Below are 54754 nucleotides of genomic sequence, written 5' to 3'. Positions count from 1 at the left end.
CATCTCCGGTACGTTCGTGCGCGAAATCGCCGTGCTCGGCGGTGACGTCAGCAAGTTCGTGTTCCCGTCGGTCGAAAAATGGCTCAAGGAAAAGACCGGCAAGTCGGAAGGGTCGGGCAAATCGGAATAAAATGACGCTTTGGCGAGCGCTGGCTCGCCGGCCATTTCAAGGAAGGCATCATGGCGCTCATAATCACCGATGAGTGCATCAATTGCGACGTATGCGAGCCTGAGTGCCCCAACGGCGCGATTTCGATGGGCCCGGAGATCTACGTGATCGACCCGGGCAAATGTACCGAATGCGTCGGCCACTTCGACGAGCCTCAGTGCCAGCAGGTCTGTCCGGTGGATTGCATCCCCAAGGACCCGGCCCATGAGGAAACGCACGAGCAGTTGATGCACAAGTACGTTCAACTCACCTCCGCACCACCACGCGCGGCGTGAGCACACAAGATAAGAGACGGCTTCGGCCGTCTCTTTTCATTGGTGGTTGCCGTTTTGTCGGCAGTACGTTTATTGGATGGGGAGCAGGTCTTCCGGCCCCTCGTACGCATAGCCCGGCTCGCAGACGATGCGGAAGTAGGGGTAATGCGGGCGCGGCGGGCGCGGCACGATCGGTGACGGCGCCACCGGTGCCTGCGTGAACGGCTTGGGGCCGGCGCCAGGCTGGCGCAACGCACCCGTCGGCGGCGCTGGGGGCTGGCGTATCGCGGGCATCGGTGTTGGGTAGGGCTGCGGGTACGGCACGGGCCCTACGTAGACGCGATGGCAGTAGCGAACGCCTTCCTGCGCAACCACCACTTTCTGCCGTTGCTCGCGGCGCGCCTCCTCGGCAGCCTGCGCGGCAATCTGGGCTTGTCGGGCATCTTCCGCAGCCTGCGCTTTGCGGCGCGCGGTTTCCATCTGCTGCACTTCGGCGGCCTCGGCGCTGGCGCGCTCGCGGGCTGCCTTCTGGTCGGCGGCGGTGGGTGTGTTGTCGATCATCGGCACCGGCCTCGCGCGCGTACCGCAAGGGTGGTCGGAATAGGTCGTCTGGCCGTTCTCGCTGCAGCGGTATACCTGCGCATGCGCCGGCAGGCTGGTCGCTGCCAAGCCAAGCGCCAGACCCGCCAGCACGGCGGCGCGCGAGGTGAGTATGGCGAACGGTGTCATGGCCGTGTCCTCGGTGACGTTGATCAGCGCGCGGTGTGCAGCCGCATCATGGCTTTCTCGGCATTGCCGGCGATCAGCTCCGGCAGCGCATCAAGGCTGTGATCGATGGCGCGGTCGATGAGGTCCTGTTCTTCCTTGCGAGGCGCCTTGAGCACGAAGTTGGCGACGTCATGCTGGCCCGACGTCGCGGCGCCCGGCGGCAACAGATTGCGCGGATGGCCGATGCCCAGGCGCAGCCGCCAGAACTGTTGCGTGGCCAGATGTGCGGCAATGTCCTTCAGGCCGTTGTGGCCGCCGGAACCGCCGCCGAGCTTGAGCTTCACGGCGCCTGGCGGCAAATCGAGCTCGTCATGCACGACCAGGATTTCATCGGGCATCACCTTGTAGAAGCGGGCCAGTGCCACGGTGGCCAGGCCGGAGCGGTTCATGAAGGTTTGCGGCTCGAGCAGCCACACCTCGTTGCCCCAGAGGTTGGCGCGCGCTGCATAGCCGTGAAAGCGCGTCTCGTTGCGCAGCGTCACGTTGCCCATGCGAGCGAGCTGGTCGACCAGCCAGAAGCCGGCGTTGTGTCGGGTCGCCGCATATTCGGCGCCGGGATTGCCGAGGCCGACGATGAGTTTGATCATGCGATTCGTGTCAGATGGAGGTGCAGGACGCGCCCCTTGATCGTACAAGCATAGCTGCATTCCGCAGCCCGGAGGCGGTGCGGCTCGCGCCGCTCAGGCAGAAAAAAAGCCCGGCGAGACAGGCTCGGCGGGCTTTTTTTCGCTCGCACCGAGGTGCGAGGTGCGGCAACTTAGGCTGCCGGCTTGTCTTCGCCTGCAGCAGCAGCGCCTTCTTCGGCGGCAGCGGACTTTTCGCCAGCCGGCACGCTGATGTTGGCAACCGCCGGGTTCTCATCGCCACCGTGGGTGAGGATGGTCACGCCCTTCGGCAGCTTCAGGTCAGCGATGTGCAGGGTCTGACCGATTTCCAGCGAACCCAGATCCACTTCGATGAACTCCGGCAGGTCGGCCGGCAGGCACGACACTTCAACGTCGTTCAGGATGTGGTTCACGATGCCGTGGCCCAGCTTCACGCCCGGTGCGGTTTCCTGGTTCAGGAAGTGCAGCGGCACCTTGACGTGGATCTTTTCCTTGGCCGACACGCGTTGGAAGTCGACGTGCAGAACCAGTTGCTTGAACGGGTGCAGTTGGAAGTCGCGCAGCAGCGCCTTTTCCACCTTGCCAGCCACTTCGATGTCGAGGATCGACGAGTGGAAGGCTTCCTTCTTCAGCGCGTGGTACAGCGCGTTGTGATCGAGTTCGATCAACTTCGGGGTGGCTTCGCCGCCGTAGATGATGCCCGGGGTCTTGCCGGCGTTGCGCAGGCGGCGGCTCGCACCAGTGCCCTGAACGCTACGCTCGAAAGCGACAACTTTCATGATTGCTCCAAACGAAAAAGACGACTCGCGACCAAGCCGTCTGGTGAAGGGGGCGCCATATTGCGTCCCGCAGAGACCGCAGAAGTGCCGTCTAATCGACGTTTTCTGCGGTAAAGCCTTGAATTATAACAGTAAGCCGCTCGGGTGCCGAATTATTCAGCAAACAGCGACATGATCGAGTCGCCGCGCACGATGCGGGTGAAGGTTTCGGCCAGCAGCGGAGCCGTCGAGAGCTGGCGGATCTTGCCGCACTTGATGGCGTCTTCGCGCAGCGGGATGGTGTCGGTCACGACCACTTCGTCGAGTGCCGAGTCTGCAATGCGGGCAGCGGCGCCGCCCGACAGCACCGGGTGCGTGCAATACGAGAACACTTGCTTGGCGCCGCGCTCCTTGAGCACCTGCGCCGCTTTGCACAGCGTGCCGCCGGTGTCGATCATGTCGTCCATGATCACGCAGTTGCGGCCGTCGACTTCACCGATGATGTTCATCACCTCGGCCACGTTGGCCTTCGGGCGACGCTTGTCGATGATCGCCAGATCCACGCCGAGCTGCTTGGCGAGCGCACGTGCGCGCACCACGCCGCCGACGTCAGGCGACACCACGAGCAGGTCTTCGTAGTTCTTCTTGCGCAGGTCTTCGAGTAGGATCGGCGACGCGTAGATGTTGTCGACCGGGATATCGAAGAAGCCTTGGATTTGGTCGGCGTGGAGATCCATCGTCAGCACGCGCTCGACGCCGGCAACTTCCAGCATGTTGGCCACGACCTTGGCGGTAATCGCCACACGTGCGGAACGCGGGCGACGGTCCTGGCGCGCATAGCCGAAGTAGGGGATGGCGGCCGTGATGCGCCGGGCAGACGCACGCTTGAGCGCATCGACCATCACCATCAATTCCATCAGGTTGTCGTTGGTGGGAGCGCACGTGGATTGCAGGATGAACACGTGCTTGCCGCGCACGTTTTCCTGAATCTCGACCTGGACTTCACCATCGGAGAATCGGCCGACGAGGGCCTTGCCTAGCGGAATGCCTAGGTGCTTGACGACAGCTTCGGCGAGTTTCGGGTTGGCGTTGCCGGTAAAAACCATCAAGCCTTCGCTGCTCATCGGGGCACCTGTTTTTCGACTTCAGACGCGCCGGTCAGTTGAAGCACCAACCGGGCTATTGCTGGGAACATGAGGAAGAAAATGGCAGGGGCGGAAGGATTCGAACCTACGCATGCCGGAATCAAAATCCGGTGCCTTAACCAGCTTGGCGACGCCCCTACACAACCTATCGGTTACCGCCTCCATTGCAGAAGCGATAACTGCAAACCTTACACAGCAAATCTTGCGAGCGGGTGATGCGTCAGACCTGCCGCACACCGACCTTCCCATTCGGAAGGCACCTGATCCGCTACCGCTTGCGCATGCTCAACGTTGTCGAACGGAGCAAATACGCAGGCGCCGGATCCGGTCATTCTTGCCAGAGGGCTGAACTGACGCAGCCAGACAAGTGCTCGGGCGATTTCGCCGTATTTCCTTTCCGCCACCGCTTGCAGATCGTTGCGACCGTAAGCGAAAACAATTTGTTGGTCAGGAAAGTCCGTAATTATGGTGAGTGGCGTATCGCGTGTCAACCCTTCATCGGAAAAAATTGCAGGGGTGGGCACATGCACGCGTGGGTGAATCACCACGAAGGCCGCTGGCGGCAGCGTGACGGGCGTCAGTTGTTCGCCGATTCCCTCGGCGAACGCGTTCTGGCCGAACACGAAGAACGGCACATCGGCGCCGAGCTTCAGGCCGATCACCATCAGTTGCGTGCGTGGCAGGTCGAGGCCCCAGAGTCGATTGAGCGCAAGCAGCGTGGTGGCGGCATCAGAAGAGCCGCCGCCAATGCCACCGCCCATCGGCAGGCGTTTCTCGATGGCGATGTCGGCGCCGTAGGTGCAGCCGGTTTCTGCTTGCAGCAGGCGCGCGGCGCGGATGATGAGGTCGTCATCGGCAGGCACGCCTGGGATATCGGTGGTGCGCACGAGACGGCCGTCGGTGCGGCGCGCGAAATGCAGCGTGTCGCTCCAGTCGATCAACTGGAAGACGGTTTGCAGCAGGTGGTAGCCGTCAGGCCGGCGGCCGACCACGTGCAGGAAGAGGTTGAGCTTGGCGGGCGCGGGGCAGTCACGCAGCTCGACGGGGGCGGAGGACATGGCGAAGAGGCGTTACTGGTCGAGCACGAGTCGCACCGAGAGCGGGCCGTTGGCGCCGTGCTGACGATCGAGATCGAGCCGGCGGATGGTCGCCTTGGCGCCATCGGCGTTGTTGCCGTTGTCGGCCCACGCGACGTAGCGGACGGTCCAGCCATTCTGCTCGATGGTTTCGGGGCGAGATTGCGCGTCGCGTGCCACGCGCGCAGGTGTGCCCGGAGCGGGGCGCGCGCGCAGCCAGTCCCGCAGGCCTGAAACCGGCAGCGAAAAGCCGAGCGCATCCTGCATCAGCGTGTCGACTTCGGGGGCGCGGCGCGGCGGCTGGTTCGGCAGTTCCAGCGTCGCGCCCTGGTTGCTTTGGCTGACGATGGCCAGTGTCTGGCCCAGCGGCGACATCAGTTCAAGCTGCACGTCGGGCCCGCGCTCGCGCCAGCGGAAGCTGCCGACGGCGCTTTGCTCGGCGTTGTTCTGCGTGTATCGGGCCGAGAAGCGACCCTGATAGCGTGTGATGGTGGCATCGCCGTCTTGCGTGCCGGCGAAGAGATCGTTGGCTGGCCGCAAGGTTGTGCAGCCGCTGAACAGCACGCAGCCGGCCCCGAGCATCAGCGCGCCAAGCGCGCGCGTGAACCGCATCGCCATTAATTCGCACTCACGGGAACATTGGGCACCGGTTGGCCGAAGCGGCGCAGCGTGTCACGCAAGGTGGTGTCGTTCACGTCGAGCTTGGACGCTTCGGTCCAGATCTGGCGCGCGTCGTCCTGCTTGCCGGATTGCCACAGGACTTCGCCCAGGTGCGCGCCGATTTCGGCTTGCGGGGCGGCAGTCCACGCCTTGCGCAGGATGTCGGTGGCGGCAGGCAGATCGCCGCGACGGTATTTGACCCACCCGAGGCTGTCCGCGATATAGGGATCATCCGGTGCCAGCGACACGGCTTTCTCCAGCAGCTCCTGCGCTTCCTGCAGGCGCACGTTGCGGTCGGCCAGCGAGTAGCCGAGCGCGTTGTAGCCGATGGCCTGGCCCGGGCGCAGGTCGATCACCTTGCGCAGCAGCGTTTCCATGTTGTCGTAGTGGCCGTCGTGCTCTTCGAGCATCGCCAGTTGGTACGTGTATTCGACGTTGTCCGGGTCGCTCTTGAGCAGCTCGTTGACGCGGGCGCGGGCGCGACCGTAGGCCTTGGCGTCCATCAGCATGCCGATTTCGGCCTGGCGGATGCCGTCCATCAGCGCCTGGCGGCGCGGGCCATCGGGCACGTCTTCGGAATCGGCGACGAGTTCGTCGAAGGTCTGTTGTGCCTCGTCGATGCGCCGCAGCTTGCCGAGCAATTGGCCACGCTTGATGCCCGCAGCCAGTGCGGTCTGACCGTCGGCGTCGCCGTTGGCGGAGCCGGTGATCTTGTCGACCCAGCCGAGCGCGCCGGCGTAGTCCCGCTTTTCCTCGGCCAACTGCGCGAGGCCCTGGTAGCCGGGTTCGGGGCTCAGCGTGGGCGACTTGGCGGTGGCGGCCACGTATTCCTTCAAATACCGCTCTGCGTCGTCGTACTGGCGTTGCTGCAGGTTCAGCAGCCCCAGGGCGAGCGTGATACGCGCATCGTTGGGGGCGATCTTCTTGAGTGTTTCGAATTCGGCCCGCGCCTTGTCCTGCTGGTTGCGCACGAGGTACATGCGCGCGAGCGCGAGATGACCGTCGATGGACGCCGGTGCGGCTTTCAGGAAGCTGCGCAGGCCGGCGATGGCGGCATCGGGGTCGCCGTCGGCGCGCAGTTCGGCGGCCAGGATGGCAGCGTCTTCATAGCCGGGACGTTGCTTGAGCGCCGTGTCCAGTTCCGTCAGAGCGCCAGGGACATCCTTGGCGGCAACCTTCGCGCGTGCCAGGGCCAGATGCGTTTCCGGGCGCTGCATGTCGTGTGAGGCGATGCGCTGCAGCGCGCCTACGGCACCCGCCGGATCGCTGCTCTTGGACATCTGCTGCTGCAATTGCAGCAGGGCATCGGCACGCTGGCCGGGCGAGACCTTGTTCAACTGCGCCTGCAGCATCGGCTCGACTTCCGACCACTGTCCCGTTGCCACCAGCAGGAGTTGCTGCACCTGGCGCGCCGGCATGGACGTCGGCGACAACTCCACCCATAGGCGCGAGGCAGTCAGCGCTTGCGCGGGGGAGCGCGTCAGAAACGCGATTTCGGTGGCGCGCTGGGCAAAGCGGGGGTCGCGCGTGTCCTGCGCCAGCGCGAGGTAAGTGCGGTACGCCGGTTCGACCAGCCCGCGCTGCAATGACACTTCCGATGCCAGCACGCGGTACATGATGTCTTCAGTGAGCGCGACGCGCGGCAGATCGGTGCGCTCCGAGCTCAGCAGGCCGGTGCGCGGGCGCGAGCGTTCAATCTGGACGGCCGCCCGACCGCCCGTGCCACTTTCCTGTGCGGCTTGGGCGATCAGCGGGGCGGCGGCCGTCGACTGCGACGACCATGCCGGCAGGCTCGTCAGCCCTCCCGCCACCAGCGCGGCCAGCAGGGCCGTTCTGCTGCGCGGGAATCGCCGCGGGCGTTGCGTCGCGGGCGAACGGGAGAGGGCGTGAGGCATGGTCTCGAAGCTCCGGATAGGGGTTCGGGGCATTGTAGCCTGACCGCTACAATCGCCCGCATCGTAAAAAAGGTTGGAGCAGCACATGGGATGGAGGTTCGATGCCTGAGTTGCCGGAGGTCGAGGTCACTCGCCTGGGTTTGCTACCGCATGTTACGGGGCGACGTATCGAGCGCGTCGTGGTGCGCCATCACGGCCTGCGCTGGCCGATCGACCCGGCGCTGCCGGCGTTGCTTGCCGGGCTGACGGTCACCCGCCTGCTGCGCCGGGGCAAATACCTGCTCATCGAATGCATGCCCGAGGTCGGCCAATCCGCCAGCGACGCCGATGCCGCAGGCGGCTGGCTGCTGATCCATCTAGGCATGACCGGTACCTTGCGCGTGCTGGAGGCGCCCGTGGCGCCCGGCCCCCACGATCACGTCGATATCGAACTCGCCGACGCAACCGGCGTACCCATCACACTGCGCTATCGGGATCCGCGCCGCTTCGGTGCCGTGCTGTGGCACGCTGGGGACGAAGCTGGCCTGGCCGAACATCCGCTGCTCCGCAATCTCGGCATTGAGCCGTTCGACGCGCGATTCGACGGTGATTGGATGTTTGCCCGCACACGCGGGCGCCGGGTGGCCATCAAATCGGCGCTCCTGGCCGGCGACATCGTGGTCGGCGTGGGCAATATCTATTGTTCGGAAAGCCTGTTTCGCGCCGGAATCCGGCCGACCACCGCAGCGGGCCGCATCAGCCGCCCGCGCTATGCAGCACTGGCCGAGGCTGTTCGCGCCACGCTGGCAGATGCCATCGCGCGGGGCGGCAGCACGCTGCGCGACTTTGTCGGCTCGGACGGACAAAGCGGCTACTTTCAGCTGGAAGCCTTCGTGTACGACCGCGCCGGTCTGCCGTGCCGTGTGTGCGGCACGCCGATCCGCCAGATCGTGCAGGGCCAGCGCTCCACGTTCTATTGCCCGACCTGCCAGCGCTGATCGGCCTGCCAAGGGCATCGGAAGCCGCCTGGAGGCACGACGCTGGAGCGATCAGGCCGTCATTTCGCAAGGTTTTTGAAGTGGGGTGTCCGGCCGCCGATGGCATCCCGCAACACTTGTCTGCCCGGGCTGGGGAACCTTGCGGAAAGTTCGCCCGGAAGCTGGCGGTTCGCTGTATCGTTCCACCTAAATTTGTGCATTTCTGTGCCGTAAATGGGCGGTAACAGCGATGTCGAGGGGCGCGCGCATTTGTTGCGGTCGGGTCGCGCACACAATAAGACAGAACGATGAACAACACACTGAGCACACAGTTCGAGCAGTACAGCGCTTGGCGCGCTTCCGTACTGCAGTCGGTGGGGGAATTTCAAGACTGGCTGCAAGCGCAGGAGCTGTACGACGCGCAGGCTGACATGCGCGCGCAGCGCATCCGCGGCGTGCTGCGCAGCGACAAGCTCAAGGTCGCCTTCATTGCCGAGTTTTCGCGCGGCAAGAGCGAGCTGATCAACGCCATCTTCTTTGCGGACTTTGGCCGCCGCATCCTGCCGTCGTCGGCGGGCCGGACCACGATGTGTCCGACTGAGCTGATGTACGACGAAAGTTATCCGCCGTCGATTCGCCTGCTGCCGATCGAGACGCGCCTGCACGATGCGTCGACCGCCGATTTTCGCGATGCCGGCAGCCACTGGCTGTCGGTGCCGCTCGATCCGTCGTCGCCGGAGGGCATGCTCGAAGCGTTCCGTCACGTGGTGGAAACCGTGCGCGTGCCCAAGGAAGAAGCCGAGCAGCTTGGCCTCTATAACGACGCCGATCCCGACGCCGCGTTTTCGGTGGATGCCGCCGGCACGGTCGAGGTGTCGAAGTGGCGGCACGCGATCATCAATTTCCCGCACCCCATGCTCAAGCAGGGGCTGGTGATCCTGGATACGCCGGGCCTGAACGCCATCGGAACCGAGCCTGAGCTGACGCTGCGCCTGATTCCGGATGCGCACGTCGTGGTGTTCGTGCTGGCAGCGGACGCCGGCGTGACCAAGAGCGACCTGGAACTGTGGCGCTCGCATGTGGGCGGCGGCCAGCGCAAGGGCTGCATCGCGGTGCTCAACAAGGTCGATGGCCTGTGGGATCCGCTCAAGTCTGAAGAAGAAGTCGAGAGCGAAGTCAGCCGCCAGATCATGACGACGGCGCAGGTGCTCGATATCGATGTCGAGCGCGTGTATCCGGTGTCGGCGCAGAAGGGCTTGCTGGCGAAGGTCAGCCACGATCACGAACTGCTGGCCAAGAGCCGGCTGCCGGAGCTGGAGTCGGTGCTGTCGGATCAGCTGATTCCGCAGCGTCGCGAGATCGTTACCGAGCAGGTTCAGCTGGCGGTGAAGGACATGGCCGCCGGTGCGCAGCAACTGCTGCAGATGCGCCGCCGCGACATCGTCGAGCAGCTGTTCGAACTGCGCGGACTGCGCGGCAAGAACCACACGATGGTCAAGCACATGCTGATGCGCGTGCAGGGCGAGAAGGAAGAGTTTGAGCAGAGCATTGCCAAATTCCAGGCGCTGCGCACGGTGTTCGGTCGCCACAGCGCGGAGATCATCAAGAGCGTGCAGCTCAAGCAGATCCGCTCGACGATGCGCGAGGCGCGCGAGAAGATGAAGGAGCGCGTGTTCTCGCGCGGCCTGCGCGACGACATGGACAAGCTGTTCGCCCACCTGACCGGCCTGGTGCGCGACGCAGCCAATCGCATCGACCAACTGCACCAGATGGTTGACGGCATGTACAAGAAGTTCAACGCCGAGCACGGCTTCACGCTGTCGCCGCCGCTGCGCTTTTTGGGCACGCGCTACGACGCCGATCTGAAAGAGACGCTGATGCTCGCGCACAACCACTTTGGCGCGTTCAGCTTCCTGACGCGTCCGAAGCCGCAACTCGTACACGGTGCCTTCTCGACGGTGGCCAGCCGCGTGCTGGACACCTTCCAGGACATGAACCGCGACATCGAGATCTGGCTGAAGTCGGTCATGACGCCGCTCGAAGCGCAGGTGCGCGATCACCAGAAGCAACTGCGCAAGCGTGTCGATTCGATCGAGCGCATCCACGAGGCCACCGATACGCTGGAAGCGCGCATCACCGAACTGGAAGCGCTGCTCAACACGCTGGATGAGCGCAGCGGCACCATCGCGAAGTACACCGACCGCATTCTCGCGGCCGGAACGATCCTCGAGCGCGAGTCGTTCGCGGCCTGACGCGCAATGTCGTTCACGGAGAAGCGCCTGCGGGCGCTTTTTTCGTTCTGGTAGGATCGCCGCCAGCGCGCACGTTCCGTCCGCCGCTTTTCCATCACACGCATGACCGCCAGCCCCCGCCGCACGCGCCGCGTTGCTCAGCCCGTTCCCGTATTGCCGCCGCTTCCTGACGATTTCGCCGTGCGCGTCATCGCCTGGCAGCAGCGTCACGGCCGTCACCATCTGCCGTGGCAGAACACCGGCGACGCGTATCGCACGTGGCTCTCCGAGATCATGCTGCAGCAGACGCAAGTGAGCGCGGTGCTGGGCTACTACGCACGCTTCATCGAGCGCTTCCCGACCGTGCAGGCGCTGGCCGCTGCCCCTGCAGACGACGTGATGGCTGCGTGGGCGGGCCTCGGCTATTACACGCGCGCGCGCAACCTGCATCGCTGCGCGCAGATCGTGGTGGCGGAGCACGGCGGCATCTTCCCGCGTGATCCCGAAGTATTGGCGACGCTGCCCGGCATCGGCCGCTCGACCGCGGCTGCCATCGCGGCGTTTTCGTATGGCGTGCGCGCGGCCATTCTCGATGGCAACGTCAAGCGCGTCTTCGCGCGCGTGTTCGGCATCGATGGCTTTCCCGGCGACAAGCGCATCGAAGACACCATGTGGCGCATCGCCGAAGCCGTGCTGCCTCCGGCCGAAGGCATTCAACCGTACACGCAGGGTTTGATGGATCTTGGGGCCACGGTGTGCACGCGCGGCAAGCCTGCATGCCTGAGCGGTGAGCGGCCCTGTCCGCTCGAATCGCTATGCGAAGCGCGCAGTACCGGTCGCGTGATGGAGCTGCCCGTGCCGCGCCCGCGCAAGGCGATCCCCGAGCGCGCCGCCACCCTTGTCATCGCGCTGCACGCCGACGCGGTGTTGCTGCAGCGTCGCCCGCAGCGCGGTATCTGGGGTGGCTTGTGGTCGTTGCCGCTGGTGGGCGAGATGGACGACGCGCTCGACACGCATCCGTTGGATGTCGGCACCGTGCGTCGTGCCGCGCAGGCCTATGGCGACGTCTCCACCGTGGAGATGGCCGGCGCGCTCACGCACACCTTCACGCACTTCCGCCTGCACATGCATCTGCTGCGCGCGGAGATCGCCACACCCGCGGCGCTCGACGACGACTGGCGTTGGGTACCGCTTGCACAACTCAATTCAGTGGGGTTGCCTGCGCCGGTGAAATTGGCGCTGGAGACGCTGGTACAGCCAAGCCTGATCTAAGCAACGCGGGCAGGCTTGGCCGAGTTGGCATCACAGAATGTGGTGCTGCTTCATGTAGCGATGGACGATCTCGATGCGCATGCCGGCGTCCATCAGCTCCATCAACTTCTGCTTGGCCTTGAGCGGCACCGGCAGCAGCTCGCACAGCCGATTCGCGACCCAGCTCGGGCTGTTCCATTCGTACGGCTCCACCATCGGAACGTTGCCGTCTTCGCGTGAGCCAAGCGTGGTGATGATGCGGCGCAGGGCGCCCACGCAATCGTCGAAGAGTTCGCCTTTGCAGTCTTCCACGTCGGCGCCAATGGGCTCGACCGTGCCGCGCATGAGCCCGTTGGGCGTCGTCTCGAACGACAGCACCTTGAAGCGCTGCGTGCCACGCACCTTGATCATCAGCAGGCCCAGCTGCTCCATATCGCATTCGGTGATGTGGGCAATGCAGCCCACGTCGACCGGCACGGTGGTGCCGTCTGTGGTCGCCACTTCGTTGCCGCGCTCGATCAGGCAGACGCCGAACGGCGTCTTGTCGCGCAGGCACGTGCGCACCATGTCCATGTAGCGCGCTTCGAAAATGCGCAGCGGGAGAAGGCCGCCCGGAAACAGCACCGTGTGCAACGGAAACAGCGGCAGCTCGGTAGGCAGCGGCGGCAGCGGCGAGAACGGCGAGAGAGCGATGTCTTCTTGCATGGACGGACTTTCGGCAGGCGGCAAGACCTTCGCGTGGCGCCGCGCAAGAGGCCGCATCCAAATGAGACAGGTTCGCGCGCGGAAGATACTCGGCGCGGCTCAGCCCTCTACGGCCAATTCGCGGTGGCGGACCAACACATTACCATGCGCGCGGAAGTACGTGGCGAGCCGTTCCGCGATGTACACGGAGCGATGCTGGCCGCCCGTGCAGCCGATCGCGACGGTCAGGTAGCTGCGGTTGTCGGCAATGAAACTCGGCAGCCACTTTTCCACATAGGCGCGAATATCCTCTGCCATTGCAAGCACCATCGGCTGGCTTTGCAGGAAATCGATGACGGGCTGGTCGCGCCCCGTGAGTGGGCGCAGTTGCGTGTCGTAGTACGGGTTAGGCAACGAACGCACGTCGAAGACGAGATCGGCGTCGGTGGGGACGCCATGCTTGAAGCCGAACGATTCAAACATCAACGTGATGTCGTGCGGCTCATCGCTGATGAATTCTTTGATGTACGCGCGCAGGGCGTTCGTGCGCAGCGTGCTGGTGTCGATGCGATGCGCTGGATCAGCGAGCGGGCTGAGCAGCTCGCGTTCCATCTCGATCGCTTCGATGAGCGAGGTGTCGAGGCCCTTGGCGGCCGCCTGCACGTTGGCGGCGGTATCGGGGCGGCCGTTACGGATGGACAGCGGATGCCGGCGGCGCGTCTCGGAATAGCGCTGCACCAGCGCGTTCGTGCTTGCCGTCAGGAACAGCATGCGCACGTCGTGTTCCTTGCGCAGCAAGGTGACCGTCTCGGGCACCTTGCGCAGCGATTCACGGCTGCGGATGTCAGTGGCCACGCCCAGATGCGTATAACCCTGGTCCGCCAGATAGCGCGCCAGTTCCGGGATGAACTGCGCGGGCAGGTTGTCGACGCAGTAATAACCTGCGTCTTCGAGCACGTTCAGGGCGACCGATTTCCCTGAACCCGACATACCGGTGATGAGAATGATCCGCATGCCGCGAGGATAGCATCCCTGTGTTGCAAAGCAGCGACCAACAAAAAAGGCGACCGATGTGGCCGCCTTTTTCCGAGCGAGGTCAAGGGACTGCTCAGCCCTTCGAGAGGCACGCTTTCTGGGCGTTCTTGTACTCGTCGCCCTTCTTGCCCTTGTTGGCCTTGGAGCAGGCAGCCATCTTTTCCTGCTGCGTCATCGGCTTGGCGGCAGCAGCCGGTTTGTCCGACAGGCAGCCCTTCATGAAAGCCTTGCGCTCGTCGCCTTTCTTGCCGGCGGCGTCCATGTTGCATTGCTTCATCTTGTCTTGCTGCGAATTCTTGGCTGCCGGGGCGGCGGCAGGTGCGGCGGGCGCGGCTGCGGGTGCGCTGCCTTGGGCGAAAGCCTGGCCTGCCAGGAACGGGAGCGCCAGGGCGCAAGCGGCAATCAGTTGTTTCATCGTCGTATTCTCCTTGGGTACCGTCAGAAGAGCGGGCGAAAAATAAGCCGCCGCGCTCGCGATGAACGCCGCCGCGTTGTGTGCTCGGCGCATTCCCTCCCACAACGGGGCGGCCGCACGTCGGGTTGACGTTTCGCAGCGAAACCTAGGGTAAACCGGCCTGAATACGAAACTTTGTGGCGGCTTTGTTAAAGCAGGCGACCCTGGGGCGAGTGGGAAGCGGCTTCCGCCTGCATGGCGGCGCGCTGGCGGTCCATGAAGTCGCGCAGCGTATCAATGCCGCGCAGACGCAGGATGGTATTGCGCACGGCGGCTTCGACCAGCACGGCCAAGTTGCGGCCGGCGGCCACCTGGATCTTCACCATGTGGATCGGCAAGCCGAGCACATCGAGGTACTGCGAATCGAGCGGCAGGCGTTCGAACTCGCCATCGTTGCGGCGCACGAGCTGGACGATCAGCTTGATCTTCATCTTCCGGCGCACCGCCGTTTCACCGAAGATCGTCTTGATGTCGAGCAGGCCCAGGCCGCGCACTTCCAGCAGATTCTGCAGCAGCGGCGGGCACCGGCCTTCAATGAAGTCCGGCCCGAGGCGCACGAAGTCGACTGCGTCGTCGGCAACCAGGCCGTGGCCGCGCGAGATCAGTTCCAGGCCCAACTCGCTTTTGCCCAGGCCCGAATCGCCCATGATCAGCACGCCCATGCCGAGGATGTCGAGAAACACCCCGTGCATCGTCACGCGCGGTGCGGAGATGCGCGACAGATACAAGCGCAGGTGGTCGATGACGGCCGCCGAGGAAATCGGCGACGTGAACAGCGGCGTAGACGAACGCGTGCAGCGCAGTTCCAGGTCGGGCGGCGGATCCACACCATCGGCCACCACCAGGAAGGGCGGCTCCAGCAAGATCAGCTCGCCCATCTGCCGCTTGCGGTTTTCTTCCGACAGGCGCTGGTAGTAGGTGATCTCGGGCTTGCCGAGCACCTGGATGCGATTCGGGTGGATGAGGTTCAAGTGCCCGACTAAGTCCGCTGCGGAGGTCGCTTCCTTCGCGAAGTCCACGTCGAACGCGCGGTCCGCGCCCTCCAGGCCAGCGACCCACGATAGCTTCAGATCAGCTGCGTTGTCGTCAAAGATCGATTGGGCAATGACGCCGGTCAGTTCCATAGCGGGGCACGGTGATGCCGACGGGGCATAGCGCGTTCGCAATCGGTTGCGCTGGCCACCGATTGCGCTGCGATCAGGGCCGCCAGTCGGTCAGTAGCTGGTGAATCGCCTCGGGCGACGGCAGGGTGGCGAGGCCTTCGCGCATGTCACGGTCGGACAGCAGCTGGGCGATTTCGGAGAGGATTTCCAGGTGTTGCTGGGTCGCCTGTTCAGGCACAAGCAAGAAGATCAGCAGCGAGACAGGCTTGCCGTCCGGCGACTCGAAAGGCACCGGTTCGGACAGGCGCATGAAAGCGGCCAGCGGTTGCTTGAGCCCCTTGATGCGGCCGTGTGGGATGGCCACGCCGGCGCCCAGCCCCGTGGAGCCGAGCGATTCGCGCGCAAACAGGTTGTCGGTGACGACTGCGCGCGCCACACCGTGGTTGTTCTCGAACAGCAGGCCGGCCTGTTCAAATACCCGCTTCTTGCTGGTTACGCTGACGTCGAGGGCAATGTTCCCGGGCGGCAGCAGTTTGGCCAAGCGATTCATGTGCAATGCGTGAAATGAGCGGCGTCCTTCTGCACCAAGATGGCGCGCGGACAATGGGGTCATTATAGACCACGTGCCGCGCGGCTTTGTGCGGCGCACCAGCGGTGCACCACGCAGGGCAGAGAAGCGAATCCCCCAGGGCTGCAATCAGCCGGTGCCGGCAATGTGCGCACGGCATCGACCCTGTTTTTGCCAGCATCGCGCCAAAAGCCGCGCCACGCCAGCATTCATACTTTCGTCAGATTTTAGCCCGACTTAAATCCGTTGCAATCGGATTCGTCACGAATGCACCACGGCATAAAAAAACCGCGCCAACTCGGGGCGCGGTTTCTGCGGTGCCGTCCTGCTATTGCTGCATCTGCACGGCCTGGAAGGCTTGGTGCTTCATGCTGTCGCGATCGTGTCCTTGCACGCGGTCCTTGTACTTGATCACTTGCCTGTCCAGTTTATCGACGAGGAGGTCGATGGCCGCATACAGATCTTCATGGTGTGATTCGACGAAGACGTCCTTACCTTTGAGGTGCAGGTTGATTTCCGCGTACTGACGCCGATCCTTCTCCTTGTGGTTATCGACCGATAGCAACACGCTGACGCCAATCACCTGATCGAAGTGCCTGATCACACGCTCCAGTTTCGTTTCCACGTACTCACGCAAAGCAGGCGTGATGTCCAGGTGGTGTCCACTGAGTTTGAAGTTCATAGCGGTTCTCCTTCTCAAGATGAGCCGCACCGGAACTGCCCGCGATGCGGCTATAAAGACTTGCGCAAATTCACTGCAGGGATCTTGAGGGCTTCGCGGTATTTGGCCACCGTCCGACGGGCCACCACGAATCCTTGTTCCCCTAACAGTTCGGCAATTCTGCTATCGGACAGAGGATTCTTCGGGTCTTCGGCTCCTACAAGTTGCTTGATGAGCGCGCGTATCGCGGTGGACGACGCGGCCCCGCCGGTTTCCGTCGATACATGGCTGCCGAAGAAGTACTTCAACTCGAACGTCCCCATCGGGGTCGCCATGTATTTGTTGGTTGTCACACGGGAGATCGTGGACTCGTGTAGACCCAGTGTATCGGCTATTTCCCGCAAAACCAAGGGGCGCATGGCGATTTCGCCGTGCGTGAAGAAGCTCTTTTGACGCTCGACAATCGCTTGCGAGACACGCAGGATCGTATCGAAGCGCTGCTGAATGTTCTTGATCAGCCAACGTGCTTCCTGCAGCTTCTGCTGCAGATTGGCGGCGCCCGATTCACCACGGCTGCTGCGAAGGATTTGCGCGTACATGTCGTTGATGCGCAGGCGCGGCATGACGTCGGGGTTCAGTTGCGCCATCCAGCCTGCGCTGGTCTTGCGCACGATCACGTCGGGCACCACGAAGTCCGCTTCGGCGCGACCGAACGCGTGACCCGGAAACGGCGCCAGTGAACGAATCAGCTCATGCGCTGCTTTGAGTGCCGGTTCGTCGACGGAGAGCGCCTTCTTCAGGCGCGTGTAGTCGCGTGCGGCGAGCAGTTCAAGATGCTGGTTGACGATGATGAGCGCCAGCGCTTTCGCGGGCGAATCGAGCCGGTGCAATTGCAGCGACAAACACTCGGAGGCTGAGCGCGCGCCGATGCCGGGCGGATCAAAGCTCTGCAGCATGCGCAACGCGGCTTGCAGTTCGTCGAGTTCGACTTCGAGTTCGGCCGGCAGATCTGCAAGGATTTCATCGAGCGTGCCTGACAGATAGCCTTCGTCGTCGAGCGACTCGATCAGGAAGATGACGAGGCCCTTGTCGCGCATCGACAGCTTGAGCGGCGCGAGTTGTTCCATGAGGAATTCGCGCATGCTTTGCTCGGCTTCGCGCAACTGTAGCGGCGCGCGGTCGTCTTCATCGGATTGCGGCTTGCGGGCGAAGTCGTCGAGGCTCCAGTCGGAGCGGTCGGAGCCGTAATCGCTGTCGAAATCGGCGCCGCTGTCGTGGCCGTTCTCGTAGCTGTCTGGAGCGTCGCTGCTATCGCCACCGTTGGGCGCGGGCGGAGGCGACTCGGTCGGCAAGGGCGTGGCGCTGTTGCTTTGCAACGCGTTTACCGAGCCGTCCGCGCCAATGCGTGCGGAGGTGTCGAGCCACTCGTTTTCCCGCTCCAGCAGGGGGTTTTCGGTCAGGGCCTGCTCAACTTCCTGCTGCAGTTCGATGGTCGACAACTGCAGCAGTCGGATCGATTGCTGCAACTGCGGCGTGAGCGCGAGATGCTGAGAGAGACGGAGCTGGAGCGACTGTTTCATGCGGGCTATTCTATGCCCAACACTCGGTCGATGGAACGGATTTTGCTTTAAGGTGCGGCTTTGCCACGTCCTTAAGGCGTAGGCGTGCAGGGTGGCTTACATCCGGAAGTTATCGCCCAGATAGACCTTCCGTACATCCTCGTTTTCGATGATCTGTTCCGGCATGCCCGCGGCGAGCACGGTGCCTTCGCTGATGATGTAGGCGTGATCGCAGATGCCCAGCGTTTCGCGCACGTTGTGATCGGTGATCAGCACGCCGATGTTGCGGTCTTTCAGGAAGCTGACGATGCGTTGGATTTCACCGACGGCGATCGGGTCGACGCCGGCAAACGGTTCATCGAGGAGGATGAAGCGCGGCGACGAGGCCAGCGCGCGCGCAATTTCCACGCGGCGACGTTCACCGCCCGAGAGCGACAGCGCAGGATTGTCGCGCAGGTGAGCGATCTGCAGGTCGTCCAGCAAGCCGTCGAGGCGGCGATTGACTTCGTCTTGCGACAGCTTCTTGCCGTTCTGCTCCTGCAGCTCGAGCACCGCGCGGATGTTTTCCTGCACGTTCAGCTTGCGAAACACCGACGCTTCCTGCGGCAAATACGACAGGCCCATGCGCGCCCGCTGATGGATCGGCAGGCGGCTGATGTGCTCGCCGTCGAGCACGATGTCGCCAGCGTCCAGCGCCACCAGGCCGACGATCATGTAGAACGAGGTCGTCTTACCGGCGCCGTTGGGGCCGAGCAGGCCGACCACTTCGCCGCTTTTCACGTCAAGCGACACATCCTTGACCACCGTGCGCGTGCCGTAGCGCTTCTTCAGATGGCGGACGACCAGCGTGCTGGAAGTCGCGGCCTGCGGCGCTGCAGTTTTTGGGGCGAGAGTGGTGGCGGACATAAGCGAAGCAGAAAAGACAGGCGATACGGATCAGGGCTTGGCGGCCGGATTTGATGCCGGTGCGGCAGGCGTGCTCGTGCGCGGCGCGAGAACGGCGCGCACGCGGCCGGACGGGTTGGCGGCGGTGGCGTTTTCAGCGCCGCCCGAGGCCGTGTAGAACTCCTTCTGGCCGTCGTATGTGATGACCGCGCCGCGGATCTCGTCGAGTTGCGTCGCGCCTTGCAGGCGCTCCATGCGGGCGCGGGTGATCAGCTTGGAAATTTCCTGCTTGCCGTCGTATTCGATGCGCTCGCCCCAGCCCTGGATGTACTCGTCGACGTTGTCGCGCTTCTGGCGAATGAAGGCGAGATTGCCGGGCTTGGACGTGGCGACGGCGTAGTTGTAGCCCTCGGGGTCGGTCCGCAGATCGGCCTGGTCGGAGCGCAGCACCATGGTGCCCTTGGTCAGCACCACGTTGCCGGTCAAGTGATAGACCTGCTTCAGATCGTCGTAGCTGGCGTTGTCGGCTTCGAGCACGAGCGGCTTGTCGCGATCGGCGCGCTCGGCGTGCGCGGGCAGAGCCGGGAGCAGCAGCGCAGCGGCGATGGCGAGGCCGGCGGCACGGAGAGAATCAGTCATGGAGATCACGTCGGAGAAGGGCGCGGTCGGTGGGCGTTGTCAGGTGTCGGGGGCAGAGTTTACTGCTTCGGCGCCCCCAGCCCTTCGATTCGGCCGCGCACGTTGCCCAGCAATTGTACTTGGCGCGTCACGTTGTTGAAGGTGAGGCCGTTGGCGTTCATGATCGACGGCCCGCGGTGCAGCTCGACCGGCTTGTCGGTGCGCACGATGTCGTCGTTGAGCAGCACCTGGAAGTAAGTCGAGTCGGCCGTCATGAGCGGGTCCTGGCGGGCGTCGGGCCCTTGCGCGCGGATGACCTTGGCGTTGTTGTACAGATCGATGATCGTGCCGTCGCCGTTCATCTTGCCGAGATCCGCCCGGGCGGTGACCTGCGGCCGGTCGGGCGCATAGACGCGCAGCGCCGGATACGTGACGTCGTAGGTTAGGTCGTCCTCATAGTGGTTCATGTGGACGCCGGTGAAGCGGTATTTGGTCGAGCCGGTCTCGTCCAGCGCAGTGGCCGAGATGCCGTCCATTGTGTAGTCGGCGATGTGGCGTTTGGGCTGCGTGGCGGCTTCGTCGGTTTGCGGGGTGTTGACCTGCACGAGCAGGAACGTGACGCCGCAGACGATCGCCATCAGCAGGATCGGCAGCCCGCGCAGCATGATCTGCAGCACGGAGGAGACGAGGCGTTGGGAGCGTTCGCTGGCCATGGAGTCAGGAAGGTTGCGGGGCGTGCAGCAGTTGCGCGAGCAGGGCGTCGTAGGCGCCTTGTGCCTTCAGGATCAGGTCGGCCACTTCGCGCACGGCGCCGCGTCCGCCCGTGGCCTGCGCGACATAGTGAGCGCGGCTGCGCAGCTCGGCATGGGCCTGAGCCGGGCATGCGGTAAATCCGACCATCGTCATCACCGGCAGGTCGGGCCAGTCGTCGCCCATGTAGCCGGCGTCCGTGGCCTGAAGTTGCGTGGCGGCCAGCAGGTGGGCAAATGCCTCGCGCTTGTCGGCTACGCCTTGGTACAGATGTTCGATGCCGAGTTCCCCGGCGCGCCAGGCGACGATTTCGGATTGCCGCCCGGTAATGATGGCCGACGTGACACCGGCCTGTGCCAGGAGCTTGATGCCGTGGCCGTCGAGTGTGTCGAACGCCTTGCTGATTTCTCCCTCGGGACCGACGAGCAGGCGGCCGTCGGTCAGCACGCCATCGACGTCGAACACCATCAGACGCACGCGTGCGGCGCGTTCCATTGCCTGCGGAAAGCGTGCGTCGATGTTGCTGTGGACGCTGTCGGCGGGAAACAGGGCCGGAGTGATCATCAGCGGCGTGGGCGGGTCAGATGACCTTGGCCCGCGTCAGGTCGTGGATGTGCAGCGCGCCCACCAGGAGGCCGGCGGCGTCGACCACCAGCAACTGGTTGATACGGTGCGTTTCCATGACTTCGACGGCTTCAACGGCGAGCTGGTCGGGACCGACCGAGCGCGGGTTGCGGTGCATGACCTCGTGGATGGGCACGGTGCGCCAGTCGCGCGGGGTTTCGAGCAGGCGGCGCAGGTCACCGTCGGTGAACACGCCCACGGCATGGCCTTCGGTATCGACCACGGCGGTCATCGCCATCCCCTTGCGGGTGATTTCCATCAGCGCTTGCGACAGCGGCGTGTCTTCGTTCACGCGGGGGATGGCGTCGCCGGCGCGCATGACGTCACGCACGTGCGTCAGCAGCTTGCGGCCAAGCGATCCACCCGGGTGCGAGCGGGCGAAATCTTCGGCACCGAAGCCGCGCGCGTCGAGCACGGCGACGGCCAGCGCATCGCCCAGCGCGATCTGCGCGGTGGTGCTGGCGGTGGGAGCAAGGTTCAGCGGGCAGGCTTCGACATCGACGTGGGAGTTCAGCACCACATCGGCGTGCTTGCCAAGCGAGGACTCCGGGTTGCCCGTGACGGCGATCAGCTTGGCGCCGAGCCGCTTGACCAGCGGCAGGATGGCGTTCAGCTCGGACACTTCGCCGGAATTGGAAAAGCCGATGAAAACGTCGTCGCGCGTGACCATGCCGAGGTCGCCATGGCTGGCTTCGGCCGGGTGCACGAAGAACGCCGGCGTGCCGGTCGAAGCGAGCGTCGCGGCGATCTTGCGCGCGACATGCCCCGATTTGCCCATGCCGGACACGACGACGCGCCCGGTGCAGCCGAGCACCATTTCGACCGCGCGTGCAAAGTCGGCGGACACCTGTGATTTGAGACCGAGGACGGCTTGCGCTTCGATGTCGAAGGTTTGCTGCGCCAGCGCAAGTGCTCGATCCGGATTGAAATTCGCTATCATGGCGGCGAAGTATAACAACGATTGACAGTGTCCTCGGCCGCCGGTGGCGCGTTGGGGCTTGGCTTGCGGGGAGTCGCGGAGCGTGCGGGCGCTCCGTTTTGCTGCGCCGCGGCATTCAGCTTTCCAATCACTTTTCTTCCCGTCGCCACGCCGTCTTTTTTGCCCTGCGGCGTCTCGCGTGTCGCGTTCTTCGTTTAATACCCTGGCATCGGTCTTGCAGCGCCTGCGTGCTCGCTTGCGCACGCACCGTCCTGATGCGCGGGCGCTGTCCCCGCTGTCCAACCCCTTTCGATTGGTTTTTCGCGTCGCATGCATTCGCCGCTGGAACTCGCCCTCGTGTTGTTGGCCGCTGCCGTGATCGGCGTGGTGTTGTTCCGCATGCTGCAATTGCCGCCGATGCTGGCCTACCTGGTGGTGGGCGTGCTGATCGGGCCGAAGGCGACGGGGCTGGAGTCCGATTCCGCCCAGACGCGCTATCTGGCCGAGTTCGGGGTGGTGTTCCTGATGTTCTCGATCGGGCTGGAGTTCAACCTCTCCAAGCTCCGTTCGATGCGGCGGCTGGTGCTGGGGCTGGGTGCGTCACAGGTGGTGCTGACCATCCTGCTGACGATTCCGGCTTCGATGCTGCTCTCGCACTGGTATCCGCTGTCGTGGCAGGCCGGGCTGGCGCTGGGCGGCGCGTTGGCGATGTCGTCCACGGCCATCGTCTCGAAGATGCTGGCCGAACGCTTGCAACTCGAGACCGAACACGGCCGCAACATCATCAGCGTGCTGTTGTTCCAGGATCTGGCGGTGGTGCTGCTGCTGATCGTGGTGCCGTCGCTGGGCAAGAACCCGACCGACCTGGTGCTGACGCTGTCGATTGCGGCGCTGAAGATCACCGTTGCGCTGGTGCTGATCCTGTTCCTGGGGCAGAAGCTGCTGTCGCGCTGGTTCCACCTCGTGGCGGCGCGGCGCTCGCAGGAGCTGTTCATGCTGAACCTGCTGCTTGTCACCCTCGGGATGGCGGCGCTGACAGAGCGGCTGGGCCTGTCGATGGCGCTGGGCGCGTTCCTGGCCGGCATGCTGGTGTCGGAAACGCCGTACAAGCTGCAGGTGGAAGAAGACATCAAGCCGTTCCGCGACGTGCTGCTGGGGCTGTTCTTCGTGACGGTCGGCATGCTGCTGGACCCGCGCGTGGTCTTCGAGCATTGGGCGCTGGTGCTGGGCCTGGTGCTGGCGCCGGTGCTGTTCAAGTTTGTGCTGATCGCGCTGCTGGCGCGGGCGTTCGGTTCCGGTGGCGGTGCGGCGATCCGGACGGCCTTGGGGCTGGCGCAAGCAGGTGAGTTCGGCTTCGTGCTGCTCAACCAGATCGACGGCATGAAACTGATCGACCCGCTGCTCGGCCAGGCGATCCTGGCGGCGATGCTGCTGTCGATGCTGCTGGCGCCGTTCCTGATCCAGTACAGCGACGTGATCGCCATGCGGCTGTCGCGCACGGACTGGCTGATGCAATCGCTGGCCATGACGAAGATCGCCGCGCAGAGCATCGCCACCGAGCGCCACGTCATCATCTGCGGCTACGGGCGCAGCGGCCAGAACCTTGCGCACATGGTCGAGCAGGAAGGCATCGGCTACGTCGCGCTCGATCTCGACCCCGACCGCGTGCGCGAAGCGGCCGCCGCGGGCGAGCATGTCGTCTATGGCGATGCGGCGCGGCGCGAGTCGCTGGTGGCGGCCGGTATCCACCGCGCGGCGGCGGTCGCCATTACCTATGCCGACACGGCGTCCGCATTGAAGGTGCTGCATCACGTGCAGGCCTTGGAGCCGACGCTGCCCGTGATCGTGCGCACCATCGACGATGCGGACCTCGATCGCCTGCAGCAGGCCGGCGCCACGGAGGTCGTCCCCGAGATCATCGAAGGGAGCCTGATGCTGGCCTCGCACGCGCTGGTGCTGCTGGGCGTGCCCTTGCGCCGCGTGGTGCGCCGTGCGCAGGAGATGCGCGACGCGCGTTACAGCCTGCTGCGCGGCTATTTCCATGGCCAGGATGATGAGGAAGACATGCTGGAACGCGACGCCGTGCGCCTGCATTCGGTGCCGCTGGCCAAGGGCTCGCCCGCCATTGGCCACAAACTCGGCACGATGGGACTGGAGACCTTCAAGACGTCGGTCACCGCGATCCGGCGCCAGGGTATTCGTGCGCTCGATCCCGATCCGGACACCGTCCTGGAACTGGGCGATATCGTCGTGCTGCGCGGCACGCCCGAAGGGCTGCAGATGGCGGAGGAGCGGCTCTCGCCGCGTTGACGCGCGGGCTTACTTGACGAGCGCTTCGAGCAGCGGCCCCCGCGAGCGACGCGGCGGCGGGGTATCGGCCAAGTTGGGCGGCAGGCCATCGAGCACCGCAGCGGCATCGAGCGAACTGATCGCCACACGGGTATCGGCGGGAATGCGCCCATCCTGCTTCAGCATCAGATACCGCAGGCAGCAGACGCGCAGGAACGACGCGAAATTCGCCACTTCGCCGCGACGCTCGAACAGCTCGTCATAGAGCTTGCTGATGAGCTGGTTGACCGTCAGGCCGTCGCGCTGGCCGATCTCTTCGAGCACCTCCCAGAACAGACACTCCAGCCGCACGCTGGTCGCCACGCCGTGCAGGCGTAGCGAACGCGCGAGGCTGTCGTACGAATGGGGATTGGCGCGGATGAAGATTTCGCACATGGCCGGGGCTCCTGGAGTGCCCGGCGTGCGGGCAACCGGATCAGTGTAGAACCCGCGTGCCCAGGACTTCAAGAAACTGCGCCAACCATGCCGGATGTGCCGGCCAAGCGGGCGCCGTCACCAGTTTGCCGTCGGTGTGCGCCTGGTCGACGGGAATGTCCTTAAAAGTGCCGCCCGCCGCCGTGACTTCCGGGCCACATGCCGGATATGCGGAACACGCTTTGCCTTCCAGTACGCCCGCCGCCGACAGCAACTGGGCCCCATGGCAGATCGCGGCGACGGGTTTGTCCGCATGGAAGAAGTGGCGCACGACTTCCAGCACGCGGGCGTTCAGCCGCAGGTATTCGGGCGCCCGGCCGCCGGGCACGACGAGTGCGTCGTACGTTGCCGGAGCGACGTCGGCAAAGGTGGCGTTGAGGACGAAGCGATGACCGGGTTTTTCGGAGTACGTCTGCGCGCCTTCGAAATCGTGGACTGCGGTGGCGACGGAATCGCCGGCGCGCTTGTCCGGACAGACGGCGTGCACCGTGTGGCCGACCATCTGCAGCGCCTGGAAGGGCACCATGACTTCGTAGTCCTCCACGTAGTCGCCGACCAGCATCAGAATTTTCTTTGCCATTGCCGTGTCTCCTGTATGGTTGCGGTTTCCCCATTGTGGTTCGGCGCCATTCGGCCCGGGTGGTAGCCCATTACCGCAGACCACGTTTCCTGCTTTCCTGCTTTTGCCATGAGCCAAATCCCCCATCACCAGGCGGCGCTGTTGACGCCGTCGTCCATTCCCGCTTCGACCGAGCTGGGCGATGTGTCTCGCTACCTGCGTGACCGTATCCGCACGGTGCCGGATTGGCCGCAGGCCGGGGTGATGTTTCGCGATATCACGCCGCTGCTGCAGGACCCGAAGAGCCTGCGCGTGCTGGTGGACGTCTTCGTCCATCGCTACATGGGGCAGGGGCTGAACCTCGTGGCGGGCATCGATGCGCGCGGGTTCATCCTCGGCTCGATCGTGGCGTACGAGCTGAACCTGGGCTTTGTGCCGATCCGCAAGAAGGGCAAGCTGCCGTTCAACACGGTGGCCGAGGAATACATGCTCGAATACGGGAGTGCGACGGTGGAAATCCACGCCGATGCCTGCAAGCCCGGCGACCGCGTCTTGCTGATCGACGATCTCATCGCCACCGGCGGCACCATGATGGCCGGAAAGCGCCTGCTGGAGCGGCTCGGCGCAACGGTGGTGGAAGGTGCGGCGATTGTTGACCTGCCCGAGCTGGGCGGCTCGCAACTGCTGATCGAAGGCGGTCTGCCGCTCTTCACGGTCTGCCGTTTCGACGGGCACTGAGCGGGCCGTCGGCGACCTTCGCGTGATGCACGGGCCGCATACGTTCATGTGACAAAAATATGACGCGCTGCTGCCGTGCGCAGTAGCATGACTCTTTCCATTGCCGCCGCACCCAGGGAGACGTCGATGCCCCACGTATTGCTGTTCCTGCTGACCTCGATCGCGATCACGGTGATGCCGGGCCCGGACAACCTGCAGGTGATCGCACGCGGTGCCAGCCAGGGGCGCAGGGCGGGTCTCGCGGCGGCGGCTGGGTTCGCGTCAGGCTGCCTCTTCCATACGACGCTGGCGGCGCTGGGGCTGGCGGCCGTGCTGCAATCGTCGCCTGTGGCGTTCCAGGCGATCCGCTGGCTCGGTGCGGCGTATCTGATCTGGCTGGGGATCCAGGCACTGCGCAGCAAGGGCGGCGTCGGCCTGAATCCTGCTGGACCCCAGACGGCGTCCGACCTGTGGCGTGTGTATCGCCAGAGCGTCTTCGCCAATCTGCTCAATCCGAAGGTGACGCTGTTCTTCGTGGTGTTCCTGCCGCAGTTCGTGGATGCGCAGGCGGGCCACGCAGCGCTGCAGATGTTGCTGCTGGGCGGCGTGTTCATGGCGCAGACCATCGTCGTGTTCAGCATCTACGGCTGGTGCGCGGCCGCGCTGGGCGGCTGGATGCGCCGTACGCCGCGTGCCTCGCTGTGGCTCGATCGGGTGAGCGGCTGTATTTTCATCGGGCTGGGCCTGCGCGTGGCTCTGACCAAATAAGTAAGACTGCACGGCAACAATGATCACCCTGCTTAAGTTGCTTTCCGGCGTGGCCCTGTTGGTATGGGGCACGCAGACCGTCAAGGTCGGCATGCTGCGTCTGTACGGCGCGGACTTGCGTCGCCTGCTGTCGCGCAGCGTCTCGAACCGCTTCTCCGCGCTGCTGGCCGGCATTGGCGTGACGTGCCTGGTGCAGAGCAGTAACGCGACTGCCACCATCGTCGGGGCATTCGTCGCGCAAGGGCTGATGGGTGTGTCGTCGGCGCTGGCCATTCTGCTGGGCGCCAACGTCGGCACCGCGATCATGGCGCAGGTGTTTGCGTTGGACCTGTCGTGGCTGTCGCCGCTGCTGATCTTCTTTGGCGTGATCCTGCATCTGTCGCGCAAGGGCAGTGCGGTGGGGCACTTTGGGCGGGTGCTCATCGGTCTGGGGCTGATCATGATGGCGCTGGAGCTGATTTCGGTCGCGTCGAGCCCCATGGTGGAAGCCAATGCGCTGCGCGTGCTGCTGAGCTCCTTCTCGTCAGACACCGGCCTGAACATGCTGATTGGCGCGGTGCTTACGCTGCTGTGCTATTCGAGCCTGGCTGTGGTGCTGTTCTGCGCGACGCTGGCAGCGTCGGCGGCGGTGTCGGTCAAGGTGGCGTTTGCGATCGTGCTGGGCGCAAATATCGGTAGCGCCGTGGCCGCATTGGCGACCACGCCGTCATCAAGTCAAGCCGCGCGCCGTGCAACGCTCGGCAACCTGCTCTCGCGCATGCTGGGCGCCGCGCTGGCGCTGCCCTTCCTGGACACACTGGCAGCGTGGGCGCCGCACGCGGGCGTGGCGCCGCAACACGTGGTCGTGGCGTTCCATGTGGTGTTCAACGTGGCGCTGGCGGTGCTGCTGATTGGCTTTACCGAAGCGATGGCGCGACTGTGCGCGCGCATCCTACCGGGCGGCGCGCATATCGACGACCTGGTCGCGCCGCGCTATCTCGATCCGTCGGCGCTGGCCACGCCAACGTTGGCGCTGGGCAACGCGGCGCGGGAGGTGCTGCGCATCGGCGATCGCGTTGAGCACATGCTCGACAACACGCTGCGCGTGCTCAAGACCAACGACGTGCGCCTGCTGCAAACCACGCGCGCGATCGACGACGAGGTCGATGCGCTCTACACCGCCATCAAGCTCTACCTCACGCAGCTGAGCCACGAAGCGCTGGACGCGCGCGAGGGCAAGCGCTGGGCCGACATCATTTCGCTGACCATCAACCTGGAGCACGCCGGCGACATTCTCGATCGCCTGTTGCAGGACGTGCGCGAAAAGAAGATCGCGCACAAGCTGGCCTTTTCCGAAGCCGGCATGGAAGAGCTGGAAGATATGCACGCGCGTCTGGTTACGAACCTGAAGCTGGCGCTGTCGGTGTTCCTCACCGGTGACCTGCGCAGCGCGCAGAAGCTGATGCTGGAAAAGGCGCACTTCCGCGATCTGGAGAAACGCTACTCGCGCAGTCACCTCACGCGGATCTCGGCGCAGACGGCCGAGAGCATCGAGACCAGCTCGCTGCACCTGGACATCATCAGCGATTTCAAGCGATTGAATTCGTTGTTCTGCGCAGCCGCGTATTCGGTGCTGGATGAAGCGGGGGCGCTGAACCGTAGCCGCATGAAAGACGCGGATGAGGTGGAAGCCGAGACAGCGCCAGCCAGCCACTGAAGGTGGTATTGGCGCCAAGAAAAAGCGCAGCCGAAGCTGCGCTTTTTTTGTTGCCGGATGACCGCGCTTACTTCCGCTTGAGCAGCGGCGCCAGGTACTTGCCGGTAAAGCTCGCCTTGCTCTTGGCCACATCCTCCGGCGTGCCTTTGGCAATGATCTGCCCACCGCCCGCGCCGCCTTCGGGGCCCAGATCGAGCAGCCAGTCCGCCGTTTTGATCACGTCGAGGTTGTGTTCGATGATCACGATCGTATTGCCGTGGTCGCGCAGCTTGTAGATCACCTTCAGCAGCAGCTCGATATCGTGGAAGTGCAGACCCGTGGTCGGCTCGTCCAGGATGTAGAGCGTGCGGCCCGTGTCGCGCTTCGATAGCTCGAGCGACAACTTCACGCGCTGCGCCTCGCCGCCCGACAGCGTCGTCGCCGATTGCCCCAGGCGGATGTAACCAAGGCCCACGTCCAGCAGCGTCTGCAGCTTGCGGCGCACCACCGGCACCGGCGCAAAGAACTCGTGCGCCTGCTCCACCGTCATCTCCAGCACTTCGGTGATGTTCTTGCCCTTGTAGAGCACTTCGAGCGTTTCGCGGTTGTAGCGCTTGCCGTGGCACACGTCGCACGGCACATACACGTCGGGCAGGAAGTGCATCTCGACCTTCAGCACGCCGTCGCCCTGGCATGCCTCGCAGCGGCCGCCCTTGACGTTGAACGAGAAGCGCCCCGGGTCATACCCGCGCTCCTTGGCCGACGGCACGCCGGCAAACAGCTCGCGGATCGGCGTGAACAGGCCCGTGTAGGTGGCTGGGTTCGAGCGCGGCGTGCGGCCAATCGGCGATTGGTCGACGTTGATGACCTTGTCGAAATGCTCCAGCCCGTCGATGCGATCGTGAGCTGCCGGCTCCGGCGTCGAGCCATACAGATGGCGCGCCACCGCGTGGTACAGCGTATCGTTGATCAGCGTCGACTTGCCCGAACCCGACACACCCGTGATGCACGTCAGCAGCCCGACCGGAATATCGGCCGACACGTTCTTCAGGTTATTGCCGCTGGCGTTGATGATGCGCAGCCAGCGCTCTTCGTCGGGCGCCGTGCGCTGCTTGGGCACCTCGATACGGCGCTTGCCCGACAAGTAGTCGCCCGTCAGCGACCCCGGCGATTGCTCGACCTGCTTGGGCGTGCCCTCGGCGATGATCTGACCGCCGTGCACGCCGGCGCCGGGGCCGATGTCGACCACGTAATCCGACGCGCGGATCATGTCTTCATCGTGCTCCACCACCAGCACCGAGTTGCCGAGATCGCGCAGGTGCTTGAGCGTGCCGATCAGCCGGTCGTTGTCGCGCTGGTGCAGGCCGATGGACGGCTCGTCGAGCACGTACATCACGCCGGTCAGCCCCGAGCCGATCTGCGACGCCAGCCGGATGCGCTGCGCCTCGCCGCCCGACAGCGTATCGGCGCTGCGCTCCAGCGACAGGTAATCGAGCCCGACGTTGTTCAGGAAGTTCAGCCGCGCGGTGATTTCCTTGACGATCTTGTCGGCAATCTCGCGCTTGGCGCCGTGCATGTTCAGCGTCAGGAAATACGTGAGCGCATCGCGCAGCGGCCAGCCGTTGATCTCGTAGATGCCGCGTGCCTGGTCGGCCTCGCCAATCTTGACGAAGCGGGCCTCGCGGCGCAGGCGGGTGCCGTGGCACTCGGGGCACGGCTGATTGTTCTGGTACTTGGCCAGCTCCTCGCGCACGGCGATGGAGTCCGTCTCCTTGTAGCGCCGCTCCAGGTTGGGGATGATCCCCTCGAACGCGTGTTCGCGCACCGTGGTCTTGCCGCGCTCGTTGATGTATGTGAACGGAATCTGCTGCTTGCCCGAGCCGTGCAGCACAATTTGCTGGATTTCGGCCGGCAGGTCTTCAAACGCCACATCGATGTCGACGTCGTAGAACGCCGCCAGGCTCTGGAGCATCTGGAAATAGAACTGATTGCGGCGGTCCCAGCCCTTGATGGCGCCCGACGCCAGCGACAGATTCGGAAATGCCACCACGCGCTTCGGATCGAAGAACGTGATCTGGCCCAGGCCGTCGCAGTGCGGGCATGCGCCCATCGGGTTGTTGAACGAGAACAGCCGCGGCTCCAGCTCCTGCAGCGAATACGAGCAGATCGGGCAGGCGAACTTGGAGCTGAAGCCGTGCTCCTTGCCTGTATCCATTTCCAGCGCGATGGCGCGGCCATCGGCCAGGCGCAGCGCGGTTTCGAACGATTCGGCCAGTCGCTGCTTGAGTTCCGGGTTGACCTTCACGCGGTCGACCACGACCTCGATCGAATGCTTGTCGTTCTTCTTGAGCTTGGGCAAGTTGTCGACTTCGTAGACCTTGGCCTCGGCCTCGTGCGCCGTGCCGCCGCCCGAGCGGATGCGAAAGCGCACGAAACCCTGCGCCTGCATCGCCTCAAACAGGTCAACGTGCTCGCCCTTGCGGTTGGCTACCACGGGCGCCAGGATCATGAGCTTGGTGTCGGCCGGCAGCGCCAGCACGGCATCCACCATTTGCGACACGCTTTGCGCTTCCAGCGGCTGGCCGTGATCGGGGCAGTAGGGCGTCCCGGCGCGCGCATACAGCAGGCGCAGGTAGTCGTGGATCTCGGTGACGGTGCCAACGGTGGAGCGCGGGTTGTGGCTGGTGGCCTTCTGCTCGATGGAAATGGCCGGCGACAGACCTTCGATCAGGTCAACGTCGGGCTTTTCCATCAGTTGCAGAAACTGCCGGGCATACGCCGACAGCGATTCCACATAGCGTCGCTGCCCCTCCGCATACAGCGTGTCGAACGCCAGCGACGACTTGCCCGACCCCGAAAGCCCGGTGATCACGATCAGCTGATTGCGCGGCAGATCGAGGTTGATGTTCTTCAGGTTGTGGGTACGGGCCCCACGAATCTTGATTTCGTCCATGTGCGGCTGAGTGCAGCTGAATGCGGCGTCGGGGTGCAGACCGCCTGCGGCAATCGGCGGAGGGGTGGAAAAGGGTAAGCCTGCTAATATACCGAACTTCGGTTTTGCTGGTATCTGCCCCCAGATGGGGCAATCCGTGAGACCGTTCAAGTGTTCTTGTCGCCGCTTTTTCTTCCTGGTTTTCGCGGCGGTTTCCGCACCATGTCCTCCGCTTCCCCATCCATGACTTCCGCCTCCGGCCGCATGAACGGCCTTGAGCTGCGCGCGGCCGCCTCGCTGGCCGGCATCTTCGCGCTGCGCATGTTGGGTCTGTTCATGATCATGCCGGTCTTCGCGGTGTTTGCGAAAACGCTGCCCGACGGCAACAACACCCAGCTCGTCGCCTTCGCCATCGGCGTATACGGCCTCACGCAGGCGGTGCTCTATATCCCGTACGGCTGGCTGTCGGATCGCTTCGGACGCAAGCCCGTCATCGTGACGGGGCTGGTGATTTTTGCGGTGGGCAGCCTGGTGGCGGCGTTTTCGCACAGCGTGGCGGGCATTGCCGTCGGGCGGGCCATCCAGGGCGCAGGCGCGATCTCGTCGGCGGTGATCGCCTTCGTGGCCGACCTCACGCGCGAGGAGCATCGCACCAAGGCCATGGCCATGATCGGCGGCAGCATCGGCCTGTCGTTTGCCGTCGCCATCGTGAGTGCGCCGGTCATCTTCCGCTGGGTTGGCATGCCGGGCATGTTTACGGCGATTGGCGTGCTGGCCATCGTCGCCATCGGCGTGGTGCTGTGGGTGGTGCCCAACCCGCCGCGTCCGCCCGAGCATGTGAAAGCGCCGTTCCGAGAAGTCCTGCGCAACCCTGAACTGCTGCGCCTGAACTTTGGCGTGTTCGCCCTGCACGCCACGCAGACGGCGTTGTTCGTCGTGCTGCCGCACATGCTGGAAGCCGCCGGCCTGCCGGTGGATTCGCACTGGAAGATCTACCTGCCGGTGATGGGCGTGTCGTTCGTGCTGATGGTGCCGGCCATCATTGCCGCCGAGAAGCGCGGCAAGATGAAGGCGGTGTTGCTGTCTGCCGTGGCGCTGGTGATGGTGGCGCAGCTGGCTCTGGGCGAAGTGAATCCGACGCTCGCCGCGCTGGCGATTGCGCTGCTGGTCTACTTCCTCGGCTTCAACGTGCTGGAGGCGTCGCAACCGTCGCTGGTGTCGAAATACGCGCCGGGCGTACGCAAGGGCGCGGCCATGGGCGTGTACAACACGACGCAGGCGCTGGGCCTGTTTGCGGGCGGTGCGGGCGGCGGCTGGATTCTGCTGCACGCGGGGCAGCATGCTGTATTCCTATCCTGCGCCGCACTGGCTTTTGCCTGGCTTATAATCGCCAGCCCCATGCAGATGCCGGCGTTGCGTCGGCACTAGGGCGGCATTCAGCGCTACACTTTCAGTCGGCTTTTTTTCGTTAGCCCTTTACGGCGGCATCCCTTCAATTACCTTCGGAAACTCATCATGGCGTCCGTCAACAAAGTCATCATCGTCGGCAATCTCGGTGCCGATCCGGAAACGCGCTACATGCCCAGCGGCGACGCGGTCACCAACATTCGCGTGGCCACCACCGACCGCTACAAGGACAAGGCCAGCGGCGAAATGAAGGAAGCCACCGAGTGGCACCGCATCGCCTTCTTCGGCCGTCTCGCTGAAATTGCGGGCGAATACCTGAAGAAGGGTTCGTCGGTCTACATCGAAGGTCGTCTCAAGACCCGTCAATGGGAAAAGGACGGCCAGAAGCAATACAGCACCGAGATCGTCGCAGACCAGATGCAGATGCTCGGCGGCCGCGGTGGTGAGGGCGGCGGCAGCGGTGGTGGCGGTGGCGGCTACTCGCGTGGCGGTGAAGGCGGCGGTGGCGGTGGTTACGGCGGTGGCCGCAGCCAAGGTCAAGGCCAAGGCGGTGGCTACTCCCGCGGCGGTGAAGGTGGCGGCCAGGGCGGCGGTGCACGTCGTCAACCGGCACCGTCGAATGGCTTTGAGGATATGGACGACGATATTCCGTTCTAAGTCCCTCTCGGCACCCAACAAAAAACCCGGCAGTCCGCCAAGGACGCCGGGTTTTTTTGTTGGCCTTCAGTGTGCAGGGTTGCGGCGTTCTAGTCGCTCTCACATGGCTTCTTGAAGAGATGCTTCACGCCGCATTTGGTCGCATGCGCCGCATTCTTCACGCCATGGCCAACCGTACGCGCGGCGTTGGCCGTCGCATGCCCGGCTTCCTTCGCGGCATGCCCGGTCTTGCGGGCCGCTTCCTTTGTGTCCTGCTTGATGTTTTCCTTGGTCTCTGACAAGTCGGCATGGGCCAGGGGACTGAGCAGCGCCAGCAGCAGCGCAGGGATCAAAAGCAGACGACCTTTCACGGCGGGAATCCTCACAAACAGGTTCATGCAACGGACGCGTCGAGCACCACGGCGGCGCGGCCGGTCAACAGGATGCGTGCGCCACTGCGCACGGTGAATCGGTACAGCACGTTGTTACCGTCGCCGCCGATGCGTTCAGCTTCGATGTCGAGCGGTGCGTCGATGGTGTCGAGACGCGATACGTGGGCTTCAACGCTGCGCACGCTGGCAAGAAAGCCGGCGCGCGGACGTGCTTGCGCAGCATCGCATAGAGCGCCGTGCACGGCCATCGCCTGAGCGGCGTATTCGATGCCGCAGACGGCAGCCAGTTGACCGTGCGAACGCAGCGGGTTGGCGGCGTCACGATGGCTTGTGGCGCGGCAATGGATGTGCGCATCGTCCCAGGCGACAACGGTGTCGAGCAGACACATCGCGCCGCTGTGCGGAATGCGCGCCGCGATCCAGTTGCGGTCGAGTGGCAGAGCCGGCTGCGCAGTTGACGTCATGGCATGCCGAAGGTGATGTCGATCTGCACGCGGGTCTCGGGCAAATACTCGAGCACCACGCGGCCTGCGCGCCGTGCGGCCAACGCTTCCAGCAGTGGCAGCGCGCGGGCTGCGGCGTTGCCGTGCCACAGGGTTTCCAGGCCGGTATGTGCCAACGCCGTCGGCGGCGCGTCGGTCAGCGCAACGTCAATGCGCGCGAGCGTGCGCGGGCCGGCTTCGGGCGCGAGCACCAGCGCCACTCCAAACGTGTCGGGCACGGGCCGCACCGCATTCAGCGGTTCCGGGTAGTCGCCGTCATAGGCGATCAGCAGCGTTGGCGTGGCGTCAATTGCGACCTGGCAGAGGCTGTCCAGCAGGCCGGCGGCAAAGCTGCCGTCGTACGCGCACAGCACGTTGGACGGCGCCATCGCGTGCGTGGCGATGCTCCAGTAGCCGGCTGGCGCGTTGTGCACGGAGTTGTGGAAGCGCGTGGGCGACAGTTTGCGATCGTCGCCTGCCAAGGTCTCGCAGATGGCGTTGCAGTTATGGCCGTCGCCGCCAGACGAGCTGAAGACCGTGGCCAGCGTCGCGGCATCGCGTCCGCTCGCTGCAACGGCTTCGTGGCCGACTGCCAGCGCGAGTTTCACTACCGGCCCCGTCCGACGACGTTCCACCGACGGCAGGCCGGCTGGCGGCGGCAATTCCGTCGGCGCGTGTGCGTAGGGTGCGCGGCCTGCGAGCACGTCAGCCGTGTGCGGCCAATCCTGCAGCCCGGGGCCCAGTACGCCGATGCTTTCGATGAAGACGCTCAGGCCCGTCATGACGCTCGCCCCACATCGCCTGCGCGGGCAAAGACCAGGCTGCAATTCGTGCCGCCAAAGCCAAACGCATTGCTGAGTGCCGCGCGAACAGGCGCGTCGCGGCTGGTTGTCAGGTAGTTGACGTTCAACGCCGGGTCGGGCTGCGTGGTGTTGATGCCGGCGGGCAGAAATTGATGGCGCAGCGCCAGCGCCGTAATCACGGCTTCCAACGCTCCCGCCGCGCCCAGCGTGTGGCCGGTCGCGCCCTTGGTCGAACTGCACGCCGTGCCGTCGAACAGCGCCTGGATGGCCCGCGCCTCCGCAGCGTCATTGCTGGGCGTGCCGGTGCCGTGCAGGTTGATGTAATCGATGTCCGTTGCGCTCAGGCCGCTGGTGGCGAGCGCTTGCGCCATGGCCGCGCGGGCGCCCAATCCTTCGGGATGCGGCGACGACATGTGATGCGCATCGCTCGATTCGCCAATGCCGAGCAGCAGGATGGCGTCGTCGTCCAGCGCGCCGTTGGCGTCGGGTGCGCGCTCCAGCAGCGCAAAGGCTGCGGCCTCGCCGATGGAGATGCCGTCCCGCGCCGCATCGTACGGTCGGCAAGGTTGCCGCGACAGCAGCTCAAGCGAGTTGAAACCGTACAGCGCGGTCAGGCACAGCGAATCGACACCGCCGACCACCGCCGCATCGATCAGGCCCGCCGCCAGCATGCGCCGCGCCGAGGCAAAGACCTTGGCGCCCGACGAGCACGCCGACGAAATCACCATGGCCGGCCCGCGCAGCCCAAAGTACGCACGCACAAAGGCGGCGGGCGAATAGATGTTGTGCGTCTGCGCGTAGTGAAAACTCGCCGGCAGCGCGCCCGTTTGCGGATCGCGCTGCTGATAGGCGCGTTCGGTTTCGAGAATGCCCGACGTGCTGGTGCCGATGAATACGCCGACGCGCGCGGCACCATGGCGCGCCTTGGCGGCTTCAACGCCTTCGGCAAAACCGTCCTGTGTGAGGCCGATCTGGGCGAGCCTGTTGTTGCGGCAATCGAAATCGGCCAGATCTGCACGTACCGGCGCGGCATCGGCTCCGGGCACTTCGCCGATCCACGTGTCGAGATCGGCGCGCGGAAAGGTGCACGGCGTGAGGCCGCCACGTTGGCCGCGCAACGCGTCGAGCGTGGCGTCAAGGCCACGTCCGAGGCAGCTCGTGGCGGTGAAATGCGTGAGCAGGACGGGCTTCACGGGCAGGATGTCGCGGCGATGGTGGGGTGGGATGGTCCGGCAGACTGGCGCGCCGATTCTTAACAAATTTTATCAAATGGCCATTTGCGGGCGGGTGGTCTGCGCGGGCTGAGCCGGGAGGGCAGCGCGCAACGTTGTCCACTGCAATTGCGCGCGCGCAGCGGCTTCCAGCACCTTCGGCAACACGGCCAGCAAAACGGGCGCGCCGTGTGCATCGCGCGCCGCGTGGCCGTCGTGGAGCAGCAGGATGTCTCGTGGCGCGAGACCGTGCAGCAGGCGGTGGGCAATGGCTTCGGCGTTGCGCGAGCGGGTGTCGAAGCCGCGGCGCGTCCAGCTCGCCAGTTGCAGGCCAAGCTGACACAGCACGGGCTCCAGAAACGGATTGCGCAGTCCGGCCGGCGCGCGGAAGAACAGCGGGCGCGTGCCGGTGATCTGCGTGAGCGTGTCCTGTGCGGCGGCAATCTCGCGCCGCAACGCGCCCGGCCCCTGCAGCGAGAACGTGTGCCGATGGCGCTGACTGTGGTTTTCCACCGCGTGCCCGCGCGCGACGATGGCCTCGACGCAGCGCGGGTGCCGCTGCGCCAATTCGCCGATGCAGAAGAAGGTGGCCTTGGCGCCGTATTGGTCAAGCATGTCCAGCACGCGCGGCGTGACATCGGGGTCAGGGCCGTCGTCGATGGTCAACGCGATCTGCCGCCCCGCCGTGGCGGGCAGATGCGTCCAGTTCGGGCCCAGCCAGCGGCTGCGCGGCCACAGACCACCGGCCATCAGCACCAGATGCGAGGCGACGACGCCACCGCCCGCCCACGGCCACGTCGATGGGTCGGCTGCGACGGCAACGGCCGCACCGGCGTGCAGTGCCAGGGCGCCGTTGATTAGCGGGCTCGGCTTCCAGCGACGGGCCGTGCCAAGCGGTGAGGTGGTCGGTGCGTTCATGCGGCGGCGTGCTGATCGTGATGGGCGCGTGGCGCAAGGATGGCGGCAAACACCAGCGCAAGCATGGCGCCCGGGCCGACGGTCAGCCCGAAGGTTTCGAGCATCGGCACGCGGGAAAACGCCAGCAGGCCGAAGCCGGCCACCGTCGCCAGATTGGCCACCAGCAGTGATACCAGCGTTTGCGGCGCAATGGCCTGCGTGCGTTGATTGAAGAACAGCGCGTAGTTCGAGCCCACGGCCACGATCAGCAGCATGCCGACCAGATGCAGGATGGTCAGCGGCACGCGTGCCAGCGCAAACCCGGCCGTCACCACCAGGACGGCCGCCACCAAGGGCGCCAACGCCCGGAGTGTCCGCTGCGGTGAGCGCAGCGCCACGAGCAGCAGCAACGCGATTGCCGCAAAACCCGCGAGCGACAGGCGAAGGTCTTCCCGCACGTAATCCATGTACAGCCGATCGGCTTCAACCTTCATGTCGACGAAGAGCGCGCCGGGCACGTTCGCTTGTGCGACGGCCGAGCGAATCGGGGCGGCGTCCAGGCTGGGACGATTTGTGGCGTTATTTGCCGTGGCCGGCGCGGCCGCTGGTGCACGCAGTGGCAGCATGGCGCTCCATTGGCCGGCGCGCTCGGTCAGCAGTGCGTCCACCGCCAATGCCATCGACGTGCCCTTCAGGTCTGCACGCCGCAAAAGGGGCTGCGTGCGTGCCGCCTCCACATCGGCGATGAACGGCGCGAAGAGATCGGGCTTCACGCGGATCGGCTGGTCTTCAACGGCGTTGCGCATGCGGGCGGCCAGCGCATCGGCGGGGGGCAGGCTTGCAAGGCGCGCTTGCTGCGTGGCATCGCTCGGCAGATAACGCGCGGGATTTTCGAAGCCGGCGAGCACGCCGTTGTCTACCAGCGGTTGCAGTTGCGCGGAGATCTTCTCGGCGCCTTCCAGCGCCGCCTGTTCCGTTGCAGCCGGAATCACCACCAGATAGCGCACATCGGGCGCACCCACGTCTGCGCGCAGGCTGGCGTCGAGCGCCTGGCTCTTCGCGGGCACGGGGCTCAGCGCGGCGAGTTCGCGGCTCCACAAGCCATCGCGGTGCAACACAAGCGCCGTACATGCGCCGATGAGCGCCGCCGCCAACAGCCAGCGCAGGCGCGGTGCGGCAGACGTCGCTCGCGTCAGCCACGTGCCCACGCGCGAGACATCACGCGTCGCTACTTCTGCACCACGCAGATGCGGCAACACGTAACGCGTCACGAGCGCGGCCGTCACCAATCCCACAATCGAATACAGCCCCAACTGCACAAGCCCCGGAAACCCTGAGAACAGCATCGACGCAAAGCCGCACACCGAGGTCAGCACACCCAGGCGAATGGTCGGCCAGTACGTGGCAATCCACGCGCGCAGGCTGTCATTTGCGGTGGCGCCGTGCAGACGGGCCGATTGCACAAACAGGTAGATCGAATAGTCGACCGCCTCGCCGATGAGCGTGGTGCCGAACCCGAGCGTGAGCCCGTGCACCGCGCCGAACGTCAGGCTGACGGCCGCCACGCCTGCCGCCACGCCGGACAGCACGGGCAGCAAGCCCAGCGCCACCGTGCGCGGCGAGCGGTACACCGTTAGCAGCAGTGCCACCACCAGCAAGAGGCTCACCGTGGAAAGCCGCTCGACGTCGCGCTTGATGGTGTCGCGTGACTCCACGGAGAACACGCCCGGGCCCGTCATCACGATGCGCGTTGACGTCGCGTTCGGCACGGTGCGGGCGGCCGCCTCGAATGCGCGGCGCACGGTATCGATGGCCTGTGCCTGCGCATCGGTGTCGGAGCCGGCCGCAGCTGTCTGCACGACCAGCACGGCGCGCTGGCCATCGCGCGATGCCCACACGCCATGCATCGACGACGGCAGCGCCGTGTTGTCGAGTTGGCCGACGAGCGCCGCCACCTCGCCGGTCGGATCGCGCGGCAGCATGTTCTTGGCGACGAGCCCGGCCGATGAACTGAGCAGGTCCAGACTTTCGCCCAGCGCCGCGTGCAGGCCTTCGGTGGAAAAGCGCTGTGGCGTGACAGCCGGGCTGAGCACGTAGCGGTGGTCGAAGACGAACTGCCGGTCGCGGGCCTCGCTCACGGGCTCGCCGTTATTGACGGCACTGAACCGTGCGTCGGCACGCAGCGTGGCGGCCAGCTGCTTTGACAGCGTTGCGCGCGTGACCGCGTCGCCGCCCTCGATGCCGACGAGGATGAGCCGCGACACCAGCCCCTCGCGCAATTGGTCGACCAGCACACGCTGCTCCGCACTCGGCGATCGCGGCAGAAACGCCGACAAGTCCGCCGTAAAGCTGGTACGTCCGATCACGACCGCGCACAGCAGCAGGCCGGTCAACCAGACCAGCACCGCAGGCCGACGCAGGGCGTGCAAGCGTTTCATGTGCGCGCCGTCCTCAGTTGCCGGGCACGCGTTGCAGGCGCATCAGCGAATGATCGCCGTCGGCCTGGCGGATGGCGACGCTGCGCAGCACGTCGCGCGTGCCTTCCAGCGTGATGGTGCTGACGACCTTCTGCATGCGTGCGTCGAGCGGCGAAAGCGTGAGCGTCCAGTCATCGCCGTGGCCTGCGATGGCGACCTTGTAGATCGCTTCGAGCGCGTAGCGGTTACCGGCCAGCGTCGCGCGGATGCTCTCGATAAAGGCGCCCAGCTCGGGGTACTGCGACAGCGGCATCGTGAACTTGCGCTGGTTGCGCTCGACGGTCAGCTTGTCGCCGTCAATCACGAGGTGCTCGGGCTTCGGCGCCAGGGTGCGCTTTTCCAGATGATCGGGCGCGACGAACACCAGCTCGCCGGAGGATTCGATGGGCTGCGCTGCGATCGAGAGCGTCTTTGTTTCCGTGAACGTCGCGCGCCCCGACTTGTTGCGTGCGAGGGTCGACATCAGTCGGTCGAGCGTCCAGGCGGTATCTGCGGCGTGGGCGGTCGCGGCCAACAGGCTGGCTGCGAGCATGGCCAGGAAGGCGCGGGGGAATAGGCGCGTTGCAGTCATGGCGTTGGGGTGGTCTGGCGCTCGGCCGGGGCGTGATCCTGCGCGCCGGCGGCGTCGGCATCCTGCCAGAAGTCGAAGTAATTGAACCAGTTGTAGGGCGCGATGCGGCAGTAGTGTTCAACGCGTTCCACATAGCGGGCGAGGGCGGCTTGCACGGCGGCGGCGCGGTCTTCGCGGCGCACATCGGTGAAGTCCGCCAACGGATCGAAATGTACGGCGTAGCGGTTGCCGCCGAGGTGCAGCCCCGTCATGAACAGCACGGGGCGCTTCAGCATGGCCGCCATGTGCAACGGCCCCACCGGAAACGCTGCAGGGCTGCCGAGAAAATCCATCTGCTGAACGGACGGCCCCGCGTCGCGCAGCAGCGTGCGATCGGCCAGCATGCCGACGAGCCGGTTGTCATCCAGCGCTTCGCGCACTTGCAGCATGGCGTCTACCCGGCCCAGCGGAATGACCTCCGGCGCCGCCGCCGGGTTGATGGCGGCAACCGCGGCGTTGATGTTGCGTGCGTTCTCTTCGTACATGGCGACGGCCACGCGCAGGTCCGGCACCGTGCGGCCGAGCGCCCGCACCACCTCGAAGCTGCCCAGGTGCGCGCCGAGCAGGAACGCGCCGCGCCCCTGCGCCAGCACGTCGTGCACGTGGTGCTGGCCCTGCAACCGGATGTCGAACAGATCGAAGCGGCCGCTGATCAGGTAGATGCGGTCATGGATGGTCGTGGCGAAGGTGAACATGTGGCGGAACACCTCACGCAGCGTGGCCGGCCGCCCGAGCGCGCGCTGCAGATAGTCACGCGAAGCACGCCGCGCCTGCGGCGACGCTGCGACGAAATACATCGCAATCAGCCACAGCAGGACGCGGCCAAACGGCCGCCCCAGCCGAAGAGACAGCCACGTCATCACCCGCAGCAGCGCGAGGTTGCTGCGCTCCGGACGCTCGGCCCAGTCGGTGCGCTTCATGCGGCAACGCCCTCCGGCGCCGATGCGGACAGCACGCCGCTGGCCACTTCGCGCTCGCCCGCGCGGATGGTGAAGCGCACGGCATTGCTCGCCGTCGTTTCGAACGCGAGGTCGAGCCATTCCCCGGGCGCCGCAGGGCTGAGAAACTTGGCTGAGCTGATCTTGCAAGCATCCAACGAGCGGCCCAGCGCCGCACCGATCGTGTGGAGCGCATGGTCGAGCAGCACCACCCCCGGCACGATCGGGTGACCGGGAAAATGTCCCGGCAGCGCCGGGTGATCAGCGGGAATGGTGAAGCGCATGGCGGGCTTGTCTGGGCTGCGATTCGAATGCTGTGCGACCAGCGCGGCCAGCGCATCGCGGGGCAGTTTGCCGGTCTCGTTGCGGGGCAGCGCGTCCACCAGCAGCAGCGGGCGCGGTAGAAATGCTGCATCGATGCGGTCGTGCAGCGCGCGCAGTACATCCGCTGCGCTCAGCCCCGGCGCTACAACCAGCGCCACGAGGCGCGTGACTGCCGCGCCGCCGTGCGTGCGTGGGGCGGCGGGCGTATCGTCCGGCATGTAGAACACGCCATCCTCCACACCCGGAATCGCATTGAGCTGGTGGTTCAGATACGCCAGCGACGACCGCTTGCCGGCAATGTTGATCAAGTCCGCCTTGCGCCCGTGCAGCAGAAAGTGCGTCTCGTCGATCAGCTCGATTACATCTCCCATCGGCACCGCGGCTTCGACGTGTCCGCCGTAGACCCACACGGCCGGGCCGTCGTCTTCCGGCGTGCCGGGGCGCGACTCCATGCGGACGTCGGGGTACAGGCGCCACGCGGTTTGCTGTGCGGTGCGGCGCGTTGCAATCTGGCCGGTTTCGGTGCTGCCGTAAATCTCCAGGAGCGGCGCGGACAGGCGCGTCTCGGCCTCCCGCGCCAGCGCTTCCGACAGCGGCGCAGTCGCCGACAGCACGAGCGATGCGCTCGGCAACGCAGGCTCCGATGCTAGCAATGCCCGCAGATGCACCGTCGAGGTCACCAGCACGCGCGGCTGCGGTACGGCTTCCAGCGCCTCCCGAATGTCCGCCGGATAGAACGGCTGCCGGTTGCTGAACGCCAAGCCGCCCTGCAGGGCCAGCAGCACCGTCACCTCAAAGCCGTACATATGCTGCGCCGGCACGGTGCCGACCAGCGTGAAAGCGCGCCCGTCGCTCAGGCCGAGGTGGTCGACTGCCGTGCGCATGCAGCGCACCAGCGCGCCCCACGTCTTGCGATGCGGCACCGGCGTACCGGTGGATCCGGACGTGAACAACACCGCCATGACCTGTGACGCGTCGATCTGCGGCACGTCGATGGGCGATGCGTCGCCGGTTAACGCGTCGGGATAACGGAAGCCTGGCAGGTCGACGGGGCATGCAGCCGCGTCGTGCAGGCAGAACACCTCCGGGGCGAACGCGGAGAGCTGACGCACCATCTGCGGCGTCTGCATGGGCGGCAGCAGGCTGACCTTGCCTGCCACCAGCGTCGCGCACAGGCCGACGGCAAAGCGGTAGCGGTCTGCGCAGGCGTTGAACACGTGGCCGCCGGGCGGCAGCATCGGGGCCAGCGCCATCACGTCGGCCAGGAACGTGCGCGCTGAAACGGGCGCGCCGTCACGCCAAGCGAGCGGGTGGTCGAGCGTTGAATGGGAGACCAGCGGGTAAGTCGGCATGAAGCAAATCTTGAGGCGTGTGGGTTCAGCGGGACCGCTCTGTGGCGATGGGTGTGGCGTGCCCCGATTGCTGCGATTGCCGATAGGCGCGTACCGCATCGAACAGGCTGGAGCGCGGCTCGCCGCGCAGCACGATGCGGCGGCAGAGGTATTCCGCCACGAACATCACGCCCACCAACGGCAGCGAAAGGTAGTTCGCGAACGTCGACCACGTTACGGTCGATGCCGTGGCAAACAAGACGGTGGACACGGCCGCGGTTGCGAGGAAGAACAGCGTCCATGCGAGCGTGACCTGCCGCGAGTAGCGCGCAATGCGCGGCGTGAGCGTGCCGTGCACGATGTGGGCAAAGCGCGTGCACAGCGGCTCGCGCCCCGCCACCAGCGTGCGGCCGAACACGTAGGCCATCATCAGGTTGAAGCTTGCATGTTCTGCGTACAGGCCCCAGTCGAAATGCATGGCCAGCGGCGCGCGCACCATCCACAGCACTGCACAGACGAGCAGCCACAGCGGCACCAGCCATGTGCGATGCGTGGAACGTGCGGCTGCCACCAGCGCAACTGCCAACGGCGGCACCAGTGCCATCGCAAGGCCCACGCCATGCGCGCCCGGCGTGGCCGCTGCGTAATGCGCGCCGACCTGATACGCCACCACGGCGCCCACGCCGGCAGCGCCGCGCGCAAAGCTGGTCAGTGGGTGCATGGCGGGACGAGGTGGCAGGAGTGGCACTGCATGGTTGTCAGTGAGCGGGCAAATCGATCATGGGGCGGGCACATTCTAGGGCCGCGGGCCTGTCTTGCCCGATCCCTTGGCGATGTGTTTGTAACCGGATGTACGGCGCTTGACAGAGCCTTCCTCGGTGCCCCTTCCCGCTTTGCGGTGCCAGACAAGCCGTTGAATCGTTTGCGTCACTTCCTGTCATCGTCGCGATATGCGGTCTTTGTCACGGTTTCGCGCTATACGGGGTGTGACCCTTCGTCTAGAATCCGCCTAGCTTAAACGACCCCCTTTCACAGGCTGGGCTGGACAAGGCAGGGGCTTCGGGCAAGGAGATCGTCGTTGGCTCTGCCGCAATCCCCACCGCATGCCGCCTGTGGTTGCAAGACCGATGAACGACCTGGAAAAAGAGCTCGCCGCGCTCATGATCGGCGAACTGAATCTCGAAGACATTCAACTCGATGCCCTGACCGCCGACACACCGCTGTATGGCGAAGGGTTCGGGCTCGATTCCATCGATATCCTCGAAGTTGCGCTGCTGATCTCCAAGAAATACGGCTTCGAGCTGCGCTCGGGCGATCCCGACAACCAGAAGATCTTCGCCTCGCTGGGCTCGCTCGCGGCCTACGTGGCAGCGCACCGCACGCGATAGGCTCGCGCCAGCGCCCGACGCATTCCGCTTTCAACGTTTGGCCGGACCGACGCCATGCCGATGACCGGCGCTTCCACCACGCACCTCGTTCTGATTCCCAGCTACAACCCTGGCCCCAAGGTTGACGACACCGTACGCAGCGCGCGTGCGCAGTGGAACCCTGTCTGGGTCGTGGCAGACGGCAGCACCGACGGCAGCACCGAACGCCTGCAGGCCATGGCCGCGCAAGACCCGGGGCTGCGCGTGATCGTGCTGCCGCGCAATCGCGGCAAAGGCGTGGCCGTGCTGGCCGGGCTGGAAGCCGCTGCCTCGGCAGGCTTTTCCTACGTGCTGACCATGGACGCCGATGGCCAGCATCCCGCAGACCTCATCCCCGAATTCATGGCCGCTTCGCAGGCTGCGCCCGACGCGATGATCCTCGGCCAACCGGTGTTCGACGCGACGGCGCCGCAGATTCGCGTGCACGGCCGGCGCCTCTCCAATGGCTGCGCAGACATTGAGACCCTGTGGGCCGGTATTGGCGATACGTTGTTCGGCTTTCGCGTCTATCCGATAGCGCCGCTCGCGGAGATCATGCGTCGGCACACATGGATGCGCGGTTTCGATTTCGATCCGGAAGCGGCGGTACGCCTATGTTGGGCGGGCGTGCGCCCGATCCGGCTGGCGGCGCCGGTGCGCTACTTCCGTGCGCACGAGGGCGGGGTGTCGCATTTCCGGTATCTGCGGGACAACGTCCTGCTCTTCGGGATGCATCTGCGCCTGACGGCGGAGGGCATGCTGCGGTTGCCGTCGATGATTGCGCGTCGGGTGCAGCGCGGTTGGTAGCTTGCGCGGCGGGATCAGACCGCTTCCGTGGCGGCCCTGGCCTGGTTCAGCAGGGTTTCGGCGGCGTGCCAGGCTTGCGACGCGGCGGACGGATCGCCGATCGCGCGGGCGTCGGCCGTGGCGCCCGACAGCAGCATCACGTAGACCCCCGCAAGTTGCCGTGCCGTCTTGGCGGGCACCACATCCTTGAGCAGCGTTTCCATCATGGCGAGCAGATCGTCGCGGTAGCGCACCGCCACGTCGGTCACCTTGGGGCAGGTGGCGCCAAACTCCGCCAGCGCGCGTTCGAACAGGCAGCCCGCAAACTCGGGGGTGCGGAACCACGTGCCGTACCAGTCGAAGATGCCCTTGAGGCGGGCGGTGGCGTCGGGCATGGGGCTGAGCTTCTCTGCAATGCTGCCCATGACGAACGTATAGCGCTGCTCCAGCACTTCCTTGATCAGATCTTCCTTGCCGGCGAAGTGGCGGTACAGCGTCATACGAGCAACGCCCGACTCATCGATGATCCAATCGACGCCCACGGGGTGAAAGCCGTGCTGGGAAAACAGCTCGCCGGCCTTGTCCACCACCTGTTGGCGCTTGCTTGCGCGCATTGCCACCTCTCTTGATTGCTGTGCCGCATCTTAGCATCGGCGCTTTGTTGCGACCTTGGGGATCTGCCCCGAACCCGATTGGCCGCAAAGTGTTGTTGCCATGTCAGCTTTACGCTTTGATAACACAACGGCGCCGGCTTCCCGCTAAAGTAGACCGATCTATATCATGTGCCCGCAAACCGTGCGGGGACGCGGAAGGGAAAGCATTGTGCGGCCGATCTGGCGGCGCCGGTTTTGCGAACGGGATCGCAAAAAACGACCGGCACTCGCCAGGCGCTCAACGGACTTTCTCTCCAATCAACAGCAACAATAAAAAGAGGGTCAGGCGAATGCGGAATCGTTTGCTGATGTTGGGGGTCGTGTCACTGCTGGCCGCGTGTGCCCAGCCGCAGCCGCCCAGCGATGTGGTGCGGGTATGCGACGACCGCGGCTGTGCCGATCGGCCGAAAGCCCAGGTGTCGTTTGACCAGGCGAATATCCCCGACGAAGATCCGCGCATGACCGCCCTCAAGGAAGTTGCCAAGCGAGAGCCGAAGGCCGCCTACGACCTGGGTCTGCGCTATTTCCGCGGCGACGGCGTCCGCCAGGACAGCTACCAGGCACTGAACTGGATGCGCGAGGCGGCCGAGCACGGCAACCTGCAGGCGCAGAAGGCGCTCGGCGCGTTCTACCTGTTCGGGCTGGAAGAGATGGGCTCCGACCCGCGCGAAGCCGAAAAATGGCTCTCGATTGCCGTGAGCCGCGGCGACAAGGAATCGAAGAAGCTGCTTGAGCAAGCCCGCGCCGCCAAGAAATCCGACGAAGACGACTACAAGTGGCGCGCGCAATGGCGCAGCACCTATTACGGCTATTGGTATTCGGGCTATCCGTACCTCGGCGTCTGGCGTCAGACGAGCTGGTACTGGTATTGAGCAGACGCCGCAGTCATCCGTTTCAAAGCGTTTCAAGGCAGTTCGGGGAGGGGGAAAGCCTGTTGCACACCTCGCACGCCTGATCAAGGGGGGCTTATTGAGTCGCAGGACGCATAAGCCGAACATCGACTCAATGTGAGCCACACAACAATATGAACACCAATCTTCTCAGCCGCACTGCCAAGGCCGCAGGCGTAGCACTGATCACCGCTTCCCTGACCGCCTGCGCTGGTGGCGGCATGGTCACTCCGGGCGGCCAGAACGCTGGCGTGAGCGGCGCTGCGGCCGGCGGCTCGAGCGTGGGCGCAGATCCGACGCTCGAGCGCTGCGCCTCGCCGCTGGGCACCATCGCCATGGATGACGGCCGCAACGCCGACTGGTACGGCCAGTTCGGCAGCGCCACCAAGGTGACGACGATCGATCCGCTGCTGCGCATGGCCGTGCAGCAATCGAACTGCTTCGTGATCACGTCGATCGGCAACCAGAAGACGGACGCGCGCCTGTCGCGCATCACCGATCTGCAGCGCAACTCCGGCGAATACCGCGCCGGCTCGAAGCAGCAGAAGGGCCAGCGCGTGGCGGCTGATTACTACATGGAGCCGCAGATCATCATCAACGACTCGCCGATCGGCGGGGTGGCAGGTGCCGTGGGCGGCCTGCTCGGCAACAGCGCCATCGCCGCGCTGGCCGGCAGCGTGAAGTCGAAGGCTTCGGTCGTGACGCTGACCCTGTTCGACGTGCGCTCGGCCGTGCAGATCGCCGCCGCCGAAGGCAGCTCGACCGCGACGAACTACGGCGCCGTGCTGGCCGGTTTTGGCGGTGGCGTGGGCGGTGGCCTGGCAGGCTTCTCGGCGACGCCGGAAGGCAAGGCCACGGTGGTCGCCTTCATCGACGCATGGAACAAGATGGTCGTCGCCCTGCGCAGCTACAAGGCGCAAGACGTCAAGGGCGGCCTGGGCCGCGGCGGTCAGCTGAAGGTCAACTGATCAGGATTGAACGGGGAAAGCACTGCGAGGGCGTTCAGCGCCCCGAAGTGCGAAAGCAAAAAGCCTGCGGCGGTTGCGTCGCAGGCTTTTTGTTTTTGAATCGGGCGGCGCTCAGCGCGCGTCTTTGGGCTTGTCGCCCTTGGGCCAGTCCTTGGCGCGCGCGGCATAGTCGGGGCGGGGCTGCTGGGTAAAGAAGGCTGCCACGTCCACGGCCTCCTGCGCGGTCAGCGTGCCGCCCTGACCCAGCGGCATGTTGTGCTTCACGAAGGCCGCGGCGGTGTACATGCGGGCCATGCCCGCGCCTACGTTGAACGAATCCTTGCCCCATAGCGGCGGCATCAGGTAGCCGCCTTGCGGGTTGGGCAGCCCCTGGCCCTCGACGCCATGGCAGGCGGCGCAGCGCTGGGCGTAGATCGCTTTGCCGTTGTCGCGGTTCGGGGCGAGCGCGGTGTCGATCTTTTCAAAGCCGCGCCCCGTGACGTTGGTGCCCACGGGCACGCCGCTGGAGAGCCATTTCATGTAGGCGAGGATGGCGTTCATGTCTTCGCCGTCGAAGGCGATGGGCTTGCCGTTCATCGAGCGCTGGAAGCAATCATTCACGCGCTGCTGCAGCGAGATGACTGCGCCGCTGCGTGAGCGGTACTCCGGAAACGCGGCAGTCAGCCCCACCCATGGTGATGCGTAGGGCGTCGTGCCGCCATTGAGGTGGCAGCTCGTGCAGTTCAGGCCGTTGCCGACGTTGTGCGGCAGCTGGCGCTTGGTGTCGGTGAGGATCAGCTTGCCGCGCTTGATGGCGTCGCCCATGGGGCCGGCGGGGATGGTGGCTTCGTCCGGTACCGGCAGCGTCGCCGGCGTTGTTTGTGCGAAGGCGGATGTGCCGATGGCCAGCGCCAATGCAGCGCCGAGTGTGCGGAGCGTCATGTTGTCCCCTGTAGGTTTGTTGTGGTTGATATGCGGCAGTGCCGCCTGGCTAGCGCTTGCGTTGCAGCCACGTGAAGACGGCCATGCCCACCAGCATGGCGGCGACAAAGCCGACAGCCTTTGGCACGCCCGCGCCCAGCGCCACCAATGCCGGCCCCGGGCAGAAACCTGCCAGCCCCCAGCCGATGCCGAAGACGGCGCTGCCGAGCACGAGCCGCGTCGTCACGCCAGTGGCTGACGGCAATTGGATCAGCGTGCCCAGCCACGAGCGACCGCGCCGCCGCGCCACAAAAAAGGCGATCGTGCCGACGGCAATGGCTCCGGCCATCACGAACGCCAATGAAGGGTCCCATTGACCGAACAGATCCAGAAAGCCGAGCACCTTGGCTGGATTGGCCATGCCCGACACGATGAGCCCCGCGCCAAACAGTAGGCCCGCAACGAGCGCGATCACGATGGCCATGTCAGCCTCCGACCACGTGGCGCACCACGAAGACGGTCACGATGCCGGCCGTCATGAAGGTGAGCGTGGCCACCAGCGAGCGCACCGAGCCGCGCGACAACCCGCACACGCCGTGGCCGCTGGTGCAGCCGCCTGCGTAGCGCGTTCCGATGCCGACCAGGAACCCGGCCGCCAACACCTCGCCCCAACCTCCGGCGATTTCCGGAACCACGGGGTGACCAAGCAGCGCGGCAATCACCGGTGCGCCCATCAAGCCGATCAGGAAGGCGATGCGCCAGTCCATATCGCCGCGCGGGCGCAGCAGCAGCCCACCGACGATGCCGCTGATGCCGGCAATGCGGCCTGCGCCCAGCACCAGCACGGCTGCCGCCAGCCCGATGATCAGGCCGCCGACGAGGGCAGCGCCGGGAGTGAAATGTGCAAAGTCGATCGACATGGGAAAAAAGGTCGCAGGGCGGAAGACAATCTAGATTCCAATAATATATAAATTTATAGATTGTTGGTCATGCCGGGGCAAGTAAGGGCCAAGCCGTCCGGGCGTTGCCCGATGGGGACACTCGCGCCAAAACAGGGCGGGAACCGATTGTCTGGGCAGTGCTTCCTCGCTAGGCTGGGGTTTTGCAGCGGAGGGTTGCCCGATGAGCTGGCAGAACTGGGTCGTCTCACGAATGGTGCGCAACCAGGTCAAGAAGCCGACCGAGCGGGAGCCCTTCGATCCCATCGCCACGCGCCTGCATGCCGAGAAGCGCAAGATGCCTTTGCCGGTGGAGCTGCCGCCGGACTGGCGCATCGTGCCGGCCATTGGAGCCCACGGCGATGGCCTCACCGGCGAATGGATCGAACCCGCCGATCCGGACCTGCACGACGACGCGCCGGTCGTGCTTTACCTGCATGGCGGCGGCTACTTTTTCTGCAGCCCGCGCACCCATCGCCCGATCACCATTGGGCTCGCCACGCATGCGCGGGCGCGTGTGTGCGTGCCGGACTACCGGTTGGCACCTGAACATCCCTTTCCAGCCCCGGTGGAAGATGCGCTGTCGACGTATCGCACCCTGCTCGCCCAGGGCGTGGCGCCATCGCGCATTGTCGTGGCGGGCGATTCCGCTGGCGGCGGACTGGCGTTGGCGTTGCTCGTGGCCTTGCGCGATGCGGCGGACCCGCTGCCGGCGGGCGCGGTGCTGTATTCGCCGTGGACGGATCTTGCCGCCACCGGCCAGAGCCTGATCGACAACGATGAATCCGACGTGATGTTTCGCGGCGCATGGATGGCGCACGGGGCCGCGTTGTACCTGGGTGATTCGGGCGCGCCGACCGACCATCCGCTCGCCTCGCCGCTGTATGCCGATTTCACGGGCTTGCCCACGCTGCACTGCTATGTCAGCACGAGCGAAGTGCTGCGCGACGACACCCTCCGAATGGCCGAGCGCGCGCGGGCGGCCGGGGTATCCGTTTCGGTAGAAATGGGGCGGCGGCTTCCGCACGTGTGGCCGATCTTCTATCCTTTCCTTCCAGAGGCGCGCGTAGCGCTCAAACGATCGGGCGAGCAGATCAGGCGACTGGTTGCCGCCCAGCATGAGAACCGAGAACCGGTGGAACTGACACCGGCATGACCCAACCGGCGCCCCTGCGTAGCCCGGTCGGGATGCGCAAACGGGGAGCCCAGCATGCGTCGGGTGGTGGTATTGGGTGTGGTGCTGGCCGTGGCGGCCGTGCCTGGCAGTGGAGTCGGCTGCATCGGCTGAGGCTGGCGGATGTGCGCTTTGCGCCGATCGAAAACGTCGCGGCCGCGACCGGAACAACGGGCGCCCACGCCTTCAATGCCAACAAATCGCACTGGCTCAAGGCGTGCGACCAGGCGTTGGGCCCGATGCGCGTGGAGGTGCGTGCCACCGAAACGCCGCTGTCCTTTTCCAACGACCGCTCGGTCGAGCAGCTCACTGCCGAAGCGCCACCGTACGATCGCTCAGCGCGCGTGCTGGGCAAGACGTATGCGACGCTGCTGGCGCGCTTCGACGTGACGAGCCGATACATGGCGATCGCCACGCAGCCGGCCACGACCTGCCTGCGGCCGTCCATTTCGGTGGAGCTGGTGCTGAACAATTTTCGGGTGACCGTCGCGCGCGAATTTGCGCCGGGCACGTGCGCGTACAACGCCATCCGCGAGCACGAATTGCGGCATGTGGCCGTCAACCGCGCCGTGCTGCCGCACGCTGCCGAGGTCATCCGCAAGGAGATCGAGAGCGAATACGGCGGCCGGCTCTACTTTGGAGACCCGGACCGCATTGCCGCCGATTTGCAGGCAGCGCTCACGCGCCATTGGCTGCCGCGTGCGCAATCGCTGATCGAACTGGGCTTGCAGGCGCACGAGCAGATCGATACGCCGCGTGAGCAGGAGCGCATGAGCCGCGTGTGCAACGGCGAGGTGCAGGCCGTGTTGCAGCAACTTACGCGCAGCTAGCGCTGATCGGGCAGGTTCAGGCGGCCGGGCGGTGCGCGGCGCGTGCCTGCAGTTGCGCGACAGCCTCGTCGACGATGGCTTCGGGCGGCAGCGCGATGTCGACGACGACGGCGTCGGTCGGCTCTTCCAGTGCGTCGAACTGGCTGCGCAGCAGGTTCGGGTTGAAGAAGTGGTCTTTCCGTGCAGCAAGGCGGCCTTGCAGCAGATCGAAATCGCCCTTCAGATAGACGAATTCAGCGTTGCCGGCGGGGCCGCGCAGCACGTCGCGGTAGCGCTGCTTCAGCGCTGAGCACGCCACCACCAGCGATTGCCCGTTGCTTGTCTTCTCGTCCATGTAGGCGCGGATGGATTCGAGCCAGGGCTTGCGGTCGTCGTCGTTCAGGGGAATGCCGGCGTGCATCTTGGCGCGGTTGGCCTCGGAGTGGAACTCGTCGCCATCACGGAAAGCGCAGCCCAGCCGCTCGGCGATCTTCTGGCCCACCGTGGATTTGCCGCAACCCGAAACACCCATCACTACTACGATCATCGTCATTCCCTACGAGCAAGAAAGCGCAAAACATCAGGCCGGCATGTTAGCGCGTTGAAGACGACGCCCACCGATTTTTGCTGCTGCAGCGCAGCAATTGTTCCGCGTCATTGTTCGTCGGGCAACGGATTGCCAAATACGTCAACCTGCGTCAAATTGCGTTTGAAGCAGTGGTTACAAATCATTCAGAACAAGGCCCCAAAAAGGCCAACGTTGATTGGAGGAGACATCCATGGCTGGTGAGGTTTTCGACGCGCGACCGCGCAACGGTGTGTCGTATGTGGTGGGCGATACGTCGGTACCGCTCGCACATGTCACGGTCTCGGCGTTGCTGGCGGATACCGTGGGCCGCTGCCCCGACGACGAGGCGGTCGTGTTCCGCGAGCAGAACGTGCGCTGGACGTGGCGCGCCTTTGCCGAACAGGTCGACGCGCTGGCCGCCGGCCTGCACGCGCTGGGACTGGAGCGGGGAGATCGCATCGGCATCTGGTCGCCCAACCGCGTCGAATGGGTGCTCACGCAATTCGCGACGGCGCGCCTGGGGCTCATCCTCGTCAACATCAACCCTGCGTATCGGCTTTCAGAGCTGGAATACGCGCTCAACAAGGTCGGCTGCAAGGCCATCGTGGCGGCCGAAGCGTTCAAGACTTCGCGCTACCTGGAAATGCTGCAGACGCTCGCGCCCGAGCTGGCGACCGCGCAGCCCGGCGCATTGAATGCCGCCAAGCTGCCGGCGCTGCGCTGGGTCATCCGCATGGGCGAGGCCAATACGCCCGGCATGCTCAACTTTGCCGAGGTGATTGCGCGCGGAAAAAGCGTACCCGTTGATGCGCTCGATGCCATCACGGCCACGCTGTCGCCTGACGACGCCATCAACATCCAGTTCACCAGCGGCACGACAGGCGCGCCGAAGGGCGCCACGCTGACGCATGTGAACGTCGTCAACAACGCGCGCTTCGTTGCCATGGCGATGAACCTGCGGGGCGGCGATCGGCTGTGCATTCCGGTGCCGCTGTATCACTGCTTCGGCATGGTCATGTCGGTGCTGACCTGCACGGCCACGGGCGCGTGCATGGTGTTCCCGGGCGAAGCATTCGATCCGCTGGCCACGCTGCGCACGGTGGCGGAAGAGCGCTGCACGCAACTGCACGGCGTGCCGACCATGTTCATCGCGCAGCTCGAACATCCGGACTTCAAGAGCTTTGACGTATCCACCCTGCGCGGCGGCATCATGGCCGGATCGCCGTGCCCCATCGAGGTGATGAAGCGCGTCGTGTCGGAGCTGAACCTGCGCGAGGTCACCATCGCATACGGCATGACGGAAACGAGTCCCGTCTCCTTCCAGAGCGCCGTGACCGATCCGCTCGACAAGCGCGTGACCACGGTCGGCCGCATCCAGCCGCATCTGCAGGTCAAGCTCGTGGACGGTGCGGGCGAGGTGGTGCCGGTGGGCGAGAAGGGCGAGCTGTGCACCAAGGGCTATTCGGTCATGCTCGGCTACTGGGACGACGAGGCCAAGACCGCCGACGCCATCCACGACGGCTGGATGCGCACGGGCGATCTGGCAACGTTCGATGCCGAGGGCTACTGCAACATCGTCGGCCGCGTGAAGGACATGCTGATCCGCGGTGGCGAGAACGTTTACCCGCGCGAGATCGAAGAATTCCTCTTCCGGCATCCGAAGGTGCAGGCCGTCAACGTGTTTGGCGTGCCCGACCCGAAGTACGGCGAAGAGGTCTGCGCGTGGATCGTCCTCAAGCCCGGCCAGCAGGCCACGGAAGACGAAATCCGTACGTTCTGCCAGGGCCAGATCGCGCACTACAAGATTCCGCGCTACATCCGCTTCGTCACCGAGATGCCGATGACGGTGACGGGCAAGGTGCAGAAGTTCGTCATGCGCGATCGCATGATCGAAGAGCTCAAGCTGACGGTGGCCGCCACGGCCTGAAGCGAGCTCGCAGTTTCGCAGTTGAAATGCGAACCGGTTGCGCGCGGCTTTTCGTTGCCATGACGATGCTTGCCGCGCGCAATTTTGTTTGCCTGCCCGGGGCAAGCCGCGAGGTAAAAACCGAGACACGTTTCCCGCATGCGTCTTGCTGATAGGGGGCGCTCGCAGCCGAGCGGCCGCAAGAGGCCCCCAGCTCGCGATACAAACGTCGTCGAGACACGCAACCCGACGCAACGTGCGCCACGGGATGCTCTGTCGGCGCAGGGCTGCCGCTCATGCAATGTGAGCGCCGATGCGCCGATGTATCACGCCTGAAACACCCAGCCAATCGCCTGTCTCAAACACCGGCGCTGCGCCCATCCGTCCGTGTGGTTTGCGTCTTGGCGCGAAGGTCATGCATGCCATGGCCGCCGTGCGTTCCATGGCGTTGTATCGGCGCTGCAACCGGAAGGGCCCAAACAACCCCTCAAACGTTGCACATCTCGACACGATTGCGCGGCACGGCCCGCGCTTATGTGCGCGCGTGCCGGTGAAACTTTTGCGTTTTCAATTGCTTAGAACCGCGGTGTCGGGCGGACCCGGAAGTTGGCACCGATTATGCAAACGAGCCGCCCCGGGGTGGGTCATGTTGTTCCCACAGGCAGAGCGCGCCGGCCTGACTGGCTGCGTTTCCAGCCGTCCCTCTCACCTTTATGGAGTGCGTTATGAAGAAGACCTTACTGGCCACCGCGATCGCCATGGGATTGGGGGTCTCTGGCGTTGCATTGGCCGATATCGGGAATACGGCGTCTGGCGCGGGTGACAAGACCCAAACCAACACGTCGACCATCACCAGAACCAATACGAGCACAGACACGACGACGAGCACGGCAACCACCACAACCACCACGGCAACCGACAACTCGAATCAGCACAACAACCAAAGCCAGGGCAGCAACCGCGACAACAGCGGCTGGGTCAACGCCGATGGCTATGGCACCGCTGCGGCCAACAACGGCGGCACGGCAACGGCAACCTTCACCAATTCCTTCAACACCAGCAAGGCGATTGCCGTCTCCAAGCTGGACGGCACCGTCACCAACATCAGCGTGTCGGGCATCGGCAACGTCGCCACCAACAATGGCGGTTCGGCCAATGGCGGGGCTGGAGGACGTGGCGGATACGGCTACGGGGGTGCCGGCGTTG

Annotated in this window: 54 protein-coding genes, 1 tRNA gene and 2 pseudogenes (1 of these 57 cut by a window edge); 19 read left to right on the top strand and 38 right to left on the bottom strand. The window is 65.1% G+C overall.

Translation table 11 applies throughout. The features are described 5' to 3' along the window. Positions 1 to 130: the 3' portion of a pantetheine-phosphate adenylyltransferase gene (gene coaD / locus FUT88_RS18275; protein ID WP_027678316.1), read on the top strand. 374 nt of this gene lie to the left of the window's left edge; 130 of the gene's 504 nt are visible here — the last part of the coding sequence; its start codon lies beyond the left edge, outside the window; its stop codon occupies positions 128 to 130. A 50-nt stretch (positions 131 to 180) separates the two neighbouring features. After that, positions 181 to 444, top strand: a complete 264-nt coding sequence (locus tag FUT88_RS18270; protein WP_027678315.1) for a YfhL family 4Fe-4S dicluster ferredoxin — start codon at positions 181 to 183, stop codon at positions 442 to 444. A 69-nt stretch (positions 445 to 513) separates the two neighbouring features. On the opposite strand, the gene FUT88_RS18265 is transcribed toward FUT88_RS18270, so the two are convergent. From FUT88_RS18265 to FUT88_RS18230, 8 genes are all read right to left on the bottom strand, one after another. Beyond that, positions 514 to 1152, bottom strand: coding sequence for a DUF4124 domain-containing protein (locus tag FUT88_RS18265; RefSeq protein ID WP_147217228.1), 639 nt, complete (start codon positions 1150 to 1152; stop codon positions 514 to 516). A gap of 23 nt (positions 1153 to 1175) precedes the next feature. Then, positions 1176 to 1778, bottom strand: a complete 603-nt coding sequence (pth, locus tag FUT88_RS18260; RefSeq protein WP_147217226.1) for an aminoacyl-tRNA hydrolase — start codon at positions 1776 to 1778, stop codon at positions 1176 to 1178. Positions 1779 to 1948: 170 nt separating this feature from the next. Further along, positions 1949 to 2575 carry a 50S ribosomal protein L25/general stress protein Ctc gene (locus tag FUT88_RS18255; RefSeq protein WP_027678312.1) on the bottom strand — a complete coding sequence of 209 codons (627 nt, stop codon included), beginning with the start codon at positions 2573 to 2575 and terminating at the stop codon, positions 1949 to 1951. A 152-nt stretch (positions 2576 to 2727) separates the two neighbouring features. Then, entirely contained in the window at positions 2728 to 3678 is a 951-nt protein-coding gene (locus FUT88_RS18250) for a ribose-phosphate pyrophosphokinase (protein WP_004633415.1), read from the bottom strand. An 82-nt stretch (positions 3679 to 3760) separates the two neighbouring features. Beyond that, positions 3761 to 3837 (bottom strand) — tRNA-Gln (locus FUT88_RS18245). Positions 3838 to 3887: 50 nt separating this feature from the next. After that, a complete protein-coding gene (ispE, locus tag FUT88_RS18240) occupies positions 3888 to 4757 on the bottom strand; it encodes a 4-(cytidine 5'-diphospho)-2-C-methyl-D-erythritol kinase (RefSeq protein WP_147217224.1) in 870 nt (289 codons plus the stop codon). Between the two features lie 12 nt (positions 4758 to 4769). Next, positions 4770 to 5393 carry a lipoprotein insertase outer membrane protein LolB gene (lolB, locus tag FUT88_RS18235; protein WP_147217222.1) on the bottom strand — a complete coding sequence of 208 codons (624 nt, stop codon included), beginning with the start codon at positions 5391 to 5393 and terminating at the stop codon, positions 4770 to 4772. Beyond that, a complete protein-coding gene (locus tag FUT88_RS18230; protein ID WP_147217220.1) occupies positions 5393 to 7330 on the bottom strand; it encodes a tetratricopeptide repeat protein in 1938 nt (645 codons plus the stop codon). The genes lolB and FUT88_RS18230 overlap by 1 nt, the downstream gene beginning before the upstream one ends. Positions 7331 to 7431: 101 nt before the next feature. Between FUT88_RS18230 and mutM the strand changes: the two genes are divergently transcribed. The 3 genes from mutM (at position 7432) to mutY (ending at position 11789) form a co-directional block, all read left to right on the top strand. After that, the gene (mutM, locus tag FUT88_RS18225) at positions 7432 to 8307 is read left to right on the top strand and encodes a bifunctional DNA-formamidopyrimidine glycosylase/DNA-(apurinic or apyrimidinic site) lyase (protein ID WP_147217218.1); all 876 of its coding nucleotides are present in this window, start codon (positions 7432 to 7434) and stop codon (positions 8305 to 8307) included. A gap of 287 nt (positions 8308 to 8594) precedes the next feature. After that, complete coding sequence (locus FUT88_RS18220; protein ID WP_147217217.1) at positions 8595 to 10538, top strand: dynamin-like GTPase family protein; 1944 nt, start codon at positions 8595 to 8597, stop codon at positions 10536 to 10538. 102 nt (positions 10539 to 10640) lie between these two features. After that, positions 10641 to 11789 (top strand): A/G-specific adenine glycosylase, encoded by a 1149-nt coding sequence (gene mutY, locus FUT88_RS18215; protein WP_147217215.1) that lies wholly within the window; start codon positions 10641 to 10643, stop codon positions 11787 to 11789. 30 nt (positions 11790 to 11819) lie between these two features. On the opposite strand, the gene FUT88_RS18210 is transcribed toward mutY, so the two are convergent. The 12 genes from FUT88_RS18210 to FUT88_RS18155 all read right to left on the bottom strand — a co-directional run bounded on the left by FUT88_RS18210 (position 11820) and on the right by FUT88_RS18155 (position 21649). Continuing rightward, entirely contained in the window at positions 11820 to 12473 is a 654-nt protein-coding gene (locus tag FUT88_RS18210; protein WP_147217213.1) for an LON peptidase substrate-binding domain-containing protein, read from the bottom strand. 99 nt (positions 12474 to 12572) lie between these two features. After that, positions 12573 to 13466: an RNase adapter RapZ gene (rapZ, locus tag FUT88_RS18205; RefSeq protein ID WP_147217211.1), complete on the bottom strand. Its 894-nt coding sequence runs from the start codon at positions 13464 to 13466 to the stop codon at positions 12573 to 12575. A gap of 94 nt (positions 13467 to 13560) precedes the next feature. Beyond that, on the bottom strand, positions 13561 to 13902 hold the full coding sequence (locus FUT88_RS18200) for a PsiF family protein (RefSeq protein WP_027678303.1): 342 nt from the start codon (positions 13900 to 13902) through the stop codon (positions 13561 to 13563). A gap of 188 nt (positions 13903 to 14090) precedes the next feature. Next, a complete protein-coding gene (gene hprK, locus FUT88_RS18195; protein WP_004633393.1) occupies positions 14091 to 15065 on the bottom strand; it encodes an HPr(Ser) kinase/phosphatase in 975 nt (324 codons plus the stop codon). Between the two features lie 73 nt (positions 15066 to 15138). Beyond that, entirely contained in the window at positions 15139 to 15594 is a 456-nt protein-coding gene (ptsN, locus tag FUT88_RS18190) for a PTS IIA-like nitrogen regulatory protein PtsN (protein WP_004633390.1), read from the bottom strand. Between the two features lie 346 nt (positions 15595 to 15940). Continuing rightward, complete coding sequence (gene hpf, locus FUT88_RS18185) at positions 15941 to 16294, bottom strand: ribosome hibernation-promoting factor, HPF/YfiA family (RefSeq protein WP_004633388.1); 354 nt, start codon at positions 16292 to 16294, stop codon at positions 15941 to 15943. Between the two features lie 50 nt (positions 16295 to 16344). After that, positions 16345 to 17853: an RNA polymerase factor sigma-54 gene (locus tag FUT88_RS18180; protein WP_147217209.1), complete on the bottom strand. Its 1509-nt coding sequence runs from the start codon at positions 17851 to 17853 to the stop codon at positions 16345 to 16347. A gap of 96 nt (positions 17854 to 17949) precedes the next feature. Beyond that, positions 17950 to 18738, bottom strand: a complete 789-nt coding sequence (lptB, locus tag FUT88_RS18175) for an LPS export ABC transporter ATP-binding protein (RefSeq protein ID WP_147217207.1) — start codon at positions 18736 to 18738, stop codon at positions 17950 to 17952. Positions 18739 to 18768: 30 nt separating this feature from the next. Then, complete coding sequence (lptA, locus tag FUT88_RS18170) at positions 18769 to 19356, bottom strand: lipopolysaccharide transport periplasmic protein LptA (RefSeq protein ID WP_147217205.1); 588 nt, start codon at positions 19354 to 19356, stop codon at positions 18769 to 18771. 59 nt (positions 19357 to 19415) lie between these two features. Beyond that, positions 19416 to 20048 carry an LPS export ABC transporter periplasmic protein LptC gene (gene lptC, locus FUT88_RS18165; RefSeq protein ID WP_147217203.1) on the bottom strand — a complete coding sequence of 211 codons (633 nt, stop codon included), beginning with the start codon at positions 20046 to 20048 and terminating at the stop codon, positions 19416 to 19418. 4 nt (positions 20049 to 20052) lie between these two features. Further along, complete coding sequence (locus FUT88_RS18160; RefSeq protein WP_147217201.1) at positions 20053 to 20649, bottom strand: KdsC family phosphatase; 597 nt, start codon at positions 20647 to 20649, stop codon at positions 20053 to 20055. Between the two features lie 16 nt (positions 20650 to 20665). Further along, on the bottom strand, positions 20666 to 21649 hold the full coding sequence (locus tag FUT88_RS18155) for an SIS domain-containing protein (protein ID WP_147217240.1): 984 nt from the start codon (positions 21647 to 21649) through the stop codon (positions 20666 to 20668). A gap of 309 nt (positions 21650 to 21958) precedes the next feature. Between FUT88_RS18155 and FUT88_RS18150 the strand changes: the two genes are divergently transcribed. Next, positions 21959 to 23938, top strand: coding sequence for a monovalent cation:proton antiporter family protein (locus FUT88_RS18150; protein ID WP_147217199.1), 1980 nt, complete (start codon positions 21959 to 21961; stop codon positions 23936 to 23938). Between the two features lie 9 nt (positions 23939 to 23947). Here the strand turns inward: FUT88_RS18150 and FUT88_RS18145 are convergent, their stop codons facing one another. Together FUT88_RS18145 and FUT88_RS18140 are read right to left on the bottom strand one after the other, a co-directional pair. Then, complete coding sequence (locus tag FUT88_RS18145; protein ID WP_147217197.1) at positions 23948 to 24352, bottom strand: ribbon-helix-helix domain-containing protein; 405 nt, start codon at positions 24350 to 24352, stop codon at positions 23948 to 23950. A gap of 40 nt (positions 24353 to 24392) precedes the next feature. Beyond that, positions 24393 to 24971, bottom strand: coding sequence for a DJ-1/PfpI family protein (locus FUT88_RS18140; RefSeq protein ID WP_147217195.1), 579 nt, complete (start codon positions 24969 to 24971; stop codon positions 24393 to 24395). 108 nt (positions 24972 to 25079) lie between these two features. On the opposite strand from FUT88_RS18140, the gene FUT88_RS18135 reads away from it, so the two are divergent. The 3 genes from FUT88_RS18135 (at position 25080) to FUT88_RS18125 (ending at position 28131) form a co-directional block, all read left to right on the top strand. Further along, on the top strand, positions 25080 to 25688 hold the full coding sequence (locus tag FUT88_RS18135) for an adenine phosphoribosyltransferase (protein WP_186829329.1): 609 nt from the start codon (positions 25080 to 25082) through the stop codon (positions 25686 to 25688). A gap of 126 nt (positions 25689 to 25814) precedes the next feature. Next, positions 25815 to 26435, top strand: a complete 621-nt coding sequence (locus FUT88_RS18130) for a LysE family translocator (protein ID WP_147217193.1) — start codon at positions 25815 to 25817, stop codon at positions 26433 to 26435. 19 nt (positions 26436 to 26454) lie between these two features. After that, the gene (locus tag FUT88_RS18125; protein ID WP_147217191.1) at positions 26455 to 28131 is read left to right on the top strand and encodes a Na/Pi cotransporter family protein; all 1677 of its coding nucleotides are present in this window, start codon (positions 26455 to 26457) and stop codon (positions 28129 to 28131) included. Positions 28132 to 28198: 67 nt separating this feature from the next. Here the strand turns inward: FUT88_RS18125 and uvrA are convergent, their stop codons facing one another. After that, the gene (gene uvrA / locus FUT88_RS18120) at positions 28199 to 31063 is read right to left on the bottom strand and encodes an excinuclease ABC subunit UvrA (RefSeq protein WP_147217188.1); all 2865 of its coding nucleotides are present in this window, start codon (positions 31061 to 31063) and stop codon (positions 28199 to 28201) included. Positions 31064 to 31306: 243 nt separating this feature from the next. On the opposite strand from uvrA, the gene FUT88_RS18115 reads away from it, so the two are divergent. Together FUT88_RS18115 and FUT88_RS18110 are read left to right on the top strand one after the other, a co-directional pair. Next, positions 31307 to 32470: an MFS transporter gene (locus tag FUT88_RS18115; RefSeq protein ID WP_186829331.1), complete on the top strand. Its 1164-nt coding sequence runs from the start codon at positions 31307 to 31309 to the stop codon at positions 32468 to 32470. 87 nt (positions 32471 to 32557) lie between these two features. Beyond that, positions 32558 to 33106 carry a single-stranded DNA-binding protein gene (locus FUT88_RS18110; RefSeq protein WP_147217184.1) on the top strand — a complete coding sequence of 183 codons (549 nt, stop codon included), beginning with the start codon at positions 32558 to 32560 and terminating at the stop codon, positions 33104 to 33106. Positions 33107 to 33195: 89 nt separating this feature from the next. On the opposite strand, the gene FUT88_RS18105 is transcribed toward FUT88_RS18110, so the two are convergent. The 10 genes from FUT88_RS18105 to FUT88_RS18060 form a co-directional block, all read right to left on the bottom strand. Beyond that, positions 33196 to 33456: a hypothetical protein gene (locus FUT88_RS18105; protein ID WP_147217238.1), complete on the bottom strand. Its 261-nt coding sequence runs from the start codon at positions 33454 to 33456 to the stop codon at positions 33196 to 33198. Positions 33457 to 33479: 23 nt separating this feature from the next. Then, a complete protein-coding gene (locus FUT88_RS18100) occupies positions 33480 to 33941 on the bottom strand; it encodes a hotdog family protein (RefSeq protein WP_147217182.1) in 462 nt (153 codons plus the stop codon). Then, complete coding sequence (locus FUT88_RS18095; protein ID WP_147217180.1) at positions 33938 to 34741, bottom strand: beta-ketoacyl synthase chain length factor; 804 nt, start codon at positions 34739 to 34741, stop codon at positions 33938 to 33940. Before FUT88_RS18095 ends, FUT88_RS18100 begins: the two co-directional genes overlap by 4 nt. After that, positions 34738 to 35955 carry a beta-ketoacyl-[acyl-carrier-protein] synthase family protein gene (locus tag FUT88_RS18090; protein WP_147217178.1) on the bottom strand — a complete coding sequence of 406 codons (1218 nt, stop codon included), beginning with the start codon at positions 35953 to 35955 and terminating at the stop codon, positions 34738 to 34740. Before FUT88_RS18090 ends, FUT88_RS18095 begins: the two co-directional genes overlap by 4 nt. Positions 35956 to 36027: 72 nt before the next feature. After that, entirely contained in the window at positions 36028 to 36891 is an 864-nt protein-coding gene (locus FUT88_RS18085; RefSeq protein WP_147217176.1) for a polysaccharide deacetylase family protein, read from the bottom strand. Then, a complete protein-coding gene (locus tag FUT88_RS18080; RefSeq protein WP_147217174.1) occupies positions 36888 to 39308 on the bottom strand; it encodes an MMPL family transporter in 2421 nt (806 codons plus the stop codon). Before FUT88_RS18080 ends, FUT88_RS18085 begins: the two co-directional genes overlap by 4 nt. A gap of 13 nt (positions 39309 to 39321) precedes the next feature. Continuing rightward, positions 39322 to 39918 (bottom strand): outer membrane lipoprotein carrier protein LolA, encoded by a 597-nt coding sequence (locus tag FUT88_RS18075; RefSeq protein ID WP_147217172.1) that lies wholly within the window; start codon positions 39916 to 39918, stop codon positions 39322 to 39324. After that, positions 39915 to 40877, bottom strand: a complete 963-nt coding sequence (locus FUT88_RS18070) for an acyl-CoA synthetase (RefSeq protein WP_147217170.1) — start codon at positions 40875 to 40877, stop codon at positions 39915 to 39917. Before FUT88_RS18070 ends, FUT88_RS18075 begins: the two co-directional genes overlap by 4 nt. Further along, positions 40874 to 42571 carry an AMP-binding protein gene (locus tag FUT88_RS18065; RefSeq protein WP_147217168.1) on the bottom strand — a complete coding sequence of 566 codons (1698 nt, stop codon included), beginning with the start codon at positions 42569 to 42571 and terminating at the stop codon, positions 40874 to 40876. Before FUT88_RS18065 ends, FUT88_RS18070 begins: the two co-directional genes overlap by 4 nt. Before the next feature lie 25 nt (positions 42572 to 42596). Next, entirely contained in the window at positions 42597 to 43271 is a 675-nt protein-coding gene (locus FUT88_RS18060) for a hypothetical protein (protein ID WP_147217166.1), read from the bottom strand. A 406-nt stretch (positions 43272 to 43677) separates the two neighbouring features. On the opposite strand from FUT88_RS18060, the gene FUT88_RS18055 reads away from it, so the two are divergent. After that, positions 43678 to 43938, top strand: coding sequence for a phosphopantetheine-binding protein (locus FUT88_RS18055; protein WP_147217165.1), 261 nt, complete (start codon positions 43678 to 43680; stop codon positions 43936 to 43938). 54 nt (positions 43939 to 43992) lie between these two features. Next, positions 43993 to 44763, top strand: coding sequence for a glycosyltransferase family 2 protein (locus FUT88_RS18050; protein WP_147217163.1), 771 nt, complete (start codon positions 43993 to 43995; stop codon positions 44761 to 44763). Between the two features lie 14 nt (positions 44764 to 44777). Here FUT88_RS18050 and FUT88_RS18045 read toward each other — a convergent pair whose 3' ends face one another. Beyond that, complete coding sequence (locus FUT88_RS18045; RefSeq protein WP_147217161.1) at positions 44778 to 45356, bottom strand: TetR/AcrR family transcriptional regulator; 579 nt, start codon at positions 45354 to 45356, stop codon at positions 44778 to 44780. 329 nt (positions 45357 to 45685) lie between these two features. Between FUT88_RS18045 and FUT88_RS18040 the strand changes: the two genes are divergently transcribed. Further along, complete coding sequence (locus FUT88_RS18040) at positions 45686 to 46267, top strand: tetratricopeptide repeat protein (protein WP_147217159.1); 582 nt, start codon at positions 45686 to 45688, stop codon at positions 46265 to 46267. A 152-nt stretch (positions 46268 to 46419) separates the two neighbouring features. After that, positions 46420 to 47253: a hypothetical protein gene (locus tag FUT88_RS18035; RefSeq protein WP_147217157.1), complete on the top strand. Its 834-nt coding sequence runs from the start codon at positions 46420 to 46422 to the stop codon at positions 47251 to 47253. 111 nt (positions 47254 to 47364) lie between these two features. Here FUT88_RS18035 and FUT88_RS18030 read toward each other — a convergent pair whose 3' ends face one another. The 3 genes from FUT88_RS18030 to FUT88_RS18020 are packed head-to-tail and all read right to left on the bottom strand — an operon-like array spanning position 47365 to position 49073. Further along, positions 47365 to 48174, bottom strand: a complete 810-nt coding sequence (locus FUT88_RS18030) for a c-type cytochrome (RefSeq protein WP_147217155.1) — start codon at positions 48172 to 48174, stop codon at positions 47365 to 47367. 49 nt (positions 48175 to 48223) lie between these two features. Beyond that, positions 48224 to 48637 carry a DUF6691 family protein gene (locus tag FUT88_RS18025; RefSeq protein ID WP_147217153.1) on the bottom strand — a complete coding sequence of 138 codons (414 nt, stop codon included), beginning with the start codon at positions 48635 to 48637 and terminating at the stop codon, positions 48224 to 48226. Between the two features lies 1 nt (position 48638). Beyond that, entirely contained in the window at positions 48639 to 49073 is a 435-nt protein-coding gene (locus FUT88_RS18020) for a YeeE/YedE family protein (protein WP_147217151.1), read from the bottom strand. A gap of 202 nt (positions 49074 to 49275) precedes the next feature. Here FUT88_RS18020 and FUT88_RS18015 point away from each other — a divergent pair, with 202 nt between their 5' ends. Beyond that, positions 49276 to 50247: an alpha/beta hydrolase gene (locus FUT88_RS18015; protein ID WP_147217149.1), complete on the top strand. Its 972-nt coding sequence runs from the start codon at positions 49276 to 49278 to the stop codon at positions 50245 to 50247. 54 nt (positions 50248 to 50301) lie between these two features. Next, positions 50302 to 51095, top strand: a pseudogene (locus tag FUT88_RS18010) (hypothetical protein). Positions 51096 to 51111: 16 nt separating this feature from the next. Here FUT88_RS18010 and FUT88_RS18005 read toward each other — a convergent pair. Next, on the bottom strand, positions 51112 to 51621 hold the full coding sequence (locus tag FUT88_RS18005) for a gluconokinase (RefSeq protein ID WP_147217236.1): 510 nt from the start codon (positions 51619 to 51621) through the stop codon (positions 51112 to 51114). A 232-nt stretch (positions 51622 to 51853) separates the two neighbouring features. Here FUT88_RS18005 and FUT88_RS18000 point away from each other — a divergent pair, with 232 nt between their 5' ends. Together FUT88_RS18000 and FUT88_RS17995 are read left to right on the top strand one after the other, a co-directional pair. Beyond that, the gene (locus FUT88_RS18000) at positions 51854 to 53569 is read left to right on the top strand and encodes an AMP-binding protein (protein ID WP_147217148.1); all 1716 of its coding nucleotides are present in this window, start codon (positions 51854 to 51856) and stop codon (positions 53567 to 53569) included. Positions 53570 to 54273: 704 nt separating this feature from the next. Further along, positions 54274 to 54754 (top strand): annotated as a pseudogene (locus FUT88_RS17995) (hypothetical protein); the annotation flags it as partial.

Source organism: Ralstonia sp. TCR112 (assembly GCF_007997035.1).
Taxonomy (GTDB): domain Bacteria; phylum Pseudomonadota; class Gammaproteobacteria; order Burkholderiales; family Burkholderiaceae; genus Ralstonia; species Ralstonia edaphi.
The sequence above is the reverse complement of the archived record's forward strand: the minus strand, read 5'-3'. Positions and strand labels throughout refer to the sequence as shown.

Excerpts from the sequence above, each read along its gene's own strand:
- FUT88_RS18035 (WP_147217157.1), top strand. The coding sequence starts at position 46,420 with ATGAACACCAATCTTCTCAGCCGCACTGCCAAGGCCGCAGGCGTAGCA.
- FUT88_RS18230 (WP_147217220.1), bottom strand. The coding sequence starts at position 7,330 with ATGCCTCACGCCCTCTCCCGTTCGCCCGCGACGCAACGCCCGCGGCGA.
- hpf (WP_004633388.1), bottom strand. The coding sequence starts at position 16,294 with ATGAACTTCAAACTCAGTGGACACCACCTGGACATCACGCCTGCTTTG.
- lolB (WP_147217222.1), bottom strand. The coding sequence starts at position 5,393 with ATGGCGATGCGGTTCACGCGCGCGCTTGGCGCGCTGATGCTCGGGGCC.
- FUT88_RS18065 (WP_147217168.1), bottom strand. The coding sequence starts at position 42,571 with ATGCCGACTTACCCGCTGGTCTCCCATTCAACGCTCGACCACCCGCTC.
- FUT88_RS18115 (WP_186829331.1), top strand. The coding sequence starts at position 31,307 with ATGAACGGCCTTGAGCTGCGCGCGGCCGCCTCGCTGGCCGGCATCTTC.
- FUT88_RS18075 (WP_147217172.1), bottom strand. The coding sequence starts at position 39,918 with ATGACTGCAACGCGCCTATTCCCCCGCGCCTTCCTGGCCATGCTCGCA.
- pth (WP_147217226.1), bottom strand. The coding sequence starts at position 1,778 with ATGATCAAACTCATCGTCGGCCTCGGCAATCCCGGCGCCGAATATGCG.
- rapZ (WP_147217211.1), bottom strand. The coding sequence starts at position 13,466 with ATGCGGATCATTCTCATCACCGGTATGTCGGGTTCAGGGAAATCGGTC.
- FUT88_RS18135 (WP_186829329.1), top strand. The coding sequence starts at position 25,080 with ATGAGCCAAATCCCCCATCACCAGGCGGCGCTGTTGACGCCGTCGTCC.
- FUT88_RS18000 (WP_147217148.1), top strand. The coding sequence starts at position 51,854 with ATGGCTGGTGAGGTTTTCGACGCGCGACCGCGCAACGGTGTGTCGTAT.
- mutM (WP_147217218.1), top strand. The coding sequence starts at position 7,432 with ATGCCTGAGTTGCCGGAGGTCGAGGTCACTCGCCTGGGTTTGCTACCG.
- FUT88_RS18210 (WP_147217213.1), bottom strand. The coding sequence starts at position 12,473 with ATGCAAGAAGACATCGCTCTCTCGCCGTTCTCGCCGCTGCCGCCGCTG.
- FUT88_RS18265 (WP_147217228.1), bottom strand. The coding sequence starts at position 1,152 with ATGACACCGTTCGCCATACTCACCTCGCGCGCCGCCGTGCTGGCGGGT.
- lptA (WP_147217205.1), bottom strand. The coding sequence starts at position 19,356 with ATGACTGATTCTCTCCGTGCCGCCGGCCTCGCCATCGCCGCTGCGCTG.
- FUT88_RS18025 (WP_147217153.1), bottom strand. The coding sequence starts at position 48,637 with ATGGCCATCGTGATCGCGCTCGTTGCGGGCCTACTGTTTGGCGCGGGG.
- lptB (WP_147217207.1), bottom strand. The coding sequence starts at position 18,738 with ATGTCCGCCACCACTCTCGCCCCAAAAACTGCAGCGCCGCAGGCCGCG.
- FUT88_RS18250 (WP_004633415.1), bottom strand. The coding sequence starts at position 3,678 with ATGAGCAGCGAAGGCTTGATGGTTTTTACCGGCAACGCCAACCCGAAA.
- FUT88_RS18145 (WP_147217197.1), bottom strand. The coding sequence starts at position 24,352 with ATGTGCGAAATCTTCATCCGCGCCAATCCCCATTCGTACGACAGCCTC.
- lptC (WP_147217203.1), bottom strand. The coding sequence starts at position 20,048 with ATGGCCAGCGAACGCTCCCAACGCCTCGTCTCCTCCGTGCTGCAGATC.
- FUT88_RS18180 (WP_147217209.1), bottom strand. The coding sequence starts at position 17,853 with ATGAAACAGTCGCTCCAGCTCCGTCTCTCTCAGCATCTCGCGCTCACG.
- hprK (WP_004633393.1), bottom strand. The coding sequence starts at position 15,065 with ATGGAACTGACCGGCGTCATTGCCCAATCGATCTTTGACGACAACGCA.
- FUT88_RS18060 (WP_147217166.1), bottom strand. The coding sequence starts at position 43,271 with ATGCACCCACTGACCAGCTTTGCGCGCGGCGCTGCCGGCGTGGGCGCC.
- FUT88_RS18050 (WP_147217163.1), top strand. The coding sequence starts at position 43,993 with ATGCCGATGACCGGCGCTTCCACCACGCACCTCGTTCTGATTCCCAGC.
- FUT88_RS18255 (WP_027678312.1), bottom strand. The coding sequence starts at position 2,575 with ATGAAAGTTGTCGCTTTCGAGCGTAGCGTTCAGGGCACTGGTGCGAGC.
- uvrA (WP_147217188.1), bottom strand. The coding sequence starts at position 31,063 with ATGGACGAAATCAAGATTCGTGGGGCCCGTACCCACAACCTGAAGAAC.
- FUT88_RS18160 (WP_147217201.1), bottom strand. The coding sequence starts at position 20,649 with ATGATCACTCCGGCCCTGTTTCCCGCCGACAGCGTCCACAGCAACATC.
- FUT88_RS18040 (WP_147217159.1), top strand. The coding sequence starts at position 45,686 with ATGCGGAATCGTTTGCTGATGTTGGGGGTCGTGTCACTGCTGGCCGCG.
- FUT88_RS18045 (WP_147217161.1), bottom strand. The coding sequence starts at position 45,356 with ATGCGCGCAAGCAAGCGCCAACAGGTGGTGGACAAGGCCGGCGAGCTG.
- FUT88_RS18100 (WP_147217182.1), bottom strand. The coding sequence starts at position 33,941 with ATGACGTCAACTGCGCAGCCGGCTCTGCCACTCGACCGCAACTGGATC.
- FUT88_RS18055 (WP_147217165.1), top strand. The coding sequence starts at position 43,678 with ATGAACGACCTGGAAAAAGAGCTCGCCGCGCTCATGATCGGCGAACTG.
- FUT88_RS18270 (WP_027678315.1), top strand. The coding sequence starts at position 181 with ATGGCGCTCATAATCACCGATGAGTGCATCAATTGCGACGTATGCGAG.
- FUT88_RS18070 (WP_147217170.1), bottom strand. The coding sequence starts at position 40,877 with ATGAAGCGCACCGACTGGGCCGAGCGTCCGGAGCGCAGCAACCTCGCG.
- FUT88_RS18080 (WP_147217174.1), bottom strand. The coding sequence starts at position 39,308 with ATGAAACGCTTGCACGCCCTGCGTCGGCCTGCGGTGCTGGTCTGGTTG.
- FUT88_RS18110 (WP_147217184.1), top strand. The coding sequence starts at position 32,558 with ATGGCGTCCGTCAACAAAGTCATCATCGTCGGCAATCTCGGTGCCGAT.
- FUT88_RS18140 (WP_147217195.1), bottom strand. The coding sequence starts at position 24,971 with ATGGCAAAGAAAATTCTGATGCTGGTCGGCGACTACGTGGAGGACTAC.
- FUT88_RS18095 (WP_147217180.1), bottom strand. The coding sequence starts at position 34,741 with ATGACGGGCCTGAGCGTCTTCATCGAAAGCATCGGCGTACTGGGCCCC.
- FUT88_RS18220 (WP_147217217.1), top strand. The coding sequence starts at position 8,595 with ATGAACAACACACTGAGCACACAGTTCGAGCAGTACAGCGCTTGGCGC.
- FUT88_RS18150 (WP_147217199.1), top strand. The coding sequence starts at position 21,959 with ATGCATTCGCCGCTGGAACTCGCCCTCGTGTTGTTGGCCGCTGCCGTG.
- FUT88_RS18005 (WP_147217236.1), bottom strand. The coding sequence starts at position 51,621 with ATGATCGTAGTAGTGATGGGTGTTTCGGGTTGCGGCAAATCCACGGTG.
- FUT88_RS18125 (WP_147217191.1), top strand. The coding sequence starts at position 26,455 with ATGATCACCCTGCTTAAGTTGCTTTCCGGCGTGGCCCTGTTGGTATGG.
- FUT88_RS18200 (WP_027678303.1), bottom strand. The coding sequence starts at position 13,902 with ATGAAACAACTGATTGCCGCTTGCGCCCTGGCGCTCCCGTTCCTGGCA.
- FUT88_RS18155 (WP_147217240.1), bottom strand. The coding sequence starts at position 21,649 with ATGATAGCGAATTTCAATCCGGATCGAGCACTTGCGCTGGCGCAGCAA.
- ptsN (WP_004633390.1), bottom strand. The coding sequence starts at position 15,594 with ATGAATCGCTTGGCCAAACTGCTGCCGCCCGGGAACATTGCCCTCGAC.
- ispE (WP_147217224.1), bottom strand. The coding sequence starts at position 4,757 with ATGTCCTCCGCCCCCGTCGAGCTGCGTGACTGCCCCGCGCCCGCCAAG.
- FUT88_RS18020 (WP_147217151.1), bottom strand. The coding sequence starts at position 49,073 with ATGTCGATCGACTTTGCACATTTCACTCCCGGCGCTGCCCTCGTCGGC.
- FUT88_RS18130 (WP_147217193.1), top strand. The coding sequence starts at position 25,815 with ATGCCCCACGTATTGCTGTTCCTGCTGACCTCGATCGCGATCACGGTG.
- FUT88_RS18085 (WP_147217176.1), bottom strand. The coding sequence starts at position 36,891 with ATGAACGCACCGACCACCTCACCGCTTGGCACGGCCCGTCGCTGGAAG.
- FUT88_RS18030 (WP_147217155.1), bottom strand. The coding sequence starts at position 48,174 with ATGACGCTCCGCACACTCGGCGCTGCATTGGCGCTGGCCATCGGCACA.
- FUT88_RS18015 (WP_147217149.1), top strand. The coding sequence starts at position 49,276 with ATGAGCTGGCAGAACTGGGTCGTCTCACGAATGGTGCGCAACCAGGTC.
- mutY (WP_147217215.1), top strand. The coding sequence starts at position 10,641 with ATGACCGCCAGCCCCCGCCGCACGCGCCGCGTTGCTCAGCCCGTTCCC.